Origin of the sequence: Streptomyces sp. NPDC032472 (assembly GCF_040636955.1) — a bacterium.
Lineage (GTDB): Bacteria > Actinomycetota > Actinomycetes > Streptomycetales > Streptomycetaceae > Streptomyces.
The window spans coordinates 1-50,867 of the sequence record NZ_JBEZVK010000049.1 but is presented as its reverse complement, the minus strand read 5'-3'; the positions used below and the strand labels follow the sequence as shown (position 1 = coordinate 50,867).

At 71.6% G+C, this 50,867-nt stretch carries 43 protein-coding genes and 1 pseudogene; 19 read left to right on the top strand and 25 right to left on the bottom strand.

Features of this window, described 5'->3' with window-relative positions; genetic code table 11:
• Positions 1–77, top strand: a pseudogene (locus AB0F11_RS27610) (lytic transglycosylase domain-containing protein); the annotation flags it as partial.
• A 120-nt stretch (positions 78–197) separates the two neighbouring features.
• On the opposite strand, the gene AB0F11_RS27605 reads toward AB0F11_RS27610, so the two are convergent.
• Positions 198–464 (bottom strand): hypothetical protein, encoded by a 267-nt coding sequence (locus tag AB0F11_RS27605; RefSeq protein WP_362179083.1) that lies wholly within the window; start codon positions 462–464, stop codon positions 198–200.
• A 422-nt stretch (positions 465–886) separates the two neighbouring features.
• On the opposite strand from AB0F11_RS27605, the gene AB0F11_RS27600 reads away from it, so the two are divergent.
• Complete coding sequence (locus AB0F11_RS27600; RefSeq protein ID WP_362179080.1) at positions 887–1,762, top strand: hypothetical protein; 876 nt, start codon at positions 887–889, stop codon at positions 1,760–1,762.
• On the opposite strand, the gene AB0F11_RS27595 is transcribed toward AB0F11_RS27600, so the two are convergent.
• Entirely contained in the window at positions 1,749–2,444 is a 696-nt protein-coding gene (locus AB0F11_RS27595) for an EamA family transporter (RefSeq protein ID WP_362179077.1), read from the bottom strand. The two genes, AB0F11_RS27600 and AB0F11_RS27595, sit on opposite strands and share 14 nt — an antisense overlap.
• A gap of 311 nt (positions 2,445–2,755) precedes the next feature.
• Here AB0F11_RS27595 and AB0F11_RS27590 point away from each other — a divergent pair, with 311 nt between their 5' ends.
• Both AB0F11_RS27590 and AB0F11_RS27585 read left to right on the top strand, forming a co-directional pair.
• Positions 2,756–3,271: an SIS domain-containing protein gene (locus AB0F11_RS27590; protein ID WP_362179074.1), complete on the top strand. Its 516-nt coding sequence runs from the start codon at positions 2,756–2,758 to the stop codon at positions 3,269–3,271.
• 96 nt (positions 3,272–3,367) lie between these two features.
• Positions 3,368–4,222: a class I SAM-dependent methyltransferase gene (locus tag AB0F11_RS27585; RefSeq protein ID WP_362179072.1), complete on the top strand. Its 855-nt coding sequence runs from the start codon at positions 3,368–3,370 to the stop codon at positions 4,220–4,222.
• A 3-nt stretch (positions 4,223–4,225) separates the two neighbouring features.
• Here the strand turns inward: AB0F11_RS27585 and AB0F11_RS27580 are convergent, their stop codons facing one another.
• Both AB0F11_RS27580 and AB0F11_RS27575 read right to left on the bottom strand, forming a co-directional pair.
• Positions 4,226–5,617: a carotenoid oxygenase family protein gene (locus AB0F11_RS27580; RefSeq protein WP_362179069.1), complete on the bottom strand. Its 1,392-nt coding sequence runs from the start codon at positions 5,615–5,617 to the stop codon at positions 4,226–4,228.
• A gap of 148 nt (positions 5,618–5,765) precedes the next feature.
• Positions 5,766–7,769, bottom strand: coding sequence for an AAA family ATPase (locus AB0F11_RS27575; RefSeq protein ID WP_362179066.1), 2,004 nt, complete (start codon positions 7,767–7,769; stop codon positions 5,766–5,768).
• A 398-nt stretch (positions 7,770–8,167) separates the two neighbouring features.
• Here AB0F11_RS27575 and AB0F11_RS27570 point away from each other — a divergent pair, with 398 nt between their 5' ends.
• Positions 8,168–8,296 carry a hypothetical protein gene (locus tag AB0F11_RS27570; RefSeq protein ID WP_362179064.1) on the top strand — a complete coding sequence of 43 codons (129 nt, stop codon included), beginning with the start codon at positions 8,168–8,170 and terminating at the stop codon, positions 8,294–8,296.
• Positions 8,297–8,509: 213 nt separating this feature from the next.
• Here the strand turns inward: AB0F11_RS27570 and AB0F11_RS27565 are convergent, their stop codons facing one another.
• The 6 genes from AB0F11_RS27565 to AB0F11_RS27540 form a co-directional block, all read right to left on the bottom strand.
• Positions 8,510–8,944 (bottom strand): hypothetical protein, encoded by a 435-nt coding sequence (locus AB0F11_RS27565; RefSeq protein WP_362179061.1) that lies wholly within the window; start codon positions 8,942–8,944, stop codon positions 8,510–8,512.
• Between the two features lie 761 nt (positions 8,945–9,705).
• The gene (gene sbnA, locus AB0F11_RS27560; RefSeq protein WP_362179059.1) at positions 9,706–10,674 is read right to left on the bottom strand and encodes a 2,3-diaminopropionate biosynthesis protein SbnA; all 969 of its coding nucleotides are present in this window, start codon (positions 10,672–10,674) and stop codon (positions 9,706–9,708) included.
• Between the two features lie 63 nt (positions 10,675–10,737).
• Complete coding sequence (gene sbnB / locus AB0F11_RS27555) at positions 10,738–11,775, bottom strand: 2,3-diaminopropionate biosynthesis protein SbnB (protein ID WP_362179056.1); 1,038 nt, start codon at positions 11,773–11,775, stop codon at positions 10,738–10,740.
• A complete protein-coding gene (locus tag AB0F11_RS27550) occupies positions 11,772–12,854 on the bottom strand; it encodes a TauD/TfdA family dioxygenase (RefSeq protein WP_362179053.1) in 1,083 nt (360 codons plus the stop codon). Before AB0F11_RS27550 ends, sbnB begins: the two co-directional genes overlap by 4 nt.
• Positions 12,851–15,400: an amino acid adenylation domain-containing protein gene (locus AB0F11_RS27545; protein WP_362179050.1), complete on the bottom strand. Its 2,550-nt coding sequence runs from the start codon at positions 15,398–15,400 to the stop codon at positions 12,851–12,853. Before AB0F11_RS27545 ends, AB0F11_RS27550 begins: the two co-directional genes overlap by 4 nt.
• The gene (locus AB0F11_RS27540; protein ID WP_362179047.1) at positions 15,397–17,958 is read right to left on the bottom strand and encodes a Pls/PosA family non-ribosomal peptide synthetase; all 2,562 of its coding nucleotides are present in this window, start codon (positions 17,956–17,958) and stop codon (positions 15,397–15,399) included. The genes AB0F11_RS27545 and AB0F11_RS27540 overlap by 4 nt, the downstream gene beginning before the upstream one ends.
• A gap of 898 nt (positions 17,959–18,856) precedes the next feature.
• Here AB0F11_RS27540 and AB0F11_RS27535 point away from each other — a divergent pair.
• From AB0F11_RS27535 to AB0F11_RS27520, 4 genes are all read left to right on the top strand, one after another.
• Entirely contained in the window at positions 18,857–19,651 is a 795-nt protein-coding gene (locus tag AB0F11_RS27535) for an aquaporin (protein WP_362179044.1), read from the top strand.
• Between the two features lie 78 nt (positions 19,652–19,729).
• Positions 19,730–20,284, top strand: a complete 555-nt coding sequence (locus tag AB0F11_RS27530) for an SUKH-4 family immunity protein (protein WP_362179041.1) — start codon at positions 19,730–19,732, stop codon at positions 20,282–20,284.
• 201 nt (positions 20,285–20,485) lie between these two features.
• Complete coding sequence (locus AB0F11_RS27525) at positions 20,486–21,640, top strand: oxygenase MpaB family protein (protein ID WP_362179039.1); 1,155 nt, start codon at positions 20,486–20,488, stop codon at positions 21,638–21,640.
• A 209-nt stretch (positions 21,641–21,849) separates the two neighbouring features.
• Positions 21,850–23,052 (top strand): hypothetical protein, encoded by a 1,203-nt coding sequence (locus AB0F11_RS27520; RefSeq protein ID WP_362179036.1) that lies wholly within the window; start codon positions 21,850–21,852, stop codon positions 23,050–23,052.
• 31 nt (positions 23,053–23,083) lie between these two features.
• Here the strand turns inward: AB0F11_RS27520 and AB0F11_RS27515 are convergent, their stop codons facing one another.
• Positions 23,084–24,007 carry a LysR family transcriptional regulator gene (locus AB0F11_RS27515; protein WP_362179033.1) on the bottom strand — a complete coding sequence of 308 codons (924 nt, stop codon included), beginning with the start codon at positions 24,005–24,007 and terminating at the stop codon, positions 23,084–23,086.
• A gap of 150 nt (positions 24,008–24,157) precedes the next feature.
• Between AB0F11_RS27515 and AB0F11_RS27510 the strand changes: the two genes are divergently transcribed.
• On the top strand, positions 24,158–25,210 hold the full coding sequence (locus AB0F11_RS27510; protein WP_362179031.1) for a YncE family protein: 1,053 nt from the start codon (positions 24,158–24,160) through the stop codon (positions 25,208–25,210).
• 55 nt (positions 25,211–25,265) lie between these two features.
• Here AB0F11_RS27510 and AB0F11_RS27505 read toward each other — a convergent pair whose 3' ends face one another.
• Positions 25,266–26,792 (bottom strand): MFS transporter, encoded by a 1,527-nt coding sequence (locus AB0F11_RS27505; RefSeq protein ID WP_362179028.1) that lies wholly within the window; start codon positions 26,790–26,792, stop codon positions 25,266–25,268.
• Positions 26,793–26,857: 65 nt separating this feature from the next.
• Here AB0F11_RS27505 and AB0F11_RS27500 point away from each other — a divergent pair, with 65 nt between their 5' ends.
• Both AB0F11_RS27500 and AB0F11_RS27495 read left to right on the top strand, forming a co-directional pair.
• Complete coding sequence (locus AB0F11_RS27500; RefSeq protein ID WP_362179025.1) at positions 26,858–27,655, top strand: helix-turn-helix transcriptional regulator; 798 nt, start codon at positions 26,858–26,860, stop codon at positions 27,653–27,655.
• Between the two features lie 218 nt (positions 27,656–27,873).
• Positions 27,874–28,806 carry a DUF4344 domain-containing metallopeptidase gene (locus tag AB0F11_RS27495; RefSeq protein ID WP_362179023.1) on the top strand — a complete coding sequence of 311 codons (933 nt, stop codon included), beginning with the start codon at positions 27,874–27,876 and terminating at the stop codon, positions 28,804–28,806.
• 142 nt (positions 28,807–28,948) lie between these two features.
• Here the strand turns inward: AB0F11_RS27495 and AB0F11_RS27490 are convergent, their stop codons facing one another.
• The 4 genes from AB0F11_RS27490 to AB0F11_RS27475 all read right to left on the bottom strand — a co-directional run bounded on the left by AB0F11_RS27490 (position 28,949) and on the right by AB0F11_RS27475 (position 32,715).
• Positions 28,949–29,590: a GNAT family N-acetyltransferase gene (locus tag AB0F11_RS27490; protein WP_362179020.1), complete on the bottom strand. Its 642-nt coding sequence runs from the start codon at positions 29,588–29,590 to the stop codon at positions 28,949–28,951.
• Positions 29,591–29,777: 187 nt separating this feature from the next.
• Entirely contained in the window at positions 29,778–30,329 is a 552-nt protein-coding gene (locus AB0F11_RS27485; protein WP_362179018.1) for a hypothetical protein, read from the bottom strand.
• A 185-nt stretch (positions 30,330–30,514) separates the two neighbouring features.
• Complete coding sequence (sulP, locus tag AB0F11_RS27480) at positions 30,515–32,266, bottom strand: sulfate permease (RefSeq protein ID WP_362179015.1); 1,752 nt, start codon at positions 32,264–32,266, stop codon at positions 30,515–30,517.
• Between the two features lie 173 nt (positions 32,267–32,439).
• The gene (locus AB0F11_RS27475; RefSeq protein ID WP_362179013.1) at positions 32,440–32,715 is read right to left on the bottom strand and encodes an isoamylase early set domain-containing protein; all 276 of its coding nucleotides are present in this window, start codon (positions 32,713–32,715) and stop codon (positions 32,440–32,442) included.
• Positions 32,716–33,111: 396 nt separating this feature from the next.
• On the opposite strand from AB0F11_RS27475, the gene AB0F11_RS27470 reads away from it, so the two are divergent.
• The 5 genes from AB0F11_RS27470 (at position 33,112) to AB0F11_RS27450 (ending at position 38,878) form a co-directional block, all read left to right on the top strand.
• Complete coding sequence (locus tag AB0F11_RS27470) at positions 33,112–34,347, top strand: SpoIIE family protein phosphatase (protein WP_362179011.1); 1,236 nt, start codon at positions 33,112–33,114, stop codon at positions 34,345–34,347.
• A gap of 294 nt (positions 34,348–34,641) precedes the next feature.
• The gene (locus AB0F11_RS27465; protein WP_362179008.1) at positions 34,642–35,127 is read left to right on the top strand and encodes a hypothetical protein; all 486 of its coding nucleotides are present in this window, start codon (positions 34,642–34,644) and stop codon (positions 35,125–35,127) included.
• A 447-nt stretch (positions 35,128–35,574) separates the two neighbouring features.
• Entirely contained in the window at positions 35,575–36,312 is a 738-nt protein-coding gene (locus AB0F11_RS27460; protein WP_362179005.1) for an alpha/beta hydrolase, read from the top strand.
• 218 nt (positions 36,313–36,530) lie between these two features.
• Positions 36,531–36,839 (top strand): hypothetical protein, encoded by a 309-nt coding sequence (locus tag AB0F11_RS27455; RefSeq protein WP_362179002.1) that lies wholly within the window; start codon positions 36,531–36,533, stop codon positions 36,837–36,839.
• Positions 36,840–37,456: 617 nt separating this feature from the next.
• A complete protein-coding gene (locus AB0F11_RS27450) occupies positions 37,457–38,878 on the top strand; it encodes a Dyp-type peroxidase (RefSeq protein ID WP_362178998.1) in 1,422 nt (473 codons plus the stop codon).
• 208 nt (positions 38,879–39,086) lie between these two features.
• Here AB0F11_RS27450 and AB0F11_RS27445 read toward each other — a convergent pair whose 3' ends face one another.
• From AB0F11_RS27445 to AB0F11_RS27405, 9 genes are all read right to left on the bottom strand, one after another.
• On the bottom strand, positions 39,087–39,536 hold the full coding sequence (locus tag AB0F11_RS27445) for a hypothetical protein (RefSeq protein WP_362178996.1): 450 nt from the start codon (positions 39,534–39,536) through the stop codon (positions 39,087–39,089).
• 255 nt (positions 39,537–39,791) lie between these two features.
• Positions 39,792–40,247 carry a hypothetical protein gene (locus AB0F11_RS27440; RefSeq protein WP_362178993.1) on the bottom strand — a complete coding sequence of 152 codons (456 nt, stop codon included), beginning with the start codon at positions 40,245–40,247 and terminating at the stop codon, positions 39,792–39,794.
• A gap of 37 nt (positions 40,248–40,284) precedes the next feature.
• Entirely contained in the window at positions 40,285–40,566 is a 282-nt protein-coding gene (locus tag AB0F11_RS27435) for a class I SAM-dependent methyltransferase (protein WP_362178991.1), read from the bottom strand.
• A 217-nt stretch (positions 40,567–40,783) separates the two neighbouring features.
• On the bottom strand, positions 40,784–41,533 hold the full coding sequence (locus AB0F11_RS27430; protein ID WP_362178988.1) for a DUF4913 domain-containing protein: 750 nt from the start codon (positions 41,531–41,533) through the stop codon (positions 40,784–40,786).
• A gap of 912 nt (positions 41,534–42,445) precedes the next feature.
• Complete coding sequence (gene galE, locus AB0F11_RS27425) at positions 42,446–43,444, bottom strand: UDP-glucose 4-epimerase GalE (RefSeq protein ID WP_362178987.1); 999 nt, start codon at positions 43,442–43,444, stop codon at positions 42,446–42,448.
• Between the two features lie 253 nt (positions 43,445–43,697).
• Positions 43,698–44,708: a DUF5914 domain-containing protein gene (locus AB0F11_RS27420; protein WP_362178984.1), complete on the bottom strand. Its 1,011-nt coding sequence runs from the start codon at positions 44,706–44,708 to the stop codon at positions 43,698–43,700.
• The gene (locus AB0F11_RS27415; RefSeq protein ID WP_362178980.1) at positions 44,705–45,769 is read right to left on the bottom strand and encodes a phytoene/squalene synthase family protein; all 1,065 of its coding nucleotides are present in this window, start codon (positions 45,767–45,769) and stop codon (positions 44,705–44,707) included. Before AB0F11_RS27415 ends, AB0F11_RS27420 begins: the two co-directional genes overlap by 4 nt.
• Positions 45,766–47,286 (bottom strand): phytoene desaturase family protein, encoded by a 1,521-nt coding sequence (gene crtI, locus AB0F11_RS27410; RefSeq protein WP_362178978.1) that lies wholly within the window; start codon positions 47,284–47,286, stop codon positions 45,766–45,768. Before crtI ends, AB0F11_RS27415 begins: the two co-directional genes overlap by 4 nt.
• A complete protein-coding gene (locus AB0F11_RS27405; protein WP_362178976.1) occupies positions 47,283–48,617 on the bottom strand; it encodes a polyprenyl synthetase family protein in 1,335 nt (444 codons plus the stop codon). Before AB0F11_RS27405 ends, crtI begins: the two co-directional genes overlap by 4 nt.
• 259 nt (positions 48,618–48,876) lie before the next feature.
• On the opposite strand from AB0F11_RS27405, the gene AB0F11_RS27400 reads away from it, so the two are divergent.
• Both AB0F11_RS27400 and AB0F11_RS27395 read left to right on the top strand, forming a co-directional pair.
• On the top strand, positions 48,877–50,079 hold the full coding sequence (locus AB0F11_RS27400; RefSeq protein WP_362178974.1) for a lycopene cyclase family protein: 1,203 nt from the start codon (positions 48,877–48,879) through the stop codon (positions 50,077–50,079).
• Between the two features lie 32 nt (positions 50,080–50,111).
• Complete coding sequence (locus tag AB0F11_RS27395; RefSeq protein WP_362178971.1) at positions 50,112–50,831, top strand: class I SAM-dependent methyltransferase; 720 nt, start codon at positions 50,112–50,114, stop codon at positions 50,829–50,831.
• The last annotated feature ends 36 nt before the right edge of the window (positions 50,832–50,867 follow it).

The window sequence follows — 50,867 nt, the reverse complement described above, 5'->3', positions numbered from 1 at the left end:
GCCTGGACTACATGAACTCCCGCTACGGCTCCCCGGTCGGCGCCTGGAACTTCTGGCAGGCCCACCACTGGTACTAAGCCACCAGTGAGCTGAACAGCGCTATCGACGGCCCCGGTGGCCGGCCTCACCAGGCCGGCCCCGGGGCCTTCGGCCTTGGCCTCGAAGGCCGGCGGCTCGGCGCAGCCCCGGTGCGGGTGTCAGGCTTCCCCGCGAAGGCGGCGTGCGGTGGCGATGTCGTCCTCGAGGGCGCTCAAGCGGGGGAGTGGTTCCCGACCGGCGTCCAGGACGCAGACGTGGAGCCGGTCGCCGGCGCGTGGCGGGGCCACGTCCGCGTCCCGCCACGAGGGGTGCTTGACCTGGTCGATGAACCCGAAGACGCCCTCCGCCCCGTCGACCTCTACCTTCACCCCCACTAGGGCGGCCGCCACGACCGTCACGTCGAGTTCCTCGTGGTCACGGAGCATCGGTTGGGGCCTCCAGGGATCTCCACCTGCTTGGCCATGCCGTCGGCGAAGATCGGCCTGGTGGGTCCGACGTGCTCGGACGAAGGAGATGTTGCCATCCCCAGAGGGACCTGCGCCGATGTCGCTCCACGGTGGAGTTCGTGCTGGGAGTGGGCGCCCTTCGGTGTCCGGTAGCCGCGTAGTCCGGGCCAGACCCAGCGAGATCCCTCCACGCGTGCGGCTTCGCCCGCGACGAGGTCGGGGACGGGATGCGCGCGGCACTCTCGGGCGTGGTGCGGCGGACACAGAGGCGGAGAGGGGCTTGCCGGCCTGGGGGCGCGAGGAATTTATTGAACGTGTTCAGTCCGTCGGGCAGAATGGAGCCACGCCGTCGGCCGAGAGGCGGACGCGTTCATTTCGCCGTGCCACGCGGGGGGTTGGCCGTGCATCAGAAGAGGTCGTACGGCCGGATGCTGCTGGTTTCGGCGCTGGTGGGTTGCCTGGAGGTGGCGCTCGCCGTCGTGGTGGTCCTGCTGTACGTCCGGACGCAGCCGCCGCCGGACACTCCGGTCGACCATGCCGCTCTGCTGGGGGGTTTGCTCTCGTTCGGTGTGATCGTCGGCGTGATCGCGTTCCTGCTGTCCTTGGTCTTCGTGCTGCCGGCGGTGGCGTTGGCCGATCTGCTCGGCCGTCGGATCGGCGGGCGGGAGGCGTGGTGGTGGGTGCCGCCGGCGGTGGCGGCCCTGGTGGCACCGCCGATCCTGGCCTTCGCGGCGTACAACCACGTGGAAGCGCGTCCCGTCCTCATCTTCTGGGCGGCGGCAACGACCGCCCTCTCGGTGGGCGCCCTGGTTGCCCGGCCCCGGCGCCCGGGACTGGTCCGGCAAGTGGCCCTGTGGGGCGCAGGGGTGGTGGCGGGAACGGGCCTCTTCGGCGCACTCGGGCTCACCGTCGGCCTGTTGCCCGCCTACGAGCCGCCGGCGATCGGTCCGGCGACCATGGCCGGCACCTGGATCGACCACACGAGCGGAACGCTGGAGTTCACCCCGGACGGCCGGGTCACCGCCTCCGGAGTAGGTGAGCACGCCCCCGATGACCACCCCAGCGGCCCGTCGCGGCGGTGCTCGGGCTCCGGCACCTGGTCGTACGAGCCGGGGAGGGACGTCTGGACCCAGGAAGTCCGCATCCGCGTCCCCGGGTGTTCCCGGCAGGCGTGGAGCGTCGGCGGCACCGACCGGAATCCGCGGCTCCTCCAGCACGTCGGTCACCCGGGTTCCGGGAAGCTGTATCAGCTGCGGAAGGTCGTCAGCGGTTCCTGACGCCGGAGCGCTGCTTCACCCGGCGGTGTGAGAGGCAGGCCCGGCCGCGACGGCGGCTTCGGGTTTCGCGGGCGGTGCGGCACGCCGGGCGGCATTGGCCTCCAGCGCCGGCGCCCGCCCCGTCCTCAGGCGCCGCCCGTGAGCCGGAGCACCGCGATGCCCGCAGCACGGTGATGCTCGCGGTGATGCGGCGGTGGCCGAGGCGTTCGCGGAACACGACCGCGCCGATCAGTGCTCCGAAGACGATGCTGGTCTCCCGCAGGGCGGCGATGGTGGAGAGGTCGCCGCGGGACTGTGCCCAGACGACGAGCCCGTACGCCAGCAGCGAGAGCAGTCCGCCGGCCAGGCCGCGTCCCCACAGCGGCCGCAGCACGGTGAGCAGCGCGGGACCCCGGCGGGCCCGGGCGACGATCGGGAGGACGAGTCCCTCGCAGAGGAAGAGCCAGGCGATGCAGCCGAAGACGCTGCCGGAGACGCGGACGCCGGTGCCTTCGACCAGGGTGTAGGAGGCGGTCATCACTCCGGTACCGAGCGCGGCGGCCGGCGCGGGCAGTTGGGTGCGGCCGGGGATGCCGAGGGCGAGGGCGAGGCCGGCCAGGCCGCAGGCGACCACCGCGATGCCGAGCGCCTGACCGGCCGCCAGGGCATGGCCGAGGAGGGTGGTGGAGACCAGGGCCACCACGAGGGGTGAGTGAGGTGCCGCGGGCGGTGGGGTACATCTGGCCGAAGCCGCCGAGCTGGTACGCGCGCAGGAGCAGGAGTTGGTAGGCGGCCTGCAGCGCGGCGGAGGCGGCGACGTACGGCCAGGCCGCCGGATCGGGCAGCGGGTCCTCCGTCGTACGGGCCTGCCGGCGGCTGGGGTTCCGGGGGTACCAGGAGCTGAAGATCGCCGCGGCCCGGCAGGCCCCGGCCCAGGCTCCCTTCCGGGACCGGGACCCGGCCGCCCGAGCCCTGGCCGACACGGTCCGCGCCGCCCGGGAGGCGCTGGACGCGGTGGCGGCGACGGTGACTCCGGAGCGGCTGCGCACGGCGGCCGGACTGATCGACGCGGCGCCCCGGGTCCGGGTGCTCGGCGCGGGACTGTCCGGCGCGGTCGCGCTGGACACCGCCTACCGGCTGCGCGCGCTGGGCTGCGCGGTCGACGCGCCGGCCGACCCGCTGACCGCGCAGCTGGCCGCCTCGCAAGCTGACATCCGCCGGAGCCTGCCTGGCCATCAGCCATACGGGCGCCACGCGCACACGGTGCACGCCGCCCGAGGGGCGCGGCGGGCCGGAGCCAAGGTCAACGCCCTCACGAGCTACGCCCGCTCGCCGCTCAGCGAGTCCAGCGACTGCACGCTGGTGGCCGGCGGCCAGGACCTGGTGTTCGGACTCGAAACCGTCGCCAGCCGGCTGGCCCACCTCACCGTGGTGGACGCCCTCACCCTCACCCTGCTGGGGCTGCGCGGGGCGCCGGCCGAAGCGGCGCTGCGGATGTCGGCCGACGTCACCGTCGACCACTCCTACTGACGGCGCCCGCGCAGCGGGTGCGGCCGTGCTGACCCGACGGTGGCCGGTGCACAGATGGGATGAATCGGCCCGGCCGTTGTGGGGAATCCACTCGCCATGACCGACAACGCCAAGGCCGTAGGCACCGCACAGGGCCACGACGACTCCACCCGCCGCTACTACGAGACCGGTGACGTCGACGCCTTCTACGACGCCGTCTGGGGCGGCGAAGACATCCACATCGGCGTGTACGCCCACGCACAGGAGGCAATCGCAGACGCCTCGCACCGCACGGTGGAGCACGCCGCGGACCGGGTCGCGGATCTGCTGGGCCCGGAGGCCACCGTGCTCGACCTCGGTTCGGGGTACGGCGGCTCGGCCCGTGCGCTCGCCGAGCGCTTCGGCTGCCGCGTGGTGGCCCTGGACCTCAGCGAGGCCCACAACCGGCGCCACCGCGCGGCCAACGCCCGACGGGGGCTGGACCACCTGATCGAGGTCGAAGCAGGCTCCCTCAACCACCTGCCCTACGCGGCGGAGCGCTTCGACGTCGTGTGGTCCCTGGAAGTCCTGTGCCACGTGACCGACCGCGGCCAGGCCCTGGGCGAAGCGGTACGTGTCCTCAAACCGGGCGGTGCCCTGGTCTTCTCGGACATCATGGCTGCCGAGACGACCCCGGCCGAGGCCCTGAGGCCCGCGCTGTCCCGTCTGGGCGTGGAGACCCTGGCAACCCCGTCGTTCTACCTGGAGCAGCTGTCCGGCCTGGGCATGAAGACCGACTTCGCCGACCTCACCCCTCACCTCGTCACCCACTACGCGCGCCTCGACGAGGAGGTGCGCCACCGTGCCGGCGAGCTGCGCGGCACCATCAGCACCGCCTACCTCGACGACCTGCTGGCCAACCTGCCGCTGTGGGCGGACGTCACCCGGCGGCAACTGCTTCGCTGGGGCCTCTTCCACGCCCGCCGCACCTGATCCTCAGCTGGTGCCGGCCCCCGGGGCGGCGCTGTCGGGGATCCAGGAGCCGTGGAGTCCGGCGCTCACCCGGTGCGGCAGGTGGACGGTGGCGATGCGGTCGAGGCCGGACGCATCGAGGACCAGCAGGTGCGAGGCGTCCTGCTTGAGGTCGGAGACGACCGTCAGTAGGTAGCCGTCATCCTCGCCGCCTGCTCCGGCTCCGGCTCCGGCCCCGGAGCCGGCTGCGGGGACGAACACCGCTTCGCCGGGCATGCGCGCGTCGCCCACCTGGTGGATGCGGCGGGCGCCGGTGGTGCGGTCGTACTTGACGATGCCGTAGCCGCCGAAGCCCTTCTCGTCGGGGAAGGCGACGGCGTACTGGTAGCGGTTCTCGGCACCCAGGTAGTCCTCGTTGAGGGTCGGGAACTCCACCGCCAGGTCGTCGGTGATCTGCTCGTCGACGGTACCGGAGGCCATGTCGACGACCCAGCGGCGCGTGTACGAGCGGGAGACGGGCTCGGTACCCCGCCCGGGTGCGCCGACCCACCAGTTCCAGGACAGCCGGAACCCCTCGCGGTCCACGGTGGGGCCTTCCAGGACGATGCGGCCCTGGCCGTCTTCGTAGGCGTTGGCGACGTGGAGCATGTTGCCCGGTTCGATGGAGAACCAGCGGATGCGGCCGGCGCCGTCCTCACCACGCGGCATGACGCCGATGCGGGAGAGCTGCCGGTCGCTCCATCCGTACGGGATGCCGGACGGCTCGGTCGGGTCGAAGGTGACGTTGCCCTCGACGAAGACCACGTGGCGGCGCGTGAGGGCGAAGTCGTGCTTGAGGGAGGCGCTCGCTCCCGGGATCTCGGCGCTGTGGACGATGTCGCCCTTGGCGTCGGCGACGTAGTACGTCAGGAACGGAGGGAAGGGCGAGGACCCGAAGAAGTGCAGTTCGCCCGTGAGGGGGTCCTCCTTGGGGTGTGCGGTCATCGCGGTGCGCAGCCTGCCCTGGAAGTCGTACGCGCCGACCGTCTCCAGCTCCGGGGTGAGCTCGAAGGGAAGGTTGGCCTCGCACAGGGCGAGGAGGCGCCCGGCGTGTTCGATGACGTGGGTGCCGGCGGCGCTGGCGGTCAGATCGGGGCCGTGCTCGGTCATGTAGGGGGCGCCGTCGAGTGCGGGGGTGTGGACCCAGCGGTTGCGGTACCACTCCGCGCGGCCGTCGCACAGCCGGATTCCGTGGACCATGCCGCTGCCCTTGAACCAGTGCGTCGGGGTGACGCCCGGCTTGGGGTTGTGGCCGTTGCGGAGCAGCCGGCCGGTCAGCTCCGGGGGCAGGGAGCCCTCCACGGTCAGTGCGGTGGCGGTGACCTCCTCGGCAACGGGGGTGTAGTGACCCTTCAGGTAAGGCTTGTCAGCGGTCATGGCAGGAACCTCTTTCCCGGGACTGTGTACGTGCAAGGTCCATGCCGCACACACTGGTACCGGGCGCTGTCCACTCTCCAGGCCGGACAGAGGCGATGACTGTCCACTCCTGTCCGCACCTGTCCACCCGTCACGCGACTCGCGGGTCCTACCGCGGGCCGCCGTGCAGCTCCCGGTGCCACAGTGCCTCGCACAGCAGGTCCAGGCCCTGCCTGACGTGACGCCGGTACGTACCGTACGGAAGGCCAAGGCGCCGGGCGGCGGCCTCCTGGGTGGGAGCCCCGGAGAAGTAGCCCGCCGTCAGGGCCTCACGGGCGCGCACGCCCCGCGGGTCGGCGGCGAGATCGTCGACCGCCCGGCGCAGCAGGGCGCGCAGCTCTTCGCCCGGGTCGGCCAGGTCGGCCGCGAGACGGGCGCGAACTAGTGCACAGGCGGCGAAGGCGCCCGCGTCCCGCCAGTGCGACAGCGCCTCGCGTACGGCTTGGTCGAACGCGGTCCGCGAGAAGCCCGACGGCCCGGACGGGGCGGGCACGTCGGTGGCGGTGATGAGGTGGCGCAGCCAGCTCTCCACGGGCACCTGGCGCCAGTCGTTACCGAACAGCGCGTACGTGTGCGCCCCCACCCGCGGTCGCGCACCGGCGTCGTGCATGATCCCCTTGAAGCGCTCGGCCCAGGCATCGGCGTCCCGGTAGACGACGAAGCCGTGTGCGCGGCCCCGGGCCCGGGCGGCTTCCGCCTGGGCCCGGGAGTTGCTCAGGTCGATGACCCGCGAGGGGACCTGGTAGTGCTGCGGGTAGACCGAGAAGCGGGTCATGCCGATGTGCTCGCCGGCCCTCACCGGTGTGGTGGCATCGGTGTGCGCCCACGCGGCCGCCACCACCGGATCGGTGGCCATGTCCTGCGGGTCCGGCGGAGCCGGCAGGACGAGCCGGGCCGTGAAGGCCACGCGGCAGCCCGTGGCGACACTGCGGAACACGCTGAACGCCTGCGGCTGGCGCTCCAGCCAGTAGCGCACCAGAGCCGCGGACTCGGCTCCCTCGGTCTCCTCGGCCATGCGCAGGACGGCCTCGGTGTCATCCGGGTGGAGCGGACGTTCGTGCACCTCGTTTTCCCGGGACCACACGCGCAGCCGCGCCAGACTCTCCAGCTCGCGGAAGAGGTAGAAGATCTCGTCGGTGACGACCCACACCCGCTCCTCGGGCGCCTCGCGCAGCAGGCGCAGGTATTCCTCCGCCAGCCGCTGCCGCATCGCCGTGAAGGCGTTGGGCGCCCGCCAGCGCAGGTCGGCGGCGAGGGTCTCGCGCGCGGCGTCGTGCGGGTAGAGCCCGCGCGGCGTGGACTCGATGAACGGCAGGTCCCTCAGCCAGCCGAACAGCAGCGGAGCATCCTCCTCGGGCAGGACGGCGGCGAGCAGCTCCTCGGAGGTCGAAGACGCCTGTGCCACGACCTCCAGTGCGCGGCGGTGGGCCGCCGTCGGCACCTCTCCGATCAGCCCCGCCAGCAAGGTCCGCAACACGTCGGCCGAGGGCGCCCATATCTCCTCGCCACTCCAGCCCGTCGCTGCTGCTGCGGCCGCGAGGGACAGTGCCAGCGGGTTCCCCCCGGCGAAGCGGAGCACCCGCTCCCGCAGCGCGGACGGGGTCCGCGCCCCGGCCAGCAGGCTCCGGGACTGCTCATCGGAGAACGGCTCCAGCTCACGGACGTACAAGACCCCGGCCCAGGCGGGATCGGCGGTCCACTGCGGCTGAGGCGCAAGCCGGCCGGCCAGGACCACCAGGGTGTCGTCGGCGGCACGGGGCAGGAAGCGCTGCCACAGCCAGCTCTCCAGCCACTGGCAGTGCTCGAAGGAGTCGACGAACAACACCGCGCCGGCCACATCCAGGAACGGTCCGGCCGCACGCTCGAAATCGGCCGGGTCCCGGCTGACGAAACGGCCGTCCAGTTCCAGGAGCAGCCGGCCCTGCGCACGGGCCGCGTCCGCCAGGCACCGCAGCAGCGACGACTTCCCGATACCGCCCGGTCCGTACAGGTAGAACGCGAAGGGCGCCTGCGGGTCTCCTGCCAACGCTTGGCCGAATCGGGCAAGTTCCTCCTCCCGGCCGATGAAGGCACGCTCCCGCGCCCTGCTCAGCCGCTCTCCCACGGACGCCACGCCGGCTCCCCTCCCTGGTCGGTCGCCGGGCGGCACCCTGCCCGCTGCGCCGTCCCGGCCGGAGTGCAAGACGCGCATTTCTCACCGCAGGTTGTCGCGGACGACGGAGCGGGGTAGTCGGCCGAGTGCTCCGCCCAGCCGACGTATCACCGAAGACAGCTACGGCAGCTGGCAGGACGAGTGGCCGGCCACGGCCGACCGGGTGGCCGCCGAGGCCGCACGGGCCCTGGACGCGGGCCACCCGGTGAGTGCCCGGGACGGCTTCCTGCGGGCCTCGAACTACTACCGGTCTGCCGAGTTCTTCCCGCACGGTCGTCCCTGCGATCCACGGCACGAGCACGCCTACGCGCGCTCCGCGGACTGCTTCCGGTCTGCGGCCGCCCTCTTCAGCCCCCCGGATGGAACCGGTCGAGATCCCGTACGAGGGCACCACACTGCCCGGCTACCTCTACCGGGCCGGTACCTCCGGGGAGCCCCGCCCCACCGTGGTCATGCACAACGGCTTCGACGGCGGTGTCCGGCCCTGATCTGCGAAGCGGCCGAGGACCTGTTCTTCGCCGGACAGGCCAGGCAGCTCTACGACGACCTCACCTGCCCCAAGACGTTCCTGGAGTTCACGGAGGAGGAGGGCGCCGACGCCCACCGCCAGGCCGGAGCCCAGCGGCTGGCCCCGGCCCGGATCTACGACTGGCTGGACGACACGCTCGGAGCGACCCCGCTGCGGGGGTGGATCCGATGGATCACGACTGGAAGACCGCGGTGAGATCCGTGATCACGCCGTTCTTGTTCACCGTCGCATGGAAGAGGTTGCCCCCGCAGGTGTACGGCTTGCTCGGCTGTTCCCCCGTCTTGCACGCCTTGACCACTTCCCGCAACGTCGCGACCGAGGCCGGCGCGGCCTGCCACGTGCCCTGCGTCGCCTTCTCGTCGTACGTCAGCAGGTGGATCTTGGCGTCAGGAGCGAGGTAATACGGGCCGAGGGGGAGGTTGACCTCGAAGTATCCGTCGTTGTCCACCCCGGGGCCGCACTTGAGTTCCGGCTCGGTGGCGCCCAGCACGTTGAAACCGCCCTGCTTCTGCTCCTCGACACCGGCAATGCTGATGACGGTGCGCACTGCCGGGTCGAGCAGCGTCTCCCGGTCCTTGCAGAAGTCGGCGGGCGTCCGCACCTTCACGTCGCGTGGCGCGGCGGGAGTTTCGGGGAACGTGGGGGAGGGGCTGGGCGTGGGAGCGGACGCAGACTGGGCGGATGCCGTGGCAGTGGCCGCGGCCGTCTTCTGCGGCGCCTCGGGGGCTGCGGCCGGGGCGGCGCCCTTACCGTTACCGCTGCCGCACGCCGTCGCGGAAAGGACGGCCAGCGCGGTGAGGGTGACCGCGAGATGCGATCGCGATCGCCTCCGCGTGTGCCGCTGCCCTGCCTCCTGTGTGTCCGCCTGCATGGTCCATCCCCCCGGGTCCTCTGTGATTTCAACGGGAAGCTAACACGCGTGTGCGGTCGGGTGAGGCCGGTGTGGAAACCGTGGCGCACACCGGCTGCTCACGCCTGCAGTTTGACGACTGGTCAGTTGACCGAAATCCACTGCCACAAAGGGAGTTTGGGGGCAGCGATCGGGGACAGACGAGCCTGTGACGGTGGTACGTCTCGCCAGACCGGCGACCGTCGCGGCTGGCGGCCGTAGGCGGTACCCCTTTCTCCCCCTGGGGGTACCGTCTGCGGGCCACCGACACGGCACCGCTCCGTCGTCCCGTCGCAGGCACAGCCCACGGCCGCGTCCATGCCTCCCCGCAGACCCGGCCCGGTCAAGCCCCCGGCGACCACTGACCACACAGCGGTCCCCGGGCTTGTCGGCGGGACGACGACCGTCCCGCCGGAGCCGGTCGGGGCACGACCAGGCCGTGGCCCGGACGGAGGAGGAGGATGATGATGACGACGAGGTCACGCGGTCCGGCGCGTCGGGGCGGGGGCGTCGTCGTAGAGGGCCTCGACCCAGTTGTCCTGGTACACCGTGTCCAGGTAGCGCTCGCCGAGGTCGGGCGCGATGGCGACCGCCGTGACGGAGGGGTCGTCGTGCCGGGCCAGCCACTGCGCGGCGCCACTGACCACCGTTCCCGTCGAGCCTCCGAAGAGGAAGCCCCGGCGGGCCAGTTGGCGGCAGCTGCGTATGGTGTCGGCCTCCTCCACCAGCACCGCCTCGTCGACGTAGGACTCGTCGAGCAGGGGCGGGCGGACGCCCATGCCCAGGCCGGGGATCATACGGCGGCCGGACGGGCCGCCGAACGTCACCGACCCGACGCTGTCCACCGCGACGATGCGCACCGGCCTGTGCCAGTGCCTGAAGTAGCGGGCGCACCCCATCAGGGTCCCTGTCGTCCCCGCGCCGACGAACAGGACGTCCAGCTTCGGGAATCCCCGGGCGATCGCGGGGGCCGTACTGCGGTAGTGCGCACGCCAGTTGGCCGGGTTGGTGTACTGGCTGAGCCAGACCCAGCGGCTGTCGGACGCGCACAGCTCGCGTACGTAGGCCAGGCGCGCCGCCAGGTAGGTTCCGTGGGGCTCCGGGTCGGTGATGACGTGGACCTGGCTGCCCAGGGCCTCCATCATCAGTCTGGTCGCCAGGTTGCACCGGGAGTCCGTCACGCACAGGAACTTGTAGCCCTTGCTCGCCGCGATCACGCTGAGGGCGACGCCGAGGTTCCCCGACGAGGACTCGACTATGGCGGACCGCGGGGTCAGGACGCCCTCCTGTTCGGCTGCTTCCACCATGGCGGCCGCGGCCTTGAGCTTGACCGAGCCGGCGAAGTTGAACCCTTCGCACTTCAGGAACAGCCGACAGCCGAGAACGGGTCGGAGGTCAACGTAGAGGTCTTCCTCGTTGAAGGCATACGGAGCGGAAATGACGGGCACGTCGGCCTCCTCGTGGCCTGTCCTTCGGGTGGTACGTGCGGGGGAGGGCTGAAGGGATCCGGTTCATCCGTAGCGGGTCACCTCGTGGTAGAAGCCGTCGACGGTCTGCAGCTCCCCCGCTGCGGCGACCCCGTCGTAGACGTACTTGCCTACGGCCAGGTCCAGGATCCCGAGGCCGAACGGCGAGAACACCACGGGCCGGTCCGGCGGCAGCTGGACGCGGCCGGCCATGACGTCGTCCAGGGTTCCGTGCAGGAACCGGTGGTTCCCGGTGAGCTGCTCGGTCAGGTTCGCGGAGGTGCCCGCGCGCAGGCTGTGGTCGATGTCGTCCACGATGTTGGTGGCGGCGAGGAAGACCTCGGGGGCGAGGTCCCTCAGCGAGATGTGCAGCACCAGCGGGCAGTGGTCGAACCAGGTCGGGTCCTCGACGTGCGGCTCGCCGGCGACGGTCGCGAAGACCACCAGATCGCTGACGCGGATCAGCTCCTGCGGGCTGTCGTGGACCGCGATGAGCCCGGTGGAGCCCGACTGCTCCAGGTAGGTCCGGAAGGAGGCCGCGTTACGGGAGGACAGATCGTGCACGCCGATGGCCTCGAAGTCCCAGCCCGTGGCGGTCAGGAAGCCGTGGATGTAGCGGGCGATCAGCCCCGCCCCGAAGAACCCGATGCGTGTCGGCCGGCTGCCGCGGCCGCGGCTGAGCCAGTCAGCGGCCAGGACCGCCGACGCCGCCGTCCTCGTCGCGCTGATGATGGAGCTTTCGAGGCACGCGAACGGATAGCCGGTCAGGGGGTCGTTGAGGATCAGCACCGCCGACGCCCGGGGCAGGCCGGCCTCGGTGTTCTCGGGGAAGCTGGAGATCCACTTCAGCCCGTCGACGCGGTTCGCTCCGCCGAGCGAGGCGGGCAGCGCGATCATGCGCGAGGAGGGGCGGTCGGGGAAGCGCAGGAACAGGGAGGGCGGGTTCACACAGCGGTCGGCGCCGTGGAGGCGGTACGCCTCCTCGACGAGGCTCACGATGTGCTTCTCGTTCCCGTCCAGTGCCCGTTGGACCTGCGCGCCCGAAATGACGGCGAAGGGCGGCACCTGGCGTTCGGCAGTCATGGGAGGGTCACCTCGATCGTCGGGTCACAGTCGGCGGCGCGCCGCGGGTCGGCCATCGCCACCACCACCTCGCGCGGGCCCTGGAAGGCCTCTCTCGCGTGGGCGGTGCGGAGGTTGTCGACCAGCATCAGGTCGCCCGCCTCCCAGGGGCGGCGCACCGTGTGCGCCTCGTAGACCTGGTTGATCAGCTGGACGGTGTCCCGGTCGAGCGGGGCGCCGTTTCCGTAGTGGGTGTTGAAGGGCAGGCCCTCGGCTCCGTACGCGTCGATGAGGAACTCACGGATGTCGGGGTCGAGGGTCCATTCGTTGAGGAACGCGATCTGGTTGAACCAGCAGCGGCGGCCGGTCTCCGGGTGCCGCAGCACGGCGCTGCGGCGCTGCCGGGTGCGCAGCGTGCCGTCGGGGAGCCATTCGTACGCGATGGCGTGGGCCCGGCAGTGGCGCTCGATGGCGCCGCGGTCGTCGGATCCGAACGCTTCGGTCAGGGAGGCTCCGACGTCGTTGCCGTACGTACGGGTGAGGAGCCAGCCCTCGCGCAGGAACGGCTCCGTGACCTCGGCCGGAAGGGCGTCGAGTACGGCGGCGGCGTCCGCCACGGTGGTGGCCCCGCCCGTGGTGGGCGGTGTCAGGCAGCCGAAGAGCAGCAGGGAGGGGAACTCGGTGGTGTAGCTCAGTTCGTGGTGCATGCACATCGGCTGGTTCGGCGGCCATGCGGCGGAGGAGTAGACGCCCTCGCCGTGGGTTTGGCGGGCGGCGAAGGCTTCCGTCTCGGTCACCGGGGCGGCACCGAGCTGGCGCAGGGCGCGGCCCACGTCCGCGGGGTCCTTGATGCCGAGGCCTCGGACCAGGACCGCGCCGTGATCGAGGACCGTGGCGCGCAGTGCGTGGCGCTGCTCCTGCAGCCAGGTGGCGGCGTCGGCAGTGTCCGGGACGTGCAGGAGCACGAGGCTGTCCGCGGGACCGTCGGTGTCCTGCCGGCCGGCGTCGGCCACGGGAACGGACGGTGCCGAGGCCGCGGAGGCCGCGGAGGCCGCGGAGGCCGCGGCGGATGCGGCGGATGCGGAGGGTGCAGAGGTCATCGGGGACTCCTGTCTGTCTCGTCGGCGGACGGGTGACCAGCCGCCGCCGGCGGTTCGGGGCCGGACGTCATGTCCGGGGGACGCCCGTCGACCAGTCGCGCGAGGTCGGCGAGGACCGGGTGTTCGGTCATGTCCCTGTACGTGATCGCCCGGTCGAGGGCGATCGCGACCCTGAGGGCGGCCAGTGAGGTGCCGCCCAGGTCGAAGAACCGGTCCTGCCGACCGATCTGCGTCTCGGGCAGTCCGAGGGCTGCGGACCACGCTGCGGCGACACGACGCTCGGCGGGTGTCGCGGGTGGCTCTCGGCGGTCACCGGCGGCGTCGCGCTGTACGGCGACGCCTGTGGCCGGCTCGGCGAGTGCGGTCAGGGCCTTCGTGTCGGTCTTCCCGTTGGCGGTCAGGGGCAGGGCCGCGAGCCGGTGGAAGACCGACGGGATCATGTACGCGGGCAGCATGCCGCTCAGGGCTTCCTGCAGTGCGGACGCCTCCAGAGGCGCGTCGGCGGTGTAGAACGCTGCGAGGTAGCGGCCGTCCCCGGGCTGCCCGGCGGCGACCACGGCGGCTTCCCGGATTCCCGGTACGCGCAGCAGGGCGTTGTCGATCTCCGCGATCTCGATGCGGAAGCCGTGGACCTTGACCTGGGTGTCCCGGCGGCCCAGGTACTCGACCTTGCCGTCCGGCAGCCAGCGGCCGTAGTCCCCGCTGCGGTACAGGCGGCTGCCCGGGTGGTGCGGGTCCGCTCCGAAGGCGAGCCGGGTGCGCTTGGGGTCGTTGACGTACCCGCGGCCCACACAGACTCCGGACAGCACGATCTCGCCCGGCGCACCCAGGGGCACCGGATTGAGGTGCGGGTCCACCACGTACAGGCGGACGTTGTTGACGGGCCGCCCGAGGGGGATGCGCGGGCCGTCGGGTACCCGGTCCATGACCTCGTGGTTGGTGTCGTCCGAGGTCTCGGTGAGGCCGTACGCGTTGACGAGCCTGATGCCGGGCTCGACCGCGAACCAGCGCTCGACGAGCTGCCTCTTGACCGCCTCGCCCGTGACCGAAAGGCACCGCAGGGCCGGGAGGGCCCAGGGGGTCCGTTCCAGGAGGGACAGGAGCGTCTCGAGGTACGAGGGCACCACCTGCAGCACACTGACCCGGCCGTTGCCGACGGTGTCGAGGAAGCGCCCGGCGTCCAGCACGTCGTCCTGGGGGACGATCAGGGTCCGGCCCCCGGTGAGCAGTGCCGAGAGCAGCTGCCACAGGGAGATGTCGAAGCACTGGGGTGCGGTCTGGGCCACGGTGTCCGTCTCGCCGATGCCCAGGTCGTCGATCTTGGCGTAGAGGTGGTTGAGGAGTCCGGCGTGCTCGCACATCGCCCCCTTGGGCTCCCCGGTCGATCCGGACGTGAAGAAGATGTAGGCCAGTGAGTGCGGCGGGACCTGCAGTCCCGGGTCGTGCGTGCCGTGGGGGTCGTCCGGGGAGTGGGCGTCGTCGTGGGCGGCGTCCAGGCCGAGGACCTCGATCCCGGGCAGGGTGTCCAGCGCCCGGTCGAGGCCGGCGGTGCTGCCGGTCTCGGCCAGGACGAAGCGGCACGCGGCGCGGGTGAGCATGGTGGCGATGCGGTCGCCGGGGAAGTGCGGTTCGACCGGCAGGTAGGTTCCGCCGGCCTTGAAGACGGCCAGGACGGCGGCGAGCCAGCCGAGGTTGCGCTCGCTCACCACGGCCACCACGTCCTCCTGCTGCAGCCCGTGCGCCAGGAGGGCGTGGGCCAGCCGGTTGGCGCGGGCGTTGAGCTCGGCGTAGGTCCACCGTCGCTCGCCGTGGACGGCGGCGATCCGGTCGGGGTGAGCGCGCACCTGCTGTTCGAAGACCTCGTGGGCCCGCAGGTCGGGCAGCTCCCGGGTGGGTCCGGCGAGCCCTTCGAGCTGATGGCGCAGTTCCACGTCGCTCAGCAGGCTCTGCGGGCCGGGAGCCGCGTCCGGATCGGCTGCCAGCAGCTGCAGCGCGGTGAGGTGGTACCCGGCGATCCTGGCGGCGCAGTCCGCGTCGATCAGGTCGGTGCGATAGCGCAGCTCCAGCAGGTGCCGGTCGCCCTGCCGGGTCAGGGTCACCCGCAGCGGTGTGCCGGGTGCGGTGGGGGCCTCACCGTGCGGGTCGAACACGATCTCGGGCGGGGGCGCCGGGACGGGGGGCGTGGGGGCCTGCGGTGCGGTCGCCACCCGGTGCGCGTCCCGTACGAGCTCGCGCCACGAGCCGGGTTCGGTCGTCAGGGGACAGGGGCGTGCGGTGCCGTCGGCTCCGGCAAGGTGTCCGCCGGTGATCCCGTCCCCGCCGGACAGGGCGCTGAGGACCTTGAAATGGGCCGCCAGCACCACCGTCGTGAACGGTGTTCCGCACGCGTCCGCGAGTCGGCGCAGGGCCGTGGCGAGCGGGTCGGGTATCGCGATCCGGTGCTCCGCCGTCCCCGGAGCCGGTGTCAGGGTCCATTGCGGTAGCGCGGTGAACACGTCCGGGGACTGCTCCGAGGTCCGGACCCCGGTGTGCACTGTCGCGGTCATGACTCCCACCTCCGGGGGGCCGTGTCGGTCCGGCTCAGGTGCCGGGCCGGGTTCCCTCCCCAGATCTCCCCCTGCGGTACGGTCGTGCCCTTCATGAGGAACGAGTCGGGCGCGAGGACAGCGCCGTCCCCGACCGTCACCCCGTAGTGCACGAGGGCGCCGACCCCGACCGTGCAGCGGGCGCCGATGACGGTGCGGTCGGACTTGAAGGCGCCGTCCTCCTGCGAGTGGCACTGGACGATGCTGCCGGCGTTGAGCGTGGTTTCGTCGCCGATGGCGGCCATCGTCCGCTCGGTCAGGTAGCAGCCGTCGTCGAAGACCCGGCGGCCGATGCGGACCCCGAGCAGTCGCCACACCAGCGGCTTGAAGGGGGTGCCGTTGAACAGGCGCACGTACGTCTCCGCCGGGACCTTCCAGAAGCGTTCCCGTTCCCAGAACCGCCGGTCGTATATGGAGCAGAACAGCGGGCCGGTCGGGTTCCGGGCCGTGATCGCGCGTTCCGTGAGGACCAGGTAGGCGGTGCTGAACAGCACGACGCAGAGGTTGGCTGCGGCGACGGCCAGCGGGCCGACCACGCCGTACGCCTCGGCGGCCACCGTGAAGAGCAGCGTCACCACGAAGAAGTGGAACCACCGCACTGCCAGGTACAAGGCCATCGTCGCCGCGTTGTGCCGGTTCTTGGCGGGCAGGAGCCGAAGCGCCTCCGCGGCCCCGTACGGGCGGCCGTCCGGGCCGTCCGGGAAGTCGACCGCCCCGTCCCTGAAGACCGACCGGGGGATCTCGAAGCTCGGCGAGCCCAGCAGCCCGACCCCCTGCCGGATCTCCCCGTCGACCGGCACCATGACCTTGGTCGCGAGCAGGCAGTTGTCGCCGGTCCGGCCCCGGGTGGGGTACGCGATCCGGTTCCCGAGGAAGTTGCGCGGGCCGATCGAGACCCGGGACACCCGGAAGGACGTGCTGGAGAAGTCGGCGTTGTTGACCGACAGCCCGTCGGCGATCACCGTGCCGCTCCCGACGGACACCAGGTACGGGGTCTCCTGCCTGACCTCGGTGCCGAAGTTCGAACCGGTCTGCTCGACGGGGGAGAGGCGGTAGCCGATGGCGCCCAGGTAGTGGACGATCGCCGAGCTGTCGCCGAACAACCTCGTCAGGAAGCGCCTGTTGGTCATCAGCGTGATCGCCCGATACACGCCGAAGTGGAATCCGTACAGGGGGTAGACGCGGTCCGGGGTGAGGAGGCGGTTCAGCAGGCGCGGCACCGTGGTGACCGTGAGGAGTGCGAGGGCCAGGCCCCCGAAGAACCACAGCGCGGTGGCCGCCAGGGCCTCGGCGTAGAACTCCCAGCTCGTGAGCGCTGCCGGGCCCGGTGCCACGGTGGCGGCGAGCTGCGGCGTGTGGGCCAGGACGAAGCCTGCGCCGGCGGCCGAGAGGGGGAGGTAGACCAGCAGGAGGATGATGACCTGCGCGGCGCCGTGCAAGGCTCGTCGCAAGGTACCGCACCGGACCGGGCCGACCGCGAGGAAGTCCGTGTCGGTGGGCTGCGCGGGGGATCCGTGCCAGTGCTCGCCGGCCGGTATCGCCTGCCCGCTGTAGAGCGCGGAGGCATGGCCGAGCTGGGCGCCGTCGCCGAGCGACGTACCGATGTCGAGGACGGAAGCCTCCCCGACCACCGCGTCCTTGCCCACGGTCACGGGGCCGGTCTCGATCATCCCCTCATGGGCGCGGTAGCAGGTGTAGTACGTGTCCTTGCGGATCACCGCCCCGTCACCGATGACGAGCAGGTCGGTGCAGACGGGCATGATCCGGGCGAAGACAGTGACACCGCGGCCGATCTTCGCGCCCAGGGCCTTGAGGTAGAGGACGTACAGCGGTGACCCGACGAAGAGGACGAGCGGGTTGGAGCGTATGAGTGTCCGCACGATCCAGAAGCGGACGTAGGGCAGGCTCCAGACCTGGATCCGGGTGGGCTTCCACCTGCCGACGAGGATCCACTTCGCGAGCACCGGGAAGACGCACAGGACGGCGAAGCCGGCCGCGCCGATCAGGACGGCGCGTATGTACTCCTCGGCCACGCCACGGCCTGCCGCCACCCACGCGTAGCCGCGAGCGGCGGCTATGACCACGACGCTGGAGTACGCGAGGAAGGCCAGGAGCTGGAACACGCCGCAGAGGACGTAGTGGGGCCCGCCGCGTGCGACGCGCGCGGGGGACGCGGAAGGGGCGGCGGGCGCATCCGATGTGCCGGCTGCATCCGCTGCATCCGCAACGGCCGTCACCAGGGCCCTGATCGTGCGGTGTCGGTAGACGTCCTTGATGGACACCGGCGGCAGTTCGCCGTGTTTCCTGACCAGTGCACAGAAGTGCGCCATGACCAGGGAGTCGGCCCCGAGCTCGTCGAAGAAGTCGGCGTGTTCCGACACGTGGTCCACATGGGTGACTTCGGCGAGCAGCCGGGTGAAGGCCTCCTCGACAGCGGCGGGGGAGTGTGGTGGCCCGCCCTCTAGGTCCGATGCCTCCTCGGCCGGGGGGCATACTGCGCTGACTTGCTTTCCCGTCATCACACGACTCCCTGGGTCTCCTCCGCCTCCCCCTGCCCTAACCTGTATTCGAAGCAGAACTGCCGAAAGATTGCATTAAACGTGAAAAATGCACTTTTTTGGGCCAAGATACAGGCCGTGAGTTCCGCGATACGGAATAATCTTTTCGAATCGCGCGGGAGGCGCAACCTCGCGCCGGCCCAGAGGGGCCCTCTGAAAACCCGGGCCCTTGGCGCCATCGCCCTCAACGGGCGCCGGGCTGTCTACGGCTTCGAGGAGCCGGCTGAGACGGGCGGAGCCCGGCGGCGCGGACGTTGAGCAGAGCACTGCCCGGCGGCGTGAGTGTGTACAGGACCCCACTTCCGCGCCGGGTCAGTGGCGATGAGCCCAGCTTATAGCGCAGCGCGGTGCCCTGCTCGCTGGCGGTGGTGGTCAGCAGCGCAGCGGCGTCGGCAACGCTCGGACGAGCGGCGCGAACGGCACGGCGGGCGACGGGTGTCTGCGTATCGGCCTCGCGGGCATGGAGACCGGCCGCGTCCGGCAGGAGAAACAGGCTCCCCAGCAGCCGTCTTTGACCGCCCAGTTCGACGGTGCCGGTCAGCCCACCCTGGCCGACCGCCGGCACCGGAAACCGCCACGTGAATCCGGGTGGCGGGCGGCGGCGGGCACGGCTCGGCCCCTCACCCGGACCGGGTGACCCTGTCCAGTCCTGATTGCGTCCCCGACTGGCCCGACGGCGTGTCGAGTTCGACGAACCGAGGGCACCACCGATGACCCCCGAGGAACGCCGTCCTGCCGACTGCTCGTCGCCCCTCGGCGTGTGCACGTACTTCCCGGCGGGGAATGGCGCACGCTTCCTCGACGCGCTCAGTACGCGCAGACCTGCCCGCGCGGGAGAAGCCGATCGACAGGAGGAAACATGAGCCCAGGCGAGACGGGCGAGGAGCCGGCCGGCGAACCCGGAACGGACATGGTCACGGACACAGGCCCGGGTGCCGCGCCGGTGCGGCCCGTCCGGCCCGCACTCCGCAGCCACCACCCCCTGTACGAGTTCGCCCTGACCGCGATGCTGATGTTCAGCGTGGTCACGGCCGTACGCTGGGTGCTCGACCCCTCCTCCCCGCTCGCCACCGCCAGCCTCAACCTGGCCCTGAGCCTGGTGGGTGCCGTGGCGGGGGCCCTCGTCTTCGGACTGATCCGCTCCCCGTGGGGGCGGCGCTCGGGAGCGCACATGAATCCCGCGGTCACCTTCGCCCTGTGGCTGCTCAGAGCCTTCCCCGGCCGGGGCGTGGCGGTGTACGCCGCCGCACAGCTGGGCGGATCGGTCGCCGGGACGGCCTTGGCCCGCCTGGCCTGGGGACCGGCGGTTGCCCGGGTCAACTACGGTGCGGTGGCCGCGGCGCCGTCGTGGAACGGCTGGGCCGTCTTCGCCGCCGAAGGTGGCTGCCTGCTCGTGGTCACCGTGCTGATCGGGTTCTTCCTCGTACACCCCGCCCAGGACCGGTGGCTGCCCTGGGCACTCGGGGCGCTCGTCTGGGCGATCGTGGCCGTTCTGGGTCCCCTCAGCGGCGGCGCCGCGAACCCGGCCCGCCAGTTCGGTCCCGCACTGGTGTCCGGATCCACCGCCGCCCTGTGGATCTACCTGGTGGCGCCACTCGTCGGCGCCGTCCTGGGCGCCGCCGCCCACCGCCTCCTCCTGCGGAGCCGGCCGTAGACCCGAACAGCAGCTCAAACCGAACGCTTGGTACCTTCGACAAGTCGCTGCGCGCGTGAGCACGAAGGATGACGACTGATGCTCGTAGGCATTGACTGGCCCGTGGTCGTTCAGCGGGCCGCGCCCGGCGACCTGCTGAGGATCCGGCCCGAGGTGGCGGCACGAATCTGGCCGGACGGGGACGGCGCACGCTTCGTGACCCAGGTCGGTATCCCGCACTCCAACGGGCTGTTCCGCATCCTCGAGGAGCTGGCGGACCGGAACCCGTCGAACCGGGAGACGGCCTTCACCAAGGACCCGGCCCCCCAGCCCGTCGATACCCCGCACGGAAGGCTGCAGCCGCTGGGCATGCTCTTCCAGGCGGTCGTCTTCGTGCACCTCGACGACGGGACGATCTGGGCCTGCGACCCTGATTCCGAGACCGAGTTCGAGAGAATCCACGGGGACGTCTCCTCGCTCGGCTACCTCGTCTACAAGTTCGAGGTGGAACGGCCCGGACCGGACGAGCGCCCGAACCCCAACGACTGGGCCGCCATCGAGGAGATCGTCCGCGAGGGGATGGAGCGCTGGGACTCATTGCCGTTCCGGAGTGAGTTCTGGACGTCGTTCCTCGACTCCTACCCGATGCTGTAAGAGCGGTGGCGCCAGTTCGGTCGTCGTTGTTCCGTTCGGGTGAGGGCGAAACGATACGTTCCGTTGCGGACCGGGTGGTGCGGGGGCCGGCTCGGGAGCATGGGCGTGCCCGGCGGGCCGTGGCAGCGCCGGTCTGGGGTCCTCCAGCGCCGTGGACGGCCGGCCGGGTGTTCACCCCACGCCCAGGATGGAGAATCCGCTGTGCCGCTGACCGCCCAATTCGTTGCCCAGGAACTCGAGGCCGCGAGCAAGGTAGGTGATCCGGAAGCCGATGAGCTGGTCTCGGATCTGATCGACAACAAGGAGATCGACGGGGTCAACCAGCTGTTCCGCACCATCAGCACCATCAAGCCCGGCGAGGACCGCTCCCACCTGCCCCCGCGCCTGGCCGGGTTCCTCAAGAGCTGTGAGGCCGACCCGCCGGGCTGGACGGCCGCGGACGCCAAGGCCGCGGAGACGTTCTTCGACCACCACCGCGGCGAGGTGGCCATGCTCCAGGGCACCGTGGGCCTGATCGGCACCTACCTGTCCCCGACCGGCGCGTTCACCCTCCGCTCCACCGGCCGCCTCGGCGGTGTCGACGGCCCCGGCCGGCGCCTGTCACAGTCCTCCCGCCTGTTCATCGACATGGACAAGAAGGGCGCCTACACCGACGGCACCCTGAAGGCGAACGTCACCAAGGTCCGCCTGGTCCACGCCTCCGTACGCCAGCTCCACAAGAAGAGCGGCGAGTGGGACTACGCGAAGTGGGGGGAGCCGGTCTCGCAGAAGTACACCACCGGCGCAGCCTGCGTCTTCAGCGTGCAGGTCCTCCAGGCGATGCGGAACCTGGGCATGGACGTCTCCAAGGACGACGCCCACGGTTTCATGTGCGCCTGGCACTACGTCAACCACTACCTCGGCACCCCCGAGAAGTGGGTGCTGCCCAAGGACGCCGACGAGGTCGACCGGCTGTGGACCAAGGAACGCGACAAGGAGTGGAAGAAGACCGACGACGGCGTCTTCATGACCGAACAGGCCGTCACGTACTACAAGAAGTTCCTCCCCGGTCCCTCCCATGACGCGTTCATCGCGATGGTCCGTACCGCACTGACCGACAAGTACGCCGACATGGCCGGCCTGGACCACACCCTCCTCGCCGAGGGCGGCAAAGCCCTCGCCGCAGGCCACAAGGCGGTCAGCAGCCTGGGCGGCGGCCTGCTCGGCGGCAGCGCCAAGAACGTGACCGGCGTCAACCCCTACAAGGAGATCCTCGGCGTCGCCTCCACGGCCTTCCGGGAGATGGAGAGCGCTGCGGTCCGCCAGGGCCAGGACGACCAGCCGCAGATGCACCAGGAACTCAACGACGGCCGCTGACCCGCACTGGGGCCGTCACGCACTGCGCACCGGCCCGGCTTCCCGAAGCCGGTGCGCGCCGGCAGGTGGCCGACCGTCCACTGTTTGGCCGTTCGGAACTGATGTACAAGTGAGGGCTGTGCAGCATCGGGTGGGCCCGTTCCCGGGGACGGAGCAGCGGTCTGCCTGCCGGACCGCGCTCGTTTCGCCGATCGTTTCAGGGGGGCATCATGCGCATGCGTTTACGTGCCGGGATTCTGGTGGGGGCGGGCCTGCTCGCCGTGGGCGCCGGTCCGGCACACGGGGCTGACGCGCCGTCGGCCGAGTCGGCGGCAGGCTCCGTGCAGTACACCGTGCAGGACCTCGGCACCCTGGGCGGTACCCGCAGCGAGGCGACCGCCATCGACGGCAACACGGTCGTCGGGAGCTCACTGACCAGCGGCGACGCCGCCGAACACGCCTTCGCGTACGACCTGCGCAGGCACACCATGACCGACCTCGGCACGCTGGGGGGCTCCAGCCGGGCGACCCACGTGGAGGGGGACTACGTCGTCGGCGAGTCGAACCCCTCCACCGACGGCCCCGTCCATGGCTTCGCCTACAACACCCGGACCCGCCGGCTCGTCGACATCGGCACGCTCGGCGGCAGCAGCACCCACATCACCGACCTCAGCGGTGACACCGTGGTGGGGACCTCTTCGCTGTCCGGCGACACCATCACCCACGCGTTCGCGTACAGCCTGCGCACCCGGACCATGACCGACCTCGGCAGCCTCGCAGGCCCCTCGGGCCACAGCACCGCGGCGGCCGTCAGCGGAGCGACCGTCGTGGGCAGCTCCTCCCTGCCCGACACGCCCGACACGCCCGCCTCCACGACGCACGGGTTCGCGTACAACCTGCGCACCCGGACGATGACCGACCTCGGCACCCTCGGCGGAAGCTCCAGCACAGCCAACGACATCAGCGGCTCAACCGTGGTCGGCCAGTCCCGAACGGCCGGCAACCGCCTCACCGGATACGCCTACGACCTGCGTACCGGCACCCGCACGGACCTGGGCTCCCACTTCCTGACCGCACAGCTGATCAGCGGGAGCACGGTGGTCGGCGGCGACGGCATGCTCTCCAGCTCGTTCGACCTCACGACGCACACGAGTGCCGTGATCGGCTCCGGGCGCGGTGTCACCGAGGTCAAGCAGATCACCGGCAAGGTCATGGCCGGCAACAACTTCGCCCCCAACTCCTTCGCCTTCGTCGCCCGCGCCGACAACGGCGACTTCACCTACCTGGCGTCCCTCGGCGGCCGCAACTCCTCCGCGACCCAGGTCGACCGCAACGGCGTCGTCGCAGGCAAGGCAGCGCTTGCGCCCGCTGACCCGACCAATGCGAACGGCCCCTTCCACGCGGCCGTCTGGGTGCCGCACACGGTGGCGTAGGGCAGCCCGCCGCCGGTCGGGCAGGGCGCGGTCAGCCGAGCGTACGAGCGGCTGCCGGCCCCGGCCCGGCCGGGTCCAGGACGGCGGACGCAAGGTGCTCGCGGAACCAGCGGTGACCGGGATCCGCCGAGTTGCGGGGGTGCCAGGCCATCCCGAGGTCCAGGGGTTCCAGCTCGAGCGGGACGGGGAACGTACGCAGTCCCATGGCCGAGATCGTGCCGGGGAGCCAGTCGGCCAGGCTGAGCGCGACGAGGTCGGTCTCCCGGGCGAGCATCATCGCGCTCGTGTGGCTCGGTACGACGACCGCGGTCCGGCGGCGCAGTCCGAGTTCCGCGAGGGCGCTGTCGATGGGCCCGAGGCGCTTGCCGAGCCGGGAGATGCCGATGTGGTCGGCCGCGGCGAAGCGACGGGCGTCGATCGGCCCGTGGAAGAGGGGATGCCCGTTGCGGGCGATGCCGACCAGCGGCATCCGGGTGAGCTGCCGGGTCCGGATCTCCGGGTCCAGGTGTCCGAGGACGCCCAGCTCGACGTCCACCCAGCCCTGCCGCAGCCCGGGACCGCCCTCCACCGCCTCCGGCAGGAAGACGACGTCCACCTGCGGGGCCTCCGCGTGGATCCGCTCGGTCAGGCTCCCGGCCAGGCCCACGAGGAGCAGGTCGGTGGCCTGCACCGTGAAGGTGCGCTGGAGGTGTGCGGCGTCGAACCCGGCACCGGGCCGCAGCACGTTGTCACAGCTGCGCAGCAACGCCCCGACCTCATCCCGGAGTTCCACGGCGCGCGGGGTCGGGACCAGGCCCTGGCCCGCCCGGACCAGCAGCGGGTCGCCGACGGTGCGGCGGAGCCGGGCCAGGGTGCGGCTGACCGCCGCGGGCGAGGTGCCCAGGCGCTCCGCGGCGCGGGTCACGCTGTTCTCCTGGAGCAGGGCGTCCAGGACGCGGAGCAGGTTGAGGTCCATGGGTGCAACTCTCCTGAACTGCATTCTTCCACTTGCGGCAATGATTGAGTGCCAATCTTTGCATTGCTGCCGCACCCACCGGCACCGGAGAGTGGAGACGCCCGCGAAGAAGACGCGTGGCATTCCCGCTTCACCCTTGAAGGAGCCGCTGTGCAGCAGTCCCCCCGTACCGGTCGAGAAGGCGATGTGCTCGCCGTCGTCAGCCAGAGCGGACCCACGGTCTCGTTCTTCGACGCCGCCTCCGACCGGCACCTCGGCGACGTGCAGGTCCCCGCCGAGCCGCACGAGCTGTGCTACGACCCGACGCAGCGACTGCTGTGGTGCACGCTGACGTACCACTCGGGCTACTACCACGCGAACGGCGGCCGGCGCACCGAGCTGGCCGTCATCGACCCCGACAGCCGCCGCATCGTCGAGGTCGTCGACCTCGCCCCGGAACACGGGCCGCACGGACTGGCGCTGGACACCGCGCGCGGGCGGCTCTACGTCAGCGTGGAAGGCGCGCAGGACCGGCCCGGCGGTGTCGTGGTGATCGACACGGGGACCCGCCGTCCCCTGGGCAGGATCGACACGGACGCGCCCGGCCCGCACTGGTTCGCGATCGATCCGGCGGGGCGGACGGGTTTCGCCACCAACAAGGAAGCACCGTTCGTGTCCGTCGTGGACCTCGAACGGGGCGCCCTCACCGCGAAGGTGGAGGTCCCGGGCAGTGAGGGGCTCGCCGTCTCCGCGGACGGCGCGCACGCCTTCGTCGCCGCACCGTACGGCAACTTCTCCGCCGGCGCCGAGGGCCGGCCGGCCACCGGTATCCGCGTCATCGACCCCCGGACGGCGTCCGTCGTCGACACCCTGCCGACGGAGAACGTCATCCTGCCGGTGCACCTGACGTCGACGGGCAAGTTGCTCGCGGGCGAGTTGCGCATGACGGCCGACCCGGGGGCGCAACTCGGCCGCCACGCACCCGGCCGCCTCACCGTGTTCAGCGCCGACACCCGCAAGCAGCTGGGCGAGGTCGAGGTCGGCCTCTTCCCGCTGACCATCACCTCCTCCCCGGACGGCCGACTCGGCTACGTGTCCTGCGTCGTCTCCTCCACCGTCGACATCGTCGACCTCGAAACGCTGGAGCGCCTGGCCCGACTGGACATCGCCAAACTCGGCGATCCCGGAGCCCACGGCCTGGCGTACGTCCCGCGCCCCGCCTGACCGTCGGGCTCGCCTCTGTCGGGGCCCTCGACGGGCCGGTCTCCCGCTCCGCCCGCTACACCCGCCGAGGCGGCGGCCCTTCGGGGCCGCGGGCCCTGCGCGATGCCCCACCCGTACCCAGCCGCCGCACCATGACGCCGGCGAGAGCGGACCCGAGGAGGAAGGCGCCCGCCGCGACGAGGGCGGACACGTGGAGGCCGGGGAGCCGGCCCATGGCGCCGATGAGCGTGCCGAACAGGGCCACGCCGATCGCGTTGCCCGCCTGGCGGGACACGTTGAACACGGCCGAGGCCACGCCCGCACCCTCCGCGGGAGCCGCATCCATGATCGCCACGGTGGCCGCCACCACAGTCAGCGGCGTCGCCAGGCCCGTCGCCATGAGGGCGAAGAGCAGCACGGCGTACGGGGTGTGCGGCCCGGCGGCGAGCCAGCCCAGGAAGCCGGCCACACCGAGCAGCAGCGCTCCGGCCATCGGAACGTACGGCCCGGTCCGGGCCGTGATCCGGCTCGACAGCGGCGCCGCGAGGAAGCCCATGCAGACGGAGGGCAGCAGGGCCAGGCCGGTCGCCAGCGCGCTGAAGTGGCGCTCCTGCTGGAAGTACAGGGTCGCCACGAACAGCATTCCGTAGTACCCGAGGCTGAGCAGCAGCCCGATGGCGTTCGTCGCGGCGAGCCGGCGGTCCCGGACCAGGGAGAGCGGCAGCAGCGGCTTCCTGCCCGCCCCGTGCGGCCGTACGGCGAGACCCTTCTCCAGGTGCCGTTCCACCGCGACGAAGGCCGCCAGCGACACCACTCCCAGCGCGCAGGCGACGACCACCCGGGGCGACGTCCAGCCGGCCGAACCCGCCTCGTTGAGTGCGCCGGCCACCCCGACGAGCCCCAGTACGCCGAGCACCTGGCCCGCCGGGTCCATCCGGCCGGCCGGCCGCTCTCGGGCGACCGGCACCCGTACATGACGCATCGTCATGACCGCGGCGAGCGCCGCCACGGGCAGGTTCACCCAGAACACCCACCTCCAGTCCAGACCGGAGACGAGCAGGCCGCCGACCGCAGGCCCGGCACCGAACGCGACGGCCGAGATCAACCCCCAGATGCCGACCGCCCGGGCGCGTTGGGCGCGGTCCGGGTACGCCGTCTGGAGCAGCGCGAACGAGGCCGGTACGAGGAAGGCCGCACCGGCCCCCTGCGCGAGCCGGGCACCGATCAGCACGCCGACCCCCGGCGCCAGGGCGCAGCCGGCCGAGGCCGCGGTGAAGACGGCCAGTCCGAAGAGATACAGGGGTCGGTGCCCGAAGCGGTCGCCGAGCCCGCCGCCGAGGAGCAGCAGCCCGGCGAAGAAGGTGCTGTATCCGTCGACGACCCACTGCAGGCCGGACGGTCCGGCGTCGAGCGAGCTCTGGATGCTGGGCACCGCCACGTTGACGACGGTGACGTCGAGCATGACGAGGAAGTAGCCGAGGCTCAGCGCGATGAGCGGCGGCAGCGGCAACCTCGGACGCTTGGCAGGGACTGCCTCGCCCGGCTGGACCGGAGGCTCCGATCCGTCGCAGACGGGTGTGGGGGAGAAGTCGGTGGAACTCATGCCGCCAGTCTCGACGCCGAACACTTCGCCGCCTGACGAAGTATGGCGTGCATAGCATGAAGCCCATGCCGACGCCGACGCCCCCCACGGACAGCCGCCACCCCCACGGCAAGCAGCTGAACCACCAGCCCGACATCGCTCGCGCCGCCGCCCTGATCTCGGACCCCTCCCGCGCCCGCATCCTGAAGGCGCTCGGCGACGGCCGCGCCCTGTCGGCCAAGATGCTCGCCGCGGAGGCGGGAGTGGGCGCGCCGACGGCAAGCGCCCATCTGGCCAAGCTGGTCGAGGCCGGTCTGATCACGGTGGAAAGCGTCGGGCGAAGCCGGTACCACCGGCTGGCGGGCCCCGAGGTCAGCCTGGCGCTGGAAGCCCTCGCCGTGATCGCGCCCCCGCTCCCCATCACGACCCTGCGCGAGAGCAGCCACGCGAACGCGCTGCACCGGTCCCGTACGTGCTACGACCACCTGGCAGGCCGGCTCGGTGTCGCGCTGATGGGAGCACTGCTCGACCGCGGCATCCTCACCGGACATGACGGCACCCACCGCCAGGAGGAGGCGGTGCGCGACCGGGCCGCCGCCTACGGACACGACCGCGACTACCGCCTCACTGCGGCCGGCCGCGACGCCCTGGGCCGCTTCGGCGTCGACGTCGCCGCCCTGCCCGGGCGCCGACCGCTCGTCCGGTACTGCGTGGACTGGAGCGAACAGCAACACCACCTGGCCGGGGGAGTGGGGGCAGCCGTCACGGCGCGGCTGTTCCAGCTCGACTGGCTCCGCTACGGAGCGAGCCCGCGCGTGGTCCACCTCACCGAAGCCGGCGCCCACGGCATGGCCGAATGGCTCGGACTGCACCTCGAAGACTGACCGAACCGGGAACGGCGGACCCGACGGGCAGAACTGCAAATCGCCGCAAACGGGTCATTGTGGACCCCGGGTCCGTCGATGATAATCCGCGTGTCGGCTACGAGTCCTGCCTCAGGAATCGGCGTGGCTCCGGAGGCCAGGAATTCTCCACGGCCCGTCCTGCCCTTGGACCGTAGAAAAGAGCGACCAGAGTGCTGAGCAGCAGTGGACACTCGCCCATGTTGAGGACCGCTGCCGCGGGGGCGCTGCTCGTCGCCGGCTTCGCGGTCGTCTCGTGTGGCGGCAACGGCAACGCGGCTGCCGCGAACGGTCAGGTCACGGTCGTCTACGAGGACGACGCGGCGATGAGGCCGCAGGACCGCCATGCGGTAGCCGTGATCCGCACATCCCGCGTGCTCGAGCAGACCGCCGACTGGGTGAACAAGACGGTGGCCCTTCCCCATGACCTGGTCGTGAAAGTCACGGACAAGGTCCCGCCGGGGGTCACGGATGCTGTCACACAGCCCGACGGCAGGACGGTCTATGTGCCCCCGGCATTCCTGACCCAGCTCGAGGACGCCCTCGGCAACGTGGTCAAGACGGTCAAGCGCCCGGCCCTGTTTCCCGAGGCCCAGTACAACGTCGACGATCTGACCGCCCTGTCCACGCAGTTCATCTTCGGCCACGAACTGGGCCACGCCCTACAGCGTCAGCTTCACCTTCCGAACCTCGGCCTTGAGGAGGACGCTGCCGACGGGTTCGCGTCGTTCTACACCGTCAACGAGGCCGGCCCGGGCCCGTCGCTGGCAGCCGCCATGCTCTTCGACGAGCTCGCCCGCAGGGAGGGCAAGCTGACACTGGAGGGGTTCTCAAGCGACCACCCGGTCACCCAGCAACGGGTCTTCAACTTCCTTTGCTACCTCGAAGGGAGCGACCAGCAGAAGTTCCACGAGCCCCTGGTCGACGCGGGCTACTTGCCGAAAACCCGCGCCCCGCTGTGTCCGCAGGCATGGGCGATGCTGGACTACGGCTGGTGGACCCAACTCAAGCCGCACTTCAGCAAGGCCTTCAAGGACCAGGGCGAAAGGAAGCAGAGGGAAGCGCACAACCAGCTGGTCGCGGAGACGAAAGCCCTCGAGAAGGAGCTCGACAAGATCCGCAGCGGTCAATGACTGCAGCCCAAAAGGCGTGGAGGGATTCTCGGAACGACCACCGCATACGCGGCGCTGCTGACGTGCGCGGCCGGGTCGTCAGCGCGTGACCGCGGCGGCAGTCGGCCACCGCGACCGGCCCGCCGCCGCTCCCCGCTCACCGTCAGTCCGCCCGGCGGACCAGGCTGGCCATCGGAGAGCGGAGGGTCCAGCCCAGAGCCTCGTACAGAGCCCTGCCGTCGGGCGTGCCGACCAGTACCGCGTCCTGCGCCCCCGCCTCCCACGCGGCGTTCTGCAGTGTGCGCATCACCAGGGCGCCCAGGCCCCGGCGCCGCTGGTCCGGGGCGGTCTCGATCTGGTCCGCCACCGCGGTGCGGCCGGCCAGGCCCATCTGGCCCCTCGCGGCCAGCCGCCCGTCCCCGGCGCGGACCAGGGCCTTGATCACCCCGCCCCGGCTCCAGGACGTCACGGTGTACCCGGCCGGCGGCGGCCCGGTCGGCACCGGGGCCAGCGGCAGGGTCATCAGGAAGCCGGCGACGTCCGTCTCCCACCCGTCCCCCACCCAGGGCCGCACCACCTCGTCCGGGGCGAAGAGCTTGAGCCAGGTGGCCGGCGGGGCCGTGGCGGCCAGCTCGCGGACGTCGGCCTCCGCGGGCACGGGCACCACGTGCCGGGCAACCTCCTTCGACAGCCCCACGGCGATGGTCCACCCCCACGGTTCCTCGACCGGGTCGGCCGCGCCGCGCGAAACGGTCCAGCCGTCGATCCACTGCTTCACCCAGCCGGTGAGCCGGTCCTCCGACATGATTCCCCCTGCATGTAATGAGCTGCTTCCTCTCGGGGTCATTACATCATCGGGGTCCGACATCACCCCGCCAGCGCTCAACTCCGCCAGTACCCGCTTCATCTGAGGTCCGGCGCGGCGACCAGCAGGTCGCCGAGTTTCTGCGGATCGCTGGCGAGGAACGAATGCCGATGCTCTGCCGAGGACGTCAACCACAGGACGTCACGGGCTGCAGGCCCGTGACCTCGCTGAGCGCCACGGTGACGGTGCGGTCGTCCGCCCGGAGGGCCAAAGACCCGTAGTCGCTCTCGCTCAGCGCCCCGCAGACCGTCCCTGCCTCGGTGTTCACGCGGACGAGACTCCGCGACGTCTTCGCGCTGTCGGCTGCTTTCACAGGCCACCAGGAAGCGGACGCCGACAGCGTGAGCAGCGCGACGGCCGTGAAGGTGAGGGCGATCCCGCTGCGCAGGTGACGACTGGATCGCCGCGGGTCGGCAGGGCGGGCCCCCGGCCGGTACAGCGGCCAGGCAGCGAGGCCGACGAGGAAGATGGCGAAGCAGGCAACGGCCAGGGCACTCAGCGCCAGCACCCCGGCCACCACCTGAATGCCTCGCGGGACCCCCGCCGGTCCACTGCCCTTGAGCACCCCGCACAAGCCGATGAAGCCGAGGACGGCCAGTTGGATGCCCTGCCAGCCCTTGGCCGCCGACCGCAGGTCCTCCGGGGCCGGTTCCTGTCCCGGCGCGGCGTCACTCGTCATGCCTTCAGCCCCTCTCCGCGGGTCGATCGTCCCAGCAGTACCTACCGGTGACGACACACCACCCCCGGCGCGGACCTTCCGTTCACCCGCCCGCCGTACCACCCGTTCCTCACGGTCCTCATACCTCGGTCAAGCAACCCCGCGTACGGAGCCCGGGAGCCGCCGCCTGACGCTTCCCCGCCTGGTCAAGAGTTCTCGGTGTCGGCGGGCGGATCCCACTCCGCTCCGGTGCGCAGGCGGTAGGCGGCGACGGCGGCCTCCACCGTGGGGAAGAAGTGCCGGGGATCGATGGTGCGGGTGAGCTCGTACCGCTCGATCTTCCGCCGTACGGGGTCCTTGAGCTCGGCGAACACGAGGTGGACGCGGTCCGCGTTGAGCCTCTCGTCGAGCTCCTCCAGAACGTCGGCGGCGGTGGTGTCCACGTCCGTCATGGGCTCCGCCGCGACCACGATCCAGCTCGGCCGCGGGTCCGTGTCGGCCAACCGCCTGATCTCGTCGCGGAACGTCCTGGCGTTGGCGAAGAAGAGCGGGGCATCGAACCGGTAGAGCACCAGGCCCGGCAGCCGCGCGGCCTCCGGATAGGAGCGGACGTCGTGGTAGCCCTCCAGGCCCTGCACCCGCCCCAGCACGGTGTGGTACGGCCACCAGGCGCGCCGGAAGACGTTGAGCACGGACAGGCCCACGGCGATGGCGATCCCGGGCAGCACGCCGAGCAGGGCCACGCCGACGAAGGCCACCCAGCACAACAGGAAGTCCGTCCGCCTCTGCCGCCACAGCCGTACGACCCCGCCGACGTCGGCCAGGGACAGCGAAGCGGTGATGACCACGGCGGCGAGGGCGGGCTGGGGCAGGTTGCGGAACAAGCCCGGGGCCAGCACGAGCATGAGCACGATCAGCGCCGCCCCGACGACCCCGGTGAGCTGGCTGCGGGCCCCCGCGCGCTCCGCCACCGCCGTACGGGATCCGCTCGTGCTGACCGGGAAGCCCTGGAAGAGACCGGCCGCCAGGTTGGCCACCCCGATGCCCGCCATCTCCTGGTTGCCGCGGACCTCCTGCCCGGTGCGGGCGGCGAAGGCCGAGGCGTTCGAGATCGTGTCCGCCAGGGACACCAGGGCGATGCCCACCGCACCGCCGACGAGCAACGTCAGGTCCCCGAGCCGTACCTCGGGGATGGTGAACGGCGGGAAGCCCCTGGGCAGCTCCCCGACCAGCATCACTCCGTGCGCGCCCAGGTCGAGGACGGCGGCCGCCCCGATCGCCAGGACCACCATCACGAGCACCCCGGGCACCTTGGGCAGGAAGCGCTGCACCACCAGTACGACGACGATCCCGCCGACACCGACCGCGGCGGCGGCCGGCACCGCCGCCCCGTTGCCCAGGGCCCGTACGAAGCCGATGCACTCGCCGATCAGGTTGTCCGCCTCGACCTCGAAGCCCAGCAGTTTGGGCAGCTGGCCGATCAGAATCGTCAGGGCCAGCCCGTTCATGTAGCCGATCATCGTCGGCTTGGAGATCAGATCGGCGATGAAGCCCAGCTTCGCCACCGATGCCAGAATCATGATCGCCGCCACCATGAGCGCAAGCACCGACGCCAGTGCCACGGCCCGGTCGGGATCCCCGCCGGCCGCCACCAGGGGCAGCACGGTGGCGGCGATCATCGGCCCCAGCGAGGAGTCGGGGCCCAACACCAGGATCCGGGACGGCCCGCACACCGCGTAGCCGAGCAGGCAGAGGATCGTCGTGTACAGGCCGGTGATGGCCGGAAGGCCCGCCAACTCCGCGTACGCCATGCCTTGAGGAACCAGCAGAGTGGTCAGGACGACACCTGCGACCAGGTCCTTGACCAGCCACTCGCGCCGGTAGGAGGACACCGCGCGGATCCCGGGAACGGACCGCAACCGGGAGCGGAGGTCGCGGCCCACGCGCCCACTCGTCACGGACCGTCCTCAGCGGACTCTCGACCCACGGGCCGCGGGCGGCAGCGCTGCGTATGGCGCAGGGGCATGGACCGCGCTCCCGGATCCGACGGTGAGGGCGGTCCCTGTGCCTGCGGATCGGGCATGGCCGTTCCCTTTGTTTTCAAGACCGCGTGCGGTGTGCTGGTGGGGAATCAGGTGTGCAGGTGGCTGTTGGTGCCGTCGTGGCCGTCGGCCGCTTCGTCGTTGAACCAGTAGTCACCGGCGGCGAGGTAGCGGAAGTGGTGGGTGCTGTGGGCCGGCAGGCTGACGCTGGCGGCGCGAGTGCCGTCGCCGCGGGGGGTCAGGGGGTGGGCGGCGGGGTTCCAGTGGTTGAAGTCGCCGACGACGCTGACCGGCCCGTCGGGGGTGCCGTCGGGCAGGATGAAGGTGATCTGGGTGCGGCCCTTGATCTTCTTGCGTTCGAGCACGGAGACTCCCGGCCATGTAGGTGAGGGTTCGACCCGTGCATCCTGGTCCGCGCATGCGGGGGCGGTTGCCGCACACGCCCGCGCGGCCTGCGGACATCACCCGGCCGGTGGCCGAAGACGACGGATGCCTGCCGGGCCGGCCGTATCCGCCCGGTCCGGTCGCCCCTCGGTGCGCAGAAGGTGCCCGGTCCGCTCGATGACCTCCCGGACAGCGCGTGTGAAGGCGAGGAAAGCGGTACCGGGCGGCAGGGGAGGCCACATAAGACATACGGGTTCCCCCAGGTGGGCCGAATGGTCCACCCCGGCGCACTGCGGCGAGGGCGCCTCCCCGCCGGACTGGCATCGTGGGAGCGAGCACGCACGTCCGAACCGGTTGGCTGGCAGGCGGCAGGTGGAATGGTGAACGGACCCGTCATCGACTATCAGACCGTCTTCCAGGCCCTTCCCGCCGGGATCGCGCTGCTGACCCCCGACCTGGTGTACGCGGACGCCAACGAGGCCTTCCTGACGCTGGCCGGGCGCACCCGCGGCCAGATCATCGGCCACTACCTCTTCGACGTCTTCCCCGACAACCCCAACGACCCCTCGGCCACCGGCATGCGCAACCTGTACGCCTCCCTACGGCGCGTCGCCACCACCGGCGAACGCGACACCATGGCCCTGCAACGCTACGACGTGGAGGACCTCGACCGCCCCGGGGTATGGCAGGAGCGCTACTGGAGCCCGGTCAACGTCCCCGTCCTCGCCCCCGACGGCACCGTGGCACTGCTGCTGCACCGCGTCGAGGAGGTCACCGAACTCATCAAGGCCCGCGGCACCCGCCGCGGCAGCGACCGCACCCAGGTCCTCGAAGCCGAGCTCTACACCCGCGCCCGGGAACTACAGGACCTCAACGAACGGCTGCGCCAGGCACACGCCCGCGAACGCGAGGTCGCCCTCCACCTCCAGCAGGCGATGCTGCCCGCGCCCCGTCCCCTCGGCCACCACCGCGCCGCCGTCCGCTACCAGCCCGCAATGGGCGCCCTGAACGTGTGCGGCGACTGGTACGACCTCGTCGACATGCCGGAATCAGGCCGCACGGCCGTCGCCGTCGGCGACGTCGTAGGCCACGGCCTTCACGCGGCCGGCGTCATGGGCCAGCTCCGCAGCGCCCTGTCCGCCGCCTCCCACGTCGCCGACGGCCCCGCGCGGGCCCTCGAAGTCCTCGGCCTGTACGCGCGCTCCGTCGACGGCGCCGAATCCACCACCGCCGCCTCCGTCTTCGTCGACTGGAACAGCCGCACCCTCACCTACAGCAGCGCCGGCCACCCCCCGCCCGCCCTCTGCCACCCCGACGGCACCGTCACCTTCCTGGACCAGGCCACCGACCCCCCGCTCGGCGCCCGCCCCGAACACGTCCCCCGCCCCCAGGCCCACACCGCCTTCACCGAGGGCTGCGTCCTGGTCCTCTACACCGACGGACTGATCGAACGCCGCCGCGAGGACATCGACACCGGGCTCGCCCGGCTCGCCCGCGCCCTGGCCCGCCACCGCACCGCCGACCCCGAAACCCTCTCCGACGCCCTCCTGGCCGACCTCATCCCACCCGCGGGCGCCACCGACGACACCGCCCTGATCACCCTGCACCTGTGACCTTCGAAAAGAAGACTCGGCGCTGCACCGTGGCCTGCAACCCCGACGCCGCTTGGCGGGGGAAGGGGGATGGTCGGCCGAACCGGCCGGGTACTGTCGGTGTCGATGATGCCGAGATCATCAAGGTTGCGAGGAACTAAAAACATGGGCGGGGACGGTCGGGAAGCGGGGGAAGCGGGGGAAGCGGGGGACGCGCGAGCGTACGAACTGTCGCTGCTGTACTGCATGGACGGTCGGGTGCCCGGCACGCTCCTGGACGGGGCTCTCGCCCGGTTGGGGGCAACACACGGCGAGATGAGGCGCGAGTGGCAGCGGGTCACCGACCTCGGACCGGCGAGGCCGGGCCGGATGTACGCCACCCTCGAGTTCCTGAAGGGGGCGCGGGTCGGCGGCAGTCGGAGGACGAACGGCAGCCTGGTGGTCGAGCGGCACCGGTTCGCGACGTGGCCGGACTTCGAGTACGAGGTCGAGTACGACACCGACGGCCCGGGCTGGATGCTGAACAGGGCCGAGTTCGTACGGCTCTCGGGCTCAATGCCTCCCGACGCGCCCCCAGCTCCGTGGCGCTGCCTGAAGAACGAGGCCCTCGCCGGGTTCGAGGTTCTGCGCGAGATCGACAGCTGGGGCAGCTACGACTCGTACGAGGTGCGGGACGCCGATGGCGCGCGCCTTTTCCTCTCCTTCAGCCACGGCCTGCTCCTGGAGGTCGCACCGCTGGAGAGCCTCCCCGGACAGCCGGCCGACCACGGCCAAGACGAAGCCCGGAGGCAACAGCCGTGACCCGGACGGCGAGGCCGGGTCCACCGAAGGGGCCGATGCACCTGCATCGCGCCCGAGGACGGCTACGCGGCAGAGTGGCGCGGCCTGGCCCGCGATGCGACGAACGAACCCGCGACCGCCCCGCCCACCAAGCCACACCCCACCCGCCGACCGGCGGATCAGCTGGAGCAGACGCAGACCACGGCACGGCCGGAACCTAGCGCAGCTTCACCCACTTGTCGGCTCCGTGGTGTTCCGACTCCTTTGCATTCGGCCACCGAACCTCGCGCAAGAAACCTGTTTGGCGGACCACCGCGACCGCTGCTACGTTCTCGGAGGCCGTGCGAGAGAACGAGGAGGTGGTACCCGTGAACGCAGTATCGACATGGGTGCTCCCCTCCGGGGTCACGGTCGGGCGATAGGTCGTCCGGGAGCGCCGCTCACGCGCACTCCCGAAAGGGCACGACCATGCACTTCACTTCCGAACAGCACCTCGACGACGGTGTCCTGGAACGTGAATTCACCCTCGGCGAGATCCCCGGCATCCTGTGGACTCCCGCCGCCGCATCAGCATCCGCACCGGCACCGCTGATCCTGCTAGGCCACCCCGGCGGACTGCACAAGATGTACCCCCGGCTGGTGGGGCGGGCCCGGCAGTCTGCGGCGGAGGGCTTCGCCACAGCCACCATCGAGCTCCCCGGCAGCGGGGCCCGGCCCCGTTGGGACACCGCGGAGCAGGCCCGCGCCGACCTGCGTCGCGCCCTGGAGGCCGGCGCGCCGGTCAACGACGAGATCGTCGACGCCCTCATCCTCCCGCTGGTCGACAAGGCGGTCCCGGAATGGCAGGCCGCCCTGGACGCCCTCCTCTCGCTGCCGGAGATCGGCGGCCCGGTCGGGTACTCGGGGGGAGTGATCTCCATCGGGACCCGGTTGGCGGTGGTCGAGCCGCGCATCTCGGCCGCCGTTCTGTTCGCCGGGAGTTTCGTACCTCGCGCCATGTTCGAGGAGGCCCGCCAGGTCACCATTCCGCTGCACGTCCTGCTCCAGTGGGACGACGAGGGGAACGACCGGCAGGCGGCCCTGGACCTGTTCGACGCCTTCGGCTCCAAGGAGAAGACCCTGCACGCCAACATGGGCGGGCACACCGGCGTCCCGCAGTTCGCGGGGGACGCCGCGGCCCAGTTCTTCACCCGGCACCTGAAATGAAGCCGGGCCGCCGGGCCACCAGCAGACGATAGGACGCGCTGACCGGACGCTGCTCGTCGAGGCAAGGCCCCAGCCCTCCTCTGCTGTTCGTGCCGTGGGCCCCTACCAGCTCGGCAAGGGCCCACGCTGTCCGATACGAGAGTTGGGGGTTGCCCTCAAGTCTGGTTGAGCTTCTAGGTTCAGGGGCGCCGATGTCGACGTACCGGAGAGGAACGGCCATGAGGACGCTGGTGCTGGGAAGAACGCCAGCCAGGGTGACGGAGGTGCTGGCCACGCTGCGCGCGGACGGCTTTGACGCGGAGGGAGTGAGCACCGACGAGGAGGCCCGAAGGCTTTTGGAGACCGACGAGTTCGGGGTGCTGATCATTGGCGGAGGCGTGGAGCCGGATTCCCGCACAGCGATCAAGGAGTTCGCGGCGCAGCACCGGGTGCGACGGGTGATCGACGGCGCGCTGACGGCGCCCTTCGACACCTACGTACGGCGGGAGTTCGAGCCCCTGATCCGGGAGGCCGCCGCCAAAGGGTGACCGTTCGACGGGTGAGGTGCACGACGAGGTGCACGACGAGGTGCACGACGAGGGCAGGCCGGGCGGCTGCGGCTGCGGCTGCGGCGGCCACCTCGTCCGGGCTGGCCTGTCGGTCCCGCTCCGAGGGGACGCTGACTTCCCCGACGGTCACCCGGACAAGGTGTCGGGGCCCCTGCCCGGCGCCGGGATGTCGGCCCCGCTGGACCGGCACCTCGCCCTGGGGCCGGACAGGCCGCGGTCCGCCTCGGCTGGGTTCCCCTGCTCGGCACGGCCGAGGCCGACCACGGCAAGGCCGACGGCGGTGTGGTCGAGGCTCCGCGGACATCCTCCTGCTGGAGGCGTCGGGGCCCCGGCGGGCCAGTCACCGGCATCACCGATATGGGGGGCCGCCGTCCGCAGGAAAGCGGATAGTCGGCCTGGAACGAGAGGTAGGGATCTCCCCGCTGGTCCGATTCGGGCGGCGCCTTGGAGCGCCTCAGGTCCATCGAGCACCGCGCGGTGCGGCCGTTCGACTCCACAACCGGCACCGCCGGCGCGGCGCCTTCCGCCGTACCCGATCAGCAGGCCGTCCAGGGAAAGGAGTCAGCATGGTCACCAGCCCAGCAAGAACCACGCTCATGGCAGAGGTGGAGCGATTGCCCACGCCGCCGCTGCGCACCTCCACGGAGATCCAGGGCAATATCCTGGCCGCGTTTCACAAGGACTACATGACGTTCCGCTACCTGCGATTCCCGGACGCGGCCCGCGGACGGGGTTGGCTCTCGGCGATGCTGAACACGGTCTCGGTGACCGCCGAAGTGGAGGACTTCAACGAGGCGTTCTCCCTCTCCCGCCGCGCCTACGGTCAGGACCCTGACAAATGCGCGACCTGGGTGGGGCTGTCCCTCACCTATCAGGGTCTGATGGAGGTCTCGGTCCAGCCCGAACAGGTCGAGAAGGACCTGTACGCTTTCGAGGCGCTGCGGGCGGGCGCCGACGGGCGGGCCGCGATCGTGGGCGACGACCCGGCCCAGTGGGTGTTCGGTTCCGGTGAGAACACCGTGCACGCGGTCGTGGTGGTCGCCGCGGACACCAAGGAAGACCTGGACAACAAGCTGCTGAAGATCGCGGCGGCGGACAGTGCCCATGGCATGATCCTGGTGGGCGAGGACAAGGGTGAGATCCTGCCGGGCGAGCTTCGAGGGCATGAGCACTTCGGTTTCAAGGACGGTGTCTCCCAGCCCGGAATCAGTCAGTTCCACCGCGAGGACCCCAGGAAACCCGGATATCGCGAGAATCGGCTGGGGGCCGAACTCATCGCGCCCGGCGAGTTCGTCTTCGGGTACCCGTGCGAGGAGGGCAGCAATAACCGCACCGGGCCGGCGTGGATGAAGGACGGCTCGTTCCAGGTGGTGCGCCGTCTCCACCAGGACGTGGCGAGCTGGCGCGCCGCCATTGCGGAGGCGGCGAAGAATTTCACTCCCGCGCTGGATTTCGACGGGCTCGCCGCCCGCGTGGTCGGCCGGAATCCGGACGGCACGCCGCTGGCCAGGCCGTCCGATCCGGTGGCCGGTATCGGTAGCGATCTCAACGACTTCGACTACCGGAACGACCCGCGCGGCCAGGACACACCCTGCGCTGCACACACGCGCAAGACCAACCCGCGTCATGCCGACCCGGCCATCCATACGCGCAGCCACCGCATGCTGCGCCGCGGCATCCCGTACGGCCCGCCCCTCGTACCGGGTCAGCCCGATGACGGGCAGGAGCGCGGCCTGCTGTTCGTGTGCTACGGCACATCGCTCGAGGAGCAGTTCGAGCATGTCCAGGCACGATGGGCGAACGCCGCGGACTTCACACCTGGGGAGCCGGGCGCACCCACCGGCAGAGACAACGTCTGCGGTCCCGGAGGTGAGGCCCAGTTCGAACTGGGCGAGAACGGCCCGCAGGGCACCGTGGACATGCGCGGCTTCCTCAAGACCATGGGCATGGTGTACGCCTTCACTCCGTCCATGTCCACACTGCGGCTGCTCGCCGAGGGCGCGCCACTGCCCCGATAGACCACCCTGCCCTCGCCCCGCAAGCCACGAGGAGTCCCTCGCTTCGTCGGCCCCGGTTGAACGGACAGCCGGGGCTGAAGGAAACTCCGCGTCCCGGGACGGCCGTCCCTCGAAATTCGCCCAAGGCCGTCCGCCGCCATACGCCGAGAGCTGACCCTGGGCTCTGGTCTGCGGCCTCTGACCTTGAACCAGGGCGCCGCGCCCTCCATCAGCATCCTCCGGTTCCACGTTCTTCCTGGGGACGCAGGGGTTGCTTGGGCAGTTTGGCAGTTCGTTCCCGGTGGGCTGCGGCGGCCTGTCGCATGGCCGTCTGCTCCGTAATGCCGAACAGCCTCATCAGTTTGAGCGGATTGGCGGTCTCGAACGCATCGTTGAGGACCCGGTCCCGGCGCAGGCCCTCCAGGGACACCCCCTTGGGGAGGACTCCTTGGAGCAACCCGATGCTGACGGCCGGCTGGTCGGGGCCAAGCGCGGTCTTCTGGCTGACCAACAGGCGCGGGTTGGTTGAAGCCCGTCGGCGGCGGTGGCGGGAAGTCAGCCAATCGATGCCGAGCTGGTGGGTGGACCCCTCCAGATGGACAGTGTGCCGCACCAGCCGGTGGCGGATTTCGAGAGTGCCGCGGGCGAGGCTCAGGTCGGTGGTCCGGACCGTACGCATGTTGCGGCTCCTGCCCCCACCCACGCCGATCGGCAGGTCGATCAGCAGTTGTATAGCCCCTGCCGTGGCGGGCCGGGTCTCGTCGAGGAGGCGGTACGGGTGGCAGCCGCGGCAGCGGCCGATCGGCCGGGGTCAGCGCGGGGCCTGCCGCTCAGCGTGTGCGGGGCCTTTCCGGGCCCCGCTGGGTCCGGTGGTGTAGGTCGGCCGCTGACCGGGCCCTGTGTACCGCCCGTGCTTGCCCGTCGCGGACCGCTCCTAGCCGGTCCGGCGGGCGGTGAGCAGCAGGTACTCCCATTCCATGACGCCGTCCTGCAGCGCGCCGGCCGCCAGGTCGGTGAGGGCCGCGTCCAGGTCGGCGGTCCGCTGGGGGTCGTCGGCGATGCTCCGGTAGACCGCGATCGTGGGCCCATAGGTGGCCTTGAAGAACTCGCGGAAGTCCTCCGGCTCCCGGAAGGCGTCCACGCGGAGGGTTCGGCGGTGCGCCTGGACATCGGTGACGCGGTCGCCGAGCAGCGTGCGTACGTGCTCCTCCTGGCCCCACAGCGGTGGCGGCTGGGCTCCCGGGGGAGGCGGCGGTGCGTACGGCTTCATGGTGGCGAACATCTGCCCGATGAAGCCTTCGGGGGTCCAGTTGAGCAGCCCGATGGTGCCTCCGGGCCGGCAGACCCGCACCAGTTCGTCGGCGGTGGCCTGGTGGTGTGGGGCGAACATGACTCCGACGCAGGACATCACCGTGTCGAAGGTGCCGTCATCGAAGGGGCAGCGGCTCGGCGTCGGCCTCCTGCCAGCTCAACGTGGCGCCGTGCGCCTCGGCCTCCTTCCGGCCCTCGGCCAGCAGCTCGGGTGTGAGGTCGGAGGCGACCACGTTGCCGCCGGCCAGGGCAGCCGGGATCGAGGCGTTCCCGGACCCGGCGGCGACGTCCAGCACTCGGTCGCCGTCCTTGACGGCGCAGGCCTCCACCAGGGCGGGGCCGAGAGCCGCCACGACCTGAGTGGCGACCGCCGGGTAGTCGCCGAGTGCCCACATCATCCGGTGCTTCGCTTTGAGCGCGAGGTCGGCCTCGCGTGCGTCCGCCGGTCCAGCCGGAACTCGAACCGCAGCCGCCGAACACGGTGTTCGGCCGCGACCTTTCCGAGCCGCTCAGCGGTGAGTTGGCAAGCTCAGGCTGATGGGTGCATTCCACCGATCTGATGCTGGTTGCCGTCCCGGCCGAGCGGATTTCCGACTCAGGTCACAGGTCACGGGGTCACAGGTCAGGGCCACAAGGGTCGTTGGGGAGCGGGGCGAAGGGTGTCCGTGTGTGCCCCTCGGGCGAGCAGCCGGCGAAGGGGCCCTGTAGGGGGTCCATCAGAACGCGCAGGTGCGGATCGGCATGTTGGATCCACCAGGTTGTCAGGCCGAGGGTTGGTTCAAGACGCAGCTGCTCCCAGGCCAGCCAGAGCGCGGACAGCCGGGCCCCCGCCTCGGGGTGGTCCCACCAGCGCGGACACCAGGTGGCGGTCGTACCGTTCAGGGGTCGGCGGATGGTGGGGGCCAGAAAGTCGGTGACGAAGGCGAAGACGTCGTCGAAGTACAACGGGACTTCGGTGCCTGGAGGGTGCTCCTCCACCGGCGGCACGGAGAAGGGAGGACGCGGCTTGCGCGGCGGCTTGGGCGGGGGGTACGCCTTCAGCAGCGCGTCGAGGGCGCTGTCGCGGTACCGGAGCTCCTTCAGGATCCAGCCTTGGAGCTGCTCCTGCAGTTCGGCGACCTCGGCGTAGGCGTCCGCCTCCAGGCAGTCGACGAGCCGTTTCCTCCAGGTGTCCAACTCCCGGCCATGGTGGTCCTCCTCGTACGGCGTTCGGGCACCTGCCAGGAAGAAGGCCAAGGTCATGTGGTGGCGCTTCCACGCCGTGTCGCCCGCTGCCTCGGCCGTGACCTGCGCCGCCACCCGCTGTGCGTGCTCGGCTGCTGAGTCGTCCGTGGAGCCGGTGCTCTCGTTCGGTGCTTCGTTCATGAGGTGACGATAGCCTATTATCGTCGCAGCGACGATAATAGTGACGCGGGCATGCCCAGCCCGTGCCCATGCAGCTTTCGGGCAGCTTGGCCCCCTCGTCCATGTGGCACCCGCTGAGAGCTCAACTGACCACCCGTCAGCGACTGAACGCGTACACCAGCTCCGTGCCCAATCCCATAGCGGCGGCCCGGACGATCGCCGGCCCCTCCAACCCGGACCGCATCGAAGACCCGGTCATCACCTGGATGCAGCGCGCCCGCACAGTCCTGGGGCTGGTGGCCGCAACCTGGCTGGTACTGGCCTATCCCTTGCGTGAGGGGCGCCAGGATTTCGTGCTCGGCAAGCTGGAGGGAATGCTGATCGGCTGCGCCATCATCGTGGTGGCCGGAGTCATCGGCATCGGCCTGTGCATCATCCTGGCCCGCGCTCCGTTGGGGCGCGTCTACACGCGCCGCCTGGGCGGGCCGCTGCTGGCGCTCGGCGCGCCGGTCCTCGGGGCCGGCGTGATCTGGCTGATGACGGCAGCCCTGAGCGGCGACATCATTTCGCCCTCGGACGTGGGCCCGCACGACATCACCTTCGGGCTCTTCGGTAGCTTCCTGGGCACGATCTTCACCGGCCTCCTGATCGTCCTGCTGTTCGTCGCGGCCGGACTCGTCTGCGTCGTCGTTCTCATCGCGGCCGTGCTCTTCACCCTGGCCGCCCTGGTCGTCGGGTTGAACTGCTGCTTCCGCACGGGTGACGTGCACGAGCTGCTCCCGGCCCTGCTGTCACCGCTGCTGGTCTGGTCCCTCTTCGGCTTCCAGCTCTCCGACAGCCCTACGCCTGCCGTGCAGCATCTCCTCGGCCTCGAATCCTCCCTCCTCCCGGAGCCATCGCCCGGGAGCAGGGAAGGGGAGAGAGGGGAGGGGTTCAAGCCTCCAGCAGCGCGTCTCGCACCGGGATCCAGTCCAGGGCGGAGCGGATGCCGTCCTCCAGGGACAGCTTCGGCGTCCAGCCCAGCAGCTGGGCCGCGCGGTCGCTCTTGGTGTAGCCGCCGGCGACGTCACCGGGACGGGGTCCGGCGTCGGTGGTGGCCAAGGGCGTACTGACGACACGGTTGAAGGCGTCGCACAGTTCCCGGACCGTGGTACCGGAGCCGGTGCCCAGGTTGATCGCGATCGAGCGCTCCAGCCCCGTGAGGATGGAGTCGAAGCGCTCGATCGCCGCGATGTGGGCGGCGGCGAGGTCCCAGACGTGCACGTAATCCCGGATGCCCGTGCCGTCACGCGTCGGGTAGTTCGTCCCAGTGATCGGGAACGGGCGGCCTTCCTGGTGCGCCCGGATCAGCACGCCCAGAGCGTGGCTGGGCCTGCGCAGCTGAAGCCCGGTCCGCAACTCGGGGTCAGCACCGACAGGGTTGAAGTACCGCAGCGACAGCACCCGCATCTTGCCGGCGGCGGCGATGTCCGCGAACATCTCCTCACACACCGCCTTCGTCCGCGCGTAGGGGCTCTGCGGAGCCAGCGGCGAATCCTCGTTGACGGCAGAGCCGTCCTCCGCCTGGTAGATGGAAGCCGAGGAGCTGAAGATGATGCGGTCGCAGCCGTTGCGGTACAGGTGGCGTACGAAGTCCAAGCTCTTGCTGACGTTCGCCTCGTAGTATCCGATCGGGTCCGCCACGGACTCCGGGACCACGATCAGCGCTGCGCAATGCACCACGGCGGAGATCTCCGGGTGCTCCGAGAAGATTCGGTCGATCAGCGCACCGTCCGCGATGTCGCCCTCATAGAAGGTGCGACCCTCGGTGAACTCGCGTCGGCCGCGGACGAGATTGTCGAGGATCAGGGGGGTGATGCCTGCGTCCAGACAAGCGGAGGCGACGGTGCTGCCGATGTAGCCGGCTCCCCCGGCGATGAGGACGGTGGTCACAATGATCTCTTCCTCGGTCGTCTGTACCTCAGCGGATAACCGAAGGCCCAGGCTAGCGGAGAAACCGGGCAGGGGAGGGCGGCCGTCTGAGCGGCCAGCACGCCTACGTCATCGCTGACCAGCCCGGGGCTCCCGACGACGTGCTGGTCGGGGAGGTCGCCATGGAGAAGGGCTGGCCGCGCTGGGCCCGAGTGGGGGCCGCGGGCCGCCGCTCTGCAGCCGGTGGCCGATCCACCGGCGCCGGGAGCCGCGGTCACCCCGGGAACCGGCCTGCCGAACGCAGCTGCCAGCGCCGTTCGGCATAGGCCAGGTCGTCCCGCCACAGCCGGCCCGCCGCGGTGCGCATCACCGGGCGGAGGAGCGGGGCGGCCCGGCGTACGAAGGCGAAGCCCGGGCGGTCGGAGGTCGCCACCACCGCCTCGGTCACCGCCGTGCGCGGACGACCCCGCTCGTCCGGCCCGAGCGGGGTCGCATGGGTTTCCACCACGGAGCCCACGCCTTCCCCCTCCGTGATGCACATGACCACGGTGCGCGGGCCCGGAGCGGTGAAGACCGCCCGCACCGGCACCACCAGCCGCCCGGCCACCTTGAAGGAGACGTCGACCGTGAACCGGTCGTCGGCGTCGCCCTCGCCGGGGGAGCCGACCACCGTCAGGTCGACGAACGAGTACGGGTGGAACCACGCCCCGTGCCACGGATCCAGACGGTTGGCCACGACGTCCTCGGGTTCGCAGGCCCCCGTGCCCTCGTACACGGCGCTCACCCCGCGTGCGCCGGCCGGGCGGACCGGTACGACGGGGGCGTCCGAGGGCTCCTCCCCGCCGGCCTCGTCGAGCCGCACCCAGACGAGGACGCCGTCGTCGAAGGCCGGCAACGGTCCCCAGCCCGCGAACGGGGCCCCGTCGAGGGCGAGTCCGTGCCAGCGGCACACCAGCGTCCCGCACCGGACAGGGCTGTCCGCCAGTGGCGCCCCGAGGTGCGGGCAGACACCTGGCCCGGCGACCAGCCCTCCGTCCGCGCCGCGCCAGACGACCACCTCACGGCCCGCGACCGTACGGGCCAGGGGGCGGTCGCCGCGCAGGGTGGCGGAGGCCCCCACGACGTACCAGTTCCCGGACGGTCGGGCCTGGGCCCGTTTCAACGCCCCTGCAATGACGCCCGGCTTGGCGTCGCGCCAGGTGGGCCGCTGCCGGTGCCACGGCACGTTCCTGCGGCGCAGAGAAAGGAGCGGACGGGCACCCCGTGCGGACGGTTCGGGGCTCACGCGCTCTCCTCGGAGACCGGCCGGGCGGTGCCGGCGGGCGGCGCCTGGTGCGGCGCCTGGTGCAGCGCCGGGTGCATCGGCGGGTGTGTCGGCGGCAGCGTAGGCGTGCGCGCCGCTGCTGACCGGATCCGGTGGCGCAGCCTGGCCCCGACCACCCGGGCCAGCCCCCGCGCCGCCACCGCCGCACGCTGCCGGCCCGGCACCACGGCACGCCGGTGCAGTACGGGGTAGCCGTCCCGGGCGACGGCGTCGAGAATGCTCCCGTACAGCACGTACGCCGTCCGGATGCAGGGCCGGGACACCGGATCGAGCATGGCGAGGCCGGGCTCCGCCTCCCGGTAGACGCGGCGGGTGAGCGCCTCGAACTCCCGCAGGGCGGCGTGCACACGGCGGTCCTGGCGGCCCGTGTCACGGCACCGGCGCAGCAGTTCCCGGTCGACACCGTGCCCGGCCAGCAGATCGGCCGGCAGGTACACCCTCCCGCGGTCGAGGTCCTCGCCGACGTCCCGCAGGAAGTTGGTCAGCTGGAAGGCCACACCGAGGGCCGCCGCATGCGGCTCGGCCTCCTCGTGCGGCACCACCGTGCCCAGCACCGGCAGCATCTGCAGGCCGATCACGGCGGCCGAGCCGTGCATGTAGGCGCGCAGGTCGGCGTAGCCGGCGTAGTCCGTCACCACCAGGTCGGACCGCATCGCAGCCATGAAGTCGCGGAAGTGGCTGTGCCGGATGGCATAACGGCGCGCGGTGTCGGCCAGGGCCAGCACCACCGGTTCGTCGCAGACACCGTGCCGCAGTGCGCTGTCCATACACCGCTCAAGCGCCGCCAGATGCGCGCCGCGACGGCCCCCGCCCACCCTGCGGTCCGGCGAGTCGACGATGTCGTCCGCCCACCTGGCGAACCCGTACAGCGCGTGCACGGCCGGCCTGCGCTCGGCCGGCAGCAGGCGGGTGGCCAGGAAGTACGTCTTGCCGTGGGCCGCGTTGAGCTCGCGGCACCGGTGGTACGCCGCTCGCAGCGCCGGGTCGGTGATTCCCGCGGCGTCGAGTTCGCGTCCGGTCATCGGGCCGCCCCCTCGGTCCGGGCGGAAAGACGCCGGCCGCGCCCCGTGATCCGGGCGGCCGCCAGCTTCCCCGACACCAGGGCGGTCGGCACGCCCACGCCGGGTGTGGTGCCGCAGCCGGCCAGTACGGCGTTCTCCGTGCCCCGCACCAGATTGCGGGGCCGGAACGGCCCCGTCTGCAGGAAGGTGTGGGCCGCCGAGAAGGGGGTGCCCGCCGCATGCCCCTGGCCCAGCCAGTCGGCCGGGGTGACGAGGGACTCGTCCTCGATGGCCGCCTCGATGCCGCCGAGGCCGCGCCGTTCCAGCTCGCGCAGGAGACCGGACCGGTAGCGCGGGCCGAGCTCGCCCCAGGCGGCGGCACTCGGGCCGATCTCGGTGTTGGGACAGGGAGCGAGGACGTAGTGCAGATGGCGGCCCGGTGGGGCGAGGGCGGGGTCGGTGGCCGTCGGTCGGGTGATGAGCAGCGACGGATCGCTCATGAGCCGCCCCCGGCGGGTGAGCTCGTCGAAGGTGGTCCCCCAGGCAGCGCCGAACGAGATCGTGTGATGGGCGAGCTGCGGCCAGGTGCGGTTCGTACCGGCGTGCAGCACGACGGCGGAGGGGGAGTGCCGCAGCCGCACCGGCCGGCGGGGACGCCGGCCGATGAGCCGGTACGCGACCGGCAGGTCCGGCGTGAGGACGACCGCGTCACAGGGGATGCGGTCCTTCGCGGTGACGACGGCGATGACCCGCTCGCCCGACCGTTCCAGCCGGGTCACCCGCTCGCCGAACCGCAGCTCGGCACCCGCGTCCGCGGCGGCGTCCGCCATGGCCTGCGGCAGGGCGTGCATACCGCCGCGGGGGAAGTACACCCCGGCCACCGTGTCCATGTAGGCGATGACGGCGTAGGCGGCGAGGGCCCGGGCCGGCGGCACACCCGCGTACAGGGCCTGGAAGGAGAAGACCCGCTGCAACCGCTCGTCCTTGAGGAAGCCGCCGATGCGCCGGTCCAGCCGCGAGAAGCCGCCGAGCACCGCAAGCCGGGCGAGGTCACGGGTCAGCAGGTCGAGGGGGGAGTCGAAGTTCGCGTCGATGAAATGGCGCATCTGGGCCCGGAAGAGGCGCTCCAGCCAGGCACGCAGCCGCCGGTAGCCCGCCGCCTCGCCGGCACCGGCGAACCGCTCGACCTCTGCGGCCATCGCCTCGCCGTCGCTGTGCACGTCCAGCGTGCTGCCGTCCGCGAAGGAGGCCCGGTAGGCCGGGTGCAGCGCAATCAGGTCCACCCGCCGGTGCAGACTGTCGCCGACCGCGGCGAATGCTTCGTCGGCGAGATCGGGCATGGTCAGCACGGTCGGGCCGGTGTCGATCCGGTAGCCCCTCACGTTCAGGCGTCCCGCCCGTCCGCCGGGCAGGTCATCCCGTTCGACGACGGTGACCCGGCGTCCGGCGCCCAGCAGATGGAGGGCCGCCGACAGGCCGGCCAGTCCCGCCCCGACGACCACCACGTGGTCCGTACGGCCGGACACCGTGCGGGTCATCGCCCGGCCTCCGGCGTTCCGGAGCCCACCGGTGCGAAAGCGGGCGCGGGACGTGCGTGCGAGGGCGGGCTGCCCGCTGCGCCGGAAGACGTCGCCGCGGCCAGCAGCCCGCGCAGGCGGCCCCTGGCGTCCGCCGCGCCGAGGCGGGCGCCGTCGAAGTGGCGCAGCCCCTGCGCCGACAGGCGGCCGATCTGCTCCTCGACCGCCGCCCGGGCGCCGGTACGCACCAGGACCTCCCGCACCTCCTCGAGTGCCTCCGGAGTCCGACCCTCGCCGTCGAGGGCCCGCCGGAGCACCTCCAGGGCAGGCCGGTCACCCTTCCTCTCGGCGCGCGCCACCGCCAGGGCGACCAGATAGGTCGGCTTTCCCTCCCGGATGTCCCCGCCGCAGCTCTTGCCGGTGCGCCGGGGGTCGCCGAAGACGTCGTCGAGGTCGTCGCGCAGCTGGAACGCCGTACCCACCCGCCGCCCCGCCGCCCCCAGCGCCCGCATCGTACGGCCGTCCGCACCCGCCACCGCCGCGCCCAGCACGAGGGGCCGTCCGACCGAGTACAGCGCGCTCTTGAGGCAGGCGGCGCGCAGCGCGTGCGGCAGCGAGCGCGACGCGGTCAGCTGGCCCTGCAGGTCGAGGAACTGACCCGCCACCATCTCCATGCGCATGTCGCTCCACAGCCGGCGCACCACGCTCGCCGTGCACGGGTCGAGCGCCGAGTCGGCCACCACGTCGTCCGCCCACGCCAGCGCCAGGTCCCCGGCCAGAATCGCGGCCGCCTCCCCGAACCGGGCGACGCGGGTCGGCGAGGCGACACCGCTGTACCGTTCGCGCACATCGGTGTGCATCGCCGGACGGCCGCGCCGCAGCGTCGAGCCGTCCATCAGGTCGTCGTGGACCAGCGCGCAGGTCTGGAGCAGTTCGAGGGCCGCACCGATCCTCAGGGCCGCCGTGGCCGTCGACTCGTCGGCCCCGCCGCAGGCACGCATCGACCACCAGACGAGCTGCGAGCGGGTGCGCTTGCCGCCCTCCTTGGTGAAGCGCGCGACACGCCCGACCAGTTCACGAGCGAACGTGTCGTCCAGGACCCCGGCCCGGCTGAGCCGGTCGGCGAGCAGCCGGTCCAGTACGTGCCCCACCGCGGCGGGCACGTCCGTGTCGACGGCGTCGGGCTCGACCGCCGGTAGGACGAGGCCTTCCGGCCCGCTTCCGCCGTGCGCCGCGGCGGCGGCCGACCCGCCCGGCCGCCCCCTCCGCGGCGAGGACCCCGAAGGGGCCACCAGGCGGGGGACGGGCGGCGGCGTGTCCGCGGGGTGGTCCTTCGCCTGGGTGGGGCGCATCCCGGTTCCTCTCCTCGGTCTCGATCGCTCCTCACGGGTTTTCGGTCCATTCCCGCGATACGGATGCGGTGCGGAGCGCCCTACGCCGAACGCGCGGGATTGCCACCGCGCGGACGCACCCGCCCGGGTGACCGCATCCGGGGACTGCATCCGATTCCACGCGGAGGCGGGAATCCTCACACGTCGCGCGCACGCAGACGTCGTGATGGAGACCTCGGATGGAGACGTCGGATGGAGACGTCGTGATGGAGACGTCGGGATGGAGGGAGCCGCCGTGCTGGAGGCGGACGTGGTGGTCATCGGTGGGGGAGCCGCCGGGCTGTCCCTGGCCCATCGCCTGAGCGGACACATGCCCGGAGCACGGACCCCGTCCGTGCTCCTCGTCGACGCCCCGCCCGGCCCGCTGCGGCCCGGCCCGCGCACGTGGTGCTTCTGGGAGCCCGGCCGCGGCCGCTTCGACGACGCGGTGCGATCGCAATGGCGTCACCTGCGGGTACGGCCGCCCGCCGGCGGCGCGATCGAGGGCGACATCGCGCCGCTGCGGTACAAGATGATCCGCTCCGACGACTTCGAGTCCATGGTCGCTCGGGACCTCGCGCGCAGCCCCAACGTGCGGCGCCTGGAAGCGACCGCGGACACCGTGGAGGAGACTCCCGCCGGAGCACGCGTGCTGACGACCCGACCCGATGGCCGCACCCACGCCCTGCAAGCACGCTGGGTCTTCGACTCGCGGCCCCTCGCCAGTCTCCCGGCCGCCCGCACCACCTTGCTCCAGCACTTCCACGGCTGGTTCGTACGCACTGCTCGGCCCGCCTTCGACCGCGACACCGCCGAACTGATGGACTTCCGCACCCCGCAACCCGCCGACGGGCTCTCCTTCGGCTACGTCCTTCCCACCGGCCCGTACGAAGCCCTCGTGGAGTACACCGAGTTCTCCCCGCGCACCCTGACGGCGAGCGGCTACGAAGCGGCGCTGCGCCACTACGCCGACGACGTGCTGCGCCTGGGCGACCTGGACGTGGTCGCGAGCGAGACCGGGGTGATCCCCATGACGGACGCTCCCATGCCGCGGCGGGTCGGCGCATCGGTGTTCCGGATCGGTGCCGCGGGCGGTGCGACCCGCCCGGCCACCGGATACACCTTCGCCGGACTCCAGCGCCAGACACGGGCGGTCGCCGCCGCCCTGCGGCAGGGGCGCCGGCCGGTACCGCCGGCCGCCCACTCCGTGCGGGCCCGCACCATGGACGCGGTACTGCTGCGCGCCCTGGACAGCGGCCGGGTCGACGGCCCCGCTCTGTTCTCCCGGCTGTTCACCCGCGTCCCGATGGGTCGGCTGCTGCGCTTCCTCGACGGGCGCACCAGCTTGTTCGAGGACCTCTCCGTCGGTCGGCACACCCCGGTCGGCCCCATGCTGCGCACCGCCGTGGAGCTGCCCCGACTGCCGCGCCGCCCCTTCCGCTGAACCTCCCGTCCCCACCAGTTTCTGGAGACCGCATGACCCTCCTGCGCGACGAGAGCCTCGCCGCCGCGTTCGACCACGCGTCCCGCAGTTACGACGCGCTGGTGGCCGCGAATCCCGGCTACCACGCGCACCTGCGGCGCTCGGTGCGCCGCCTCGGGCTGCCCGGACACGGAGAGGGCCTGCGCGTGCTGGACCTCGGCTGCGGCACCGGGGCGTCCACGGCCGCCATCCGGTCCGTCTTCCCGGCCGCCGGCGTCACGGCCGTCGACGCCTCTGCGGGCATGCTGGGACGGGCCGCCGCCAAGCCGTGGGCGGACGGCGTGCGGTTCGTCCACGCGCCGGCCGAACAGCTGTCGGAGGCGGGAGTCACGGGGCCGTTCGACGCGGTGTTCGCCGCGTACCTCTTGCGCAACGTGTCCGATCCCGACGCCGTGCTCGGCACGGTCCGCGCCGTACTGCGACCCGGCGGACGCCTCGGGGTGCACGAGTACGCGCTCAGCGGGCGCCGCGCCGACCGGGCGGTGTGGACGCTGGTGTGCTGGGGCATCGTCCAGCCCGTCGCGACCCTGCTGGGGGACGGGCCGTTGTATCGCCACCTGTGGCGCAGCGTCGTCGGCTTCGACACGGCCGACCGGTTCGCCGGCCGGATCCGCGGGGCCGGCTTCGACCGGGTCCGGGCCCTGCCCCTGCCGGGCTGGCAGACGGGCATCACCCACACCTTCGTGGGCTCGCGCGGGAAAGGCCGCCGGTGACCGGCCCGGCGCCCCTGCAGCCTGCCGCGCCCCTTC

Coding starts and splice junctions, on each gene's coding strand:
- AB0F11_RS27445 (WP_362178996.1), bottom strand. CDS start 39,536: ATGCGTACGGTCCGGACCACCGACCTGAGCCTCGCCCGCGGCACTCTC.
- AB0F11_RS27455 (WP_362179002.1), top strand. CDS start 36,531: ATGAGGACGCTGGTGCTGGGAAGAACGCCAGCCAGGGTGACGGAGGTG.
- AB0F11_RS27505 (WP_362179028.1), bottom strand. CDS start 26,792: ATGAGTTCCACCGACTTCTCCCCCACACCCGTCTGCGACGGATCGGAG.
- AB0F11_RS27545 (WP_362179050.1), bottom strand. CDS start 15,400: ATGACCGCGACAGTGCACACCGGGGTCCGGACCTCGGAGCAGTCCCCG.
- AB0F11_RS27580 (WP_362179069.1), bottom strand. CDS start 5,617: ATGACCGCTGACAAGCCTTACCTGAAGGGTCACTACACCCCCGTTGCC.
- AB0F11_RS27470 (WP_362179011.1), top strand. CDS start 33,112: ATGGTGAACGGACCCGTCATCGACTATCAGACCGTCTTCCAGGCCCTT.
- AB0F11_RS27450 (WP_362178998.1), top strand. CDS start 37,457: ATGGCAGAGGTGGAGCGATTGCCCACGCCGCCGCTGCGCACCTCCACG.
- AB0F11_RS27515 (WP_362179033.1), bottom strand. CDS start 24,007: ATGGACCTCAACCTGCTCCGCGTCCTGGACGCCCTGCTCCAGGAGAAC.
- AB0F11_RS27530 (WP_362179041.1), top strand. CDS start 19,730: ATGCTCGTAGGCATTGACTGGCCCGTGGTCGTTCAGCGGGCCGCGCCC.
- AB0F11_RS27415 (WP_362178980.1), bottom strand. CDS start 45,769: ATGACCGGACGCGAACTCGACGCCGCGGGAATCACCGACCCGGCGCTG.
- AB0F11_RS27440 (WP_362178993.1), bottom strand. CDS start 40,247: ATGTTCGCCCCACACCACCAGGCCACCGCCGACGAACTGGTGCGGGTC.
- AB0F11_RS27430 (WP_362178988.1), bottom strand. CDS start 41,533: ATGAACGAAGCACCGAACGAGAGCACCGGCTCCACGGACGACTCAGCA.
- AB0F11_RS27465 (WP_362179008.1), top strand. CDS start 34,642: ATGAGGCGCGAGTGGCAGCGGGTCACCGACCTCGGACCGGCGAGGCCG.
- AB0F11_RS27550 (WP_362179053.1), bottom strand. CDS start 12,854: ATGACCTCTGCACCCTCCGCATCCGCCGCATCCGCCGCGGCCTCCGCG.
- AB0F11_RS27570 (WP_362179064.1), top strand. CDS start 8,168: ATGGAACCGGTCGAGATCCCGTACGAGGGCACCACACTGCCCGGCTAC.
- AB0F11_RS27540 (WP_362179047.1), bottom strand. CDS start 17,958: ATGACGGGAAAGCAAGTCAGCGCAGTATGCCCCCCGGCCGAGGAGGCA.
- AB0F11_RS27500 (WP_362179025.1), top strand. CDS start 26,858: ATGCCGACGCCGACGCCCCCCACGGACAGCCGCCACCCCCACGGCAAG.
- AB0F11_RS27585 (WP_362179072.1), top strand. CDS start 3,368: ATGACCGACAACGCCAAGGCCGTAGGCACCGCACAGGGCCACGACGAC.
- AB0F11_RS27485 (WP_362179018.1), bottom strand. CDS start 30,329: ATGACGAGTGACGCCGCGCCGGGACAGGAACCGGCCCCGGAGGACCTG.
- AB0F11_RS27460 (WP_362179005.1), top strand. CDS start 35,575: ATGCACTTCACTTCCGAACAGCACCTCGACGACGGTGTCCTGGAACGT.
- sbnB (WP_362179056.1), bottom strand. CDS start 11,775: ATGACTGCCGAACGCCAGGTGCCGCCCTTCGCCGTCATTTCGGGCGCG.
- AB0F11_RS27435 (WP_362178991.1), bottom strand. CDS start 40,566: ATGATGTGGGCACTCGGCGACTACCCGGCGGTCGCCACTCAGGTCGTG.
- AB0F11_RS27400 (WP_362178974.1), top strand. CDS start 48,877: ATGGAGGGAGCCGCCGTGCTGGAGGCGGACGTGGTGGTCATCGGTGGG.
- AB0F11_RS27520 (WP_362179036.1), top strand. CDS start 21,850: ATGCGCATGCGTTTACGTGCCGGGATTCTGGTGGGGGCGGGCCTGCTC.
- AB0F11_RS27490 (WP_362179020.1), bottom strand. CDS start 29,590: ATGTCGGAGGACCGGCTCACCGGCTGGGTGAAGCAGTGGATCGACGGC.
- AB0F11_RS27535 (WP_362179044.1), top strand. CDS start 18,857: ATGAGCCCAGGCGAGACGGGCGAGGAGCCGGCCGGCGAACCCGGAACG.
- AB0F11_RS27395 (WP_362178971.1), top strand. CDS start 50,112: ATGACCCTCCTGCGCGACGAGAGCCTCGCCGCCGCGTTCGACCACGCG.
- AB0F11_RS27495 (WP_362179023.1), top strand. CDS start 27,874: ATGTTGAGGACCGCTGCCGCGGGGGCGCTGCTCGTCGCCGGCTTCGCG.
- AB0F11_RS27605 (WP_362179083.1), bottom strand. CDS start 464: ATGCTCCGTGACCACGAGGAACTCGACGTGACGGTCGTGGCGGCCGCC.
- crtI (WP_362178978.1), bottom strand. CDS start 47,286: ATGACCCGCACGGTGTCCGGCCGTACGGACCACGTGGTGGTCGTCGGG.
- AB0F11_RS27405 (WP_362178976.1), bottom strand. CDS start 48,617: ATGCGCCCCACCCAGGCGAAGGACCACCCCGCGGACACGCCGCCGCCC.